We start from the raw sequence: 56,081 nt of genomic DNA on the forward strand, positions 1-56,081 counted from the left end.
AAACGTGAACGCGTACCACAGCCGTTTCCGCAACTGGCTGCACCGGTTCCACGGCGTCGCCACGCGCTACCTGCCCAATTACCTGGGCTGGCGCTGCGTGCTTGATGCAGGCCGCATCGATACCCCCGAAAGTATGCTGAAAGCAGCGATTGGGCACTTTCCACGGTTTGCGGTGACATAGCCTAAAAAAAAAGCCCGCTATCGCGCGGGCTTGAAACTATTTTCTTGGAGGAGAATAGTGGAGACAGGTGTAATTATGTTGCATCGCCACATATATGTCTAATTTCATGTTCCCATACCAGACATATTAAAAAGTAATATCTCACTCGCGCACAGGCACCGTGTAGTTCAGCGCGAGGCGGCCGCCATCGACAAACAGCGTCTGGCCCGTCATATAGCTGGCGTCATCGCTGGCCAGGAAGGCGGCAATCGACGCGACTTCTTCGGGTTCGCCGCAGCGGCCCATCGGCGTGCGGGACAAGATCGTGTGGCGCGCTTCCGGGCTGCCCAGCACGGCTTTCTTGGCCAATTCCGTCAAGATGGTGCCGGGGCCGATACCATTGACGCGCACCCCGTGCTGCGCCAGGTTCAGCGACATGACTTTGGTCAGCTGGTTGATGCCGCCTTTCGACACGACGTATGGCACCTGGTCAGGGATCGCCAGCTCGGAATTCACGCTGGACATATTGATGATGCAGCCGCTTTGCTGCTTGACCATCACGCGGGCGGCAGCCTGGCCGCACAGGAACATGGATTTCAAGTTAATGCGCAGCACGCGGTCGAAATCGTCTTCCGTCAAGTCGAGGAAATCCGCCTTGTGCGTGACGCCGGCATTGTTGATGAGGATATCGATGCGGCCAAACACGGCCAGCGTTTCCGCCACCAGGGCGTCGACATCGGATTTTTGGCTGACATCGGCGGTAAAGAAGCGGGCCTGGTCGCCCAGCGCTTCGGCAGCTTGCGCGCCTTCCGGTTTGATGTCGACCAACATGACTTTGGCGCCTTCGGTAATCAGGCGTTGCGCGCAGGCCAGACCGATGCCTTGTGTGGCGCCGGTCACGATCGCTACTTTATTGGATAGTTTCATTCGCGCGTCCCTTATGTGAGTTGGTGAGTTGTATAGCGGAATTTTACCCCAGCGATCCGTTGGACTGGCCGGGTTATAATGGCGGGTTTGCAACTGAAAAAGGAGGGGTGTCGTGACTTTTATCAATAAATTGAATGCCGCATGGGCGAGCAACGACTCCCTGCTGTGCGTGGGCCTGGACCCGGACATGGACAAGCTGCCAGCGCAATTCCGCAACCAGCCGAACGGCATCTACGAATTCTGCAAGGAAATCATCGATGCGACGGCCGACCTGGCGTGCTCGTTCAAGCCGCAAATCGCTTACTTTGCCGCGCTGGGCGCCGAGCGCCAGCTGGAAGACATTTGCGCCTATGTGCGCGAAAACTATCCGCACATTCCGCTGGTCATGGATGCCAAGCGCGGCGACATTGGCGCCACCGCGCGCCAGTATGCGCGTGAAGCGTATGACCGCTACGGTGCGGATGCCGTGACCGTGAATCCTTACATGGGCTTTGATTCGGTCGAGCCGTATATGGAATGGGCGGACCGTGGCGTCATCATCCTGTGCCGCACGTCGAATGCCGGCGGTTCGGATTTGCAATTCCTCGATGTGGGCGGCAAGCCGCTGTACCAGCACGTGGCCGGCCTGGTGGCCAACAAATGGAATGCCAATGGCCAGTGCGCACTGGTGGTGGGGGCGACGTTCCCGGAAGAATTGGCGCAAGTGCGCGCCATCGTGGGCGACATGCCGCTGCTGGTGCCGGGTATCGGCGCGCAAGGCGGCGATATCGCGGCCACCGTCAATGCCGGCCGTACGGCAGCGGGTACGGGCATGATGATCAATTCGTCGCGCGCGATTTTGTACGCGGCGCCGAAAGCCGGTGAAGACTTTGCCGCGGCAGCCCGCCGCGTGGCCGAAGAGACGCGCGACGCGATCAACCAGTACCGCAAATGATCGCTAGGGCGGGTTTTAAAACCCGCCCTAGGGAATCTCAATACCGCTGCGGGGCAATCATCTCGGCATAGTCGTACAGCGCCCCCAGCACTTCTTCGCCACGTTCATCGACGGTTTCCGACAACTGGTCGATTTCCGTAAACAGCTGCTCCACCGTGCGCGACCCGCCGGCGCCCTCAAACAGGCGCGCCGCCCGGTGCTGTTCCCACTGTTCCATTTCGTGCTCCGACAGCGTATGCGGGAAATTGCGTGCGCGGTAGCGGAACACCAGTTCGGCCAGGCGGCCATCTTCAAATGGCGGCGTGCGGCCCGCCAGCTGCGCGGCAGGCAGCCGGCGCAAGGATTCCAGCTGCCGCCGGTCCGCACTGCCAACAAAACCGCCATACAAATCTTCATCGACATCCACGTCGCCCGCATCTTCCTTGCGGAAAATCTGCGCCCACAGCGCCGATAAATCCGGCCCCGTCGCGGCAATGTGCGCGTGGCGGCGGCCCGTTTCCAAATCCATGCCCCAGCGCTCCGCCATCGCTGGCGACAGGGTCTTCAAGTTCGATACCAGCATCGGCGATTTATTCAAGTGGATGCTCTTGATCGGCAAGCGCGCCACGCCTTCCGGCAAGTCTGCACTGCGCGTAAACATGCGCATGCGCACCGTGTCGGCATCCAGCCCGAATAACTCCGTCGGGTCATATGCGCAATCCCATACCAGCACTTCATTCTTGTTGGCCGGGTGCGCACCCAGCGGTATCACCAGCGCCATGCAGCCGCGCTCGGCCGGGAACATGCCGGACACGTGCAGGAATGGCTGGCGCATGGCCGGCGCCACGTGCATGCCGATTTCATCGGCCACGCGGTCTTTCTTGTGCAGCGCCAGGCAAAAATCAAACAGGCGCGGCTGCTTCGAACGGATTAGACGGGCGAGGGCAATGGTGGCGCGTACGTCGGACAGCGCATCGTGCGCCGCTTCGTGCACCAGGCCATTTGCGCGGGTCAAGTCTTCCAGGCGGAAGCTGGGCTTGCCATCCGGTTTCACGGGCCATTGCATCCCTTCCGGACGCAGCGCATACGTCATGCGCACGACGTCCAGCAAATCCCAGCGGCCGCACTGGTTTTGCCATTCGCGCGCATAAGGATCGATCAGGTTGCGCCAGAACAGGAAGCGCGTGACTTCATCGTCGAAGCGGATCGTGTTGTAGCCGACGCCGATGGTGCCCGGCGTGGCAAACGCTTGTTCAATGGTGGCAGCGAACTGGTGTTCCGGCACGCCTTGTTCCAGGCATTGCTGGGGCGTGATGCCGGTGATCAGGCACGCTTGCGGATCGGGCAGGAAGTCCGGCGCAGGCTGGCAAAACAGCATGATGGGATCGCCGATTTCATTCAGTTCCGCGTCGGTGCGGATCGCTGCGAACTGGGCAGGGCGGTCGCGGCGCGGTTGCGCGCCAAAGGTTTCATAGTCGTGCCAAAGGAAGGTGTGCGTGCTCATAATCTGTGGGAAAGCGGTTGTGCGGCGCCATCATACGCGATCGGCGCATCACGCTGCCACTTTCACGCTGCCACTACGCGATTACGTCCCGCTTCTTTTGCGCGGTACAGCGCCGCATCCGCACTGGCGATCAGCGCCTGCTCATCCTGTCCCTCGGCCAGGCTGGCCACGCCCAGCGATGCCGTCAAGTGCGGCATCGGCAGCCGCATGTCGTGGAAGACCACGGAATTGCGGATGCGGTCGCACAAGCGTTCCGCCACCACGACGGCCACGTCGGCGCCCGTATCCGGCAACAGCACCATCATTTCTTCGCCGCCATAACGCACGGCGAAATCCGATGGCCGCAATGCATTGCTGATGGCTTGTGCGGCTGCCCGCAGCGCCTGGTCGCCCGCCAGATGGCCGTGGCTGTCGTTGAATTTCTTGAAGTGATCGAGGTCCACCATGATCAGCGACAGCGGCTGCTCGACGCCGTGCGCCTGGCCCACCATTTGCGGCAGCAATTCATTAAGCCACGCCCGGTTATATAAGCCCGTCAAGCCATCGACCATCGACATTTGCCGGTAAAACTCGCCCACCTTTTGGCGGCGGCGCAATTGCGCATTGGCGGCGCGGATGCGGAACGACATCAGGCGCAGCAGGTTGCGCGCCATGCCATTGGATTCATCAATGAGTTTCCATACGGTGCCGGCATCGATGGCCAGCACGTCGGAATCTTCCAGCGCCGTGATGGCGGACAAGTTCGCTTCTTCATCCACCACCGTCTGTTCGCCCACGCTTTCTCCCGGCAAGATCTTGCTGACGCTGCCGTCAGTGGTGTTGGTGCGGAAATCCGTCGCCACCGACAACGCGCCGCGCAGCACAATAAACAGGGCGCGGGTGGCATGCGTCAGCGGCTGGCCCTGCCCGACATGGATGATGGGGCAGGGCGCCACCAGCTTGCGCACGATGGCCTGATCGGCGCCCTGGAACAGCTGGATTTGATCGATGGAATACGGGGAGGCGCTGAACGTCGTGGGCTTCAAAATATTTACCTGCGGAAAAGATCGTTAAATGATATCCGATGCTGGCGTGCAGCGGCCCAGCTGTGTTTCAATACCGCCACGAACATGATCAACCCAACAATGATTTATACCGACGCCATCGGGCAGACTTTTGCCCCCGCGCCCGGCGCACGCATCGTGTCGCTGGTGCCATCGATCACGGAATTGCTGTGCGACCTGGGCTTGGCGCCGCAGCTCGTGGCCCGCACGGGTTTTTGCATCCACCCAGCCGACACCGTGCGCGCTATCCCGAAAGTGGGCGGCACCAAGGATGTGAACCTGGACAAAATCCGCAAGCTGGCGCCGACGCACGTGGTGGTCAACATCGATGAAAATGAAAAGCCCACGTTCGATGCGCTGCGGTCATTTGTGCCGAACGTGGTGGTCACGCACCCGCTGGCGCCGCTGGACAATGTGCCGCTGGCCCGGCTGATGGGCGGCATTTTTTGTGCCGAAGACAAAGCGCATGCGTGGTGCCAAGCGTTCGAACAGGAATACGCGGCACTGCAAGCGATGCCGAAAGCCCGGCCGCAAACCGTCCTGTATTGCATCTGGCAAGACCCGTGGATGAGCATTTCCGCCGATACGTATATTGCCCGCATGCTGGCGGAAATCGGCTGGCGCATTCCTGACCTGGGGGCGGCCCGCTATCCAACCTTTGAATGGAATGAAGCGCTGGTGGCGGGGATCGACCAGGTATTGCTGTCTTCAGAACCGTACCGTTTCACGGAAGCGCACGCCGACGCATTGGAAAAGCAGATCGGCAAGCCGGTGCAGCTGGTCGATGGGGAAATGATGTCGTGGTATGGCAGCAGGGCGCTGCAGGGATTGCGGTACTTGCGCGGATTACCGTAAAACCAAAGGCCGCCGTTGTCCGGCGGCCCTGTCCATGATTAAGCTTCTTCCTCGTCTTCGATTTCAGGCGCGACCGGTGCACGCTTGTGGTCGGAGCGTTTGCCCAGAGCACTGTCGAGAGCGCGTTTGAGTTTGTCGGCTGCGCCGTTGATGGCTTGATGCAGGGTGGCTGCGTGGTCGCTCACTGCGACAGGTTGCAGGCCGTTGACACGGGCTTCCATCAGGCAACGGTTGTCGCCGTCCAGGGATTTTTCTCCCTTGTTGTCGCTGAGGTGGACTTCGACACGGCTGATGTGTTCAGAGAACCGGCTGATGGCAGTTTCTACGACAGTTTGTACGTGGCTATCGAGGCCGGCATGACGTTCAATGGTTTTATCGCAATTGACGTTGATCTGCATATACTGCTCCCGTTTGTTCATCAATACAGCACCGGAAGATGACCGGCGTGTGAACCCATCTTACTCCTTTTGGTACCCAGCGCCAATTTAGTGCAGTGTGGAACTCAGGAATTGCCCCAGACCGGTGCGCAAGCCTTACAATTGAAAAGTTGCCCGGGATGCAAAGCCGCTTAGGCCGCAGCGGATTTTTCGTCCGCTTCGCGCTGTGCGTGAGGGAAACGGTCCATGCGCGACAGCACCGGGAACCACACGCTCCACAAGCCTGTCACCACGAGGGTGGCGATGCCGCCGAAGATGACGGCGCGCGTCAAGCCAAACCAGCCCGCCGTCACGCCCGATTCAAATTCGCCCAGCTCATTGGAGGCGCCGATAAACACGGCATTGACGGCGCTGACGCGGCCGCGGATCGCATCCGGCGTCTCATATTGCACCAGTAAGTGGCGCACATAGACACTGATCATGTCGCCGGCGCCCATCAGCAGCAGCGCTGCCACGGCAACGCCAAAGCTGGACGTGGCGCCCAGCACCACGGTGCACACGCCGAACGACGCCACGCCGCCAAACATCCACGCCCCCACGCGCCGCGTGATGGGGAAGAACGCCAGTGCAATCGAGCACAGCGCCGCGCCGGCGCCAGGCGCCGTGCGCAGCAAGCCCAGTCCGCCCGGGCCTACATGCAAGACGTCGGCTGCCAGCGCCGGCAGCAACGCCGTGGCGCCGCCGAACAGCACGGCAAATAAATCCAGTGAAATGGCGCCCAGTACGATGGGGCGCGATTTCACGAAGCGCATGCCTTCCAGGACGCTGTGCCACGTGGCCGGTTCTTTGCTGATGGTTTGCCTGGCGGCTTTGGTCATCCACATCAGCACGACGGACAGCGCCAGCAGGGCGGACGAAACGACAAACACCGTGGTGGCGCCGTAGTAGTACAGCAAGCCGCCCAACGTCGGGCCGAGGATGACGGCCACGTGGAAAGTCGAGGAATTCAGTGCGACGGCTTTGCTGAAACTGTCGGCCGGCACCAGGTTGATCACCATGGCTTGCGACGCCGGCGTCATGAACGCGCGGGCCGTGCCAAACAGGGCCAGGATGGCAAACACGGGCCACACGGTTTTTGTGCCGCTCAGCGTAAAGGCCAGCAACAGCAAACCACACAGCAATTGCGCCGTGATGCACAGCGCGACGATGTCGCGCCGGTTGCGGCGGTCAGCGATTTGTCCGGCAGGCAGGATGAACAGCAGGAAGGGGGCGAATTGCGCGAGGCCAATCAAGCCCAGGTCAAACAAATTGCCCGTCAGCGCATATACATGCCAGCCTATGGCCACGTGCTGCATTTGCACGGCCAGCGTGCCGCACAGGCGGGCCGACAGGTAACTGGTGAAATTGCGGTGTTTGAGGACGGACAGACCGGTAGAGTCGAAGGCGGGCATGGCAGGCTGGACAGGCGGGACAAGCGTGATATTGTGCCTGATATCGCTAACTCGTGCTGACGCCGCCGCGGGCGCCAGCACGTGCGTACTTAGTGTGTACTTACTTCGCCAAATCCGCTTCCGTCGTGAATGCATCCGCATAGAACTCGTCATCCGGCAGCTTGCACTGGGCGACGAAGTCGGCTTTGGCGGATTCCACCATGACCGGTGCGCCGCACGCGTACACTTGATGGCCGGACAGGTCTGGCAAATCCGCCATCACGGCGTGGTGCACGAAGCCGGTGCGGCCCGTCCAGTTATCTTCCGGCAGCGCATTCGACACCACCGGCACGTAGTCGAAGTTCGCCTGCTTGGCAGCCCACTCGCGGCACTGCGCATCCATGTACAAGTCTTGCGGACGGCGGCCGCCCCAGTACAAGACCATCTTGCGGGTCGAGCCGATCTGGTTCAAATGCTCGACAATGGCCTTGATCGGCGCAAAGCCCGTGCCGGACGCCAGCAGCACCATGGGCTTGTCGCTGTCATCGCGCACGAAGAACGTGCCCAGCGGGCCTTCAAAGCGCAAGATGTCGCGCTCTTTCATGGTCGAAAACACTTGTTCCGTGAAGAAGCCGCCCGGCATGTGGCGGATGTGCAGCGAAATCGGGCCATTGTCAGGCGCCGTCGCCATGCTGTAGCTGCGGCGCTTGCCGCCTGGCAGCATAAATTCAATGTATTGGCCGGCGCGGTATTTCAAGCTTTCATTGGCAGGCAATTGCAGGGTGATGACCACTACGTCCGGTGCGACTTTTTCAATGGCCGATACGCGTGACGGCATTTTCTTGACAGGGTAATCACTGCTGCCCGCCACTTCGCGGGCTTCAATTACGAGGTCTGCATGCGGGATGGCGCAGCAGAACAGCGACATGCCGGCCGCCGCTTCTTCTTCCGTCAGCGCGCGCTGCTGGTGCGGCTTGTGCGTCACATTGCCGGAAATGACTTTGCCTTTGCACGAACTGCACGCGCCATTCTTGCAGCCGTACGGCAAACCCACACCGGCGCGCATGGCGGCAGCCAGGATGGTTTCATCTTCGTCGCAAGTGAATTGGTGGCCGCTCGGCTGAACAGTAATCTGGAAAGTCATACAATCCTTACTTATGAAAAACGTCAACGTTAATAAATTTGCCCGCCCGCGCTTGCTGGTCGTCGGCTGCGGCGATGTCGGTATGCGCTTGCTGCCACTGGTACGGCACGCGTTTCGCGTCATTGCCATCACCAGCCAGCCGGAGCGCTGTGCGCAATTGCGGGCTGCCGGCGCCGTGCCGCTGGTAGCCAATCTGGACCACCCAGCAACCCTGCGCCGCCTTAAAGGGCTGGCGCGCCATGTCGTGCACCTGGCGCCACCGCAGCCCGCAGGCCACACGGATGAGCGCACGCGCCATCTGACCGCCATTTTACCCGAGCGGGGGCGGCTGGTTTACATCAGCACCACCGGCGTTTATGGCGATTGCCAGGGGGCGTGGGTCGATGAAAGCCGCCCCGTTGCCCCGCGCAATGCCCGAGCCATCCGCCGCGTCGACGCGGAACAGGTATTAAGAAAGTGGGCGCGGCGCAGCGGCAGTGTGCTGTCGATCTTGCGCGCACCGGGCATTTATGCGGAAGACCGCTTGCCGCTGGAGCGTTTGAAAGCAGGTACGCCCGCGCTGCGCGGCGAAGATGACGTGTACACCAACCACATCCATGCAGACGACTTGGCGCGGGCCATAGCGCGGGCGCTGTTCAAGGGGCTGCCGGGCAGGGTGGTCAATGCGTCCGATGACAGCGACATGAAGATGGCGGAGTATTTCGATGCGGTGGCCGATGCGTTTGACTTGCCGCGGCCGCCACGGCTGCCCCGTGACGAATTGCGACAAGTGGTTACTCCCGCACTGCTGTCGTTCATGTCGGAATCGCGGCGTTTGCGCAACAACCGGCTGAAGCACGAACTGGGATTGACGTTGCTTTATAAAAAGGTTGTGGATTGTCTACAACAACGAAAGCCTGGCGTCAGGTAGGTGGAGCATAATCAATTCCACGACGTACTTGCTGGAGAGCATATGCAAACCATTCCGCATCCTACGAAGGAACAGGTTCGCTTATATATGATGTTGCGTGGCAGGGCTCATCACCCGCCGCCAGCGCCGGATGAAATCCGGCGCCAGCTGGGCTGGAGCTGGCGTTGTGAAGATGCTACGCCTTGCCTGATTTTCCCGTCGCCCCAGTTTGGCTTGTTTTTCCCCGGCACCCTCGCACAGTTGAGCGCTGCCTTGGCCGTGGAGTGGATGTTTGTGGCGTCCGGCTTCTATGGCCGGCACTGACAAATCGATAACGAAAAACAACGATTCCGTTATTTAACAATTCCTACCACAGCTGGCAAGTGAGAAATCTATCAAATTCTCACAAATTTCTCGCTAGATTAGCCTATAAGCAATAAAAACGTGTATCATACGGGTCATGTGCTATAAAACATAGCAAAACCCCCTATGTAGGGTAGCGCTCTACCGTATTTATTCCGTTAAATATTTTGTGAAAGTGTGGCCTTTGTACAACATTGGCTGCTAGGGAAAAGACAAATGACTACCTCTCTCAAGGAAATCACTTCTTCGGCTACGTACAACCCTAACCGTGTACTGGACGCGATCATTGAAAAACTGCAGCTGAAAAATGACGCAGCGCTGTCGCGCGCATTGGAAGTGGCGCCGCCGGTGATCAGCAAGATTCGTCACAACACGCTGCCAATCGGCGCAACCATCCTGATCCGTATGCACGAAATCAGCGATTTCAGCATCCGTGAACTGCGTGAAATGATGTCCGCCTGATTTGGCGTATCGAAAAGCAACGGGCCGCTACCTAAAACCAGTAGCGGCCCGTTGTTGTTTTTAGATCAGGCTGCAGGCGTCAGGCGCGGGCGCTCGACGTACATATCCGCAACACTGCGGGCCGATGCGCCAGGTACGCCGGAGTAGGCCGTTTGCGCGGCGGGCACGCCGGAGTAGGCGGTTTTGGCCTGGGCCGTTGGCACACCCGAGTACGCTACGGCCGGCACGCCCGAATAAGCGGTTTTGGCTTGCGCGGCAGGCACGCCAGAATAGGCGGTTTTCGCCTGTGCCGTTGGCACGCCGGAATACGCTGTCTTGGCTTGTGCGGTAGGCACGCCAGAGTAGGCTGTTTTCGCTTGTGCAGTCGGTACACCGGAATAGGCCGTCTTGGCTTGTGCAGTCGGTACACCGGAATAGGCTGTCTTGGCTTGTGCAGCCGGTACGCCAGAGTAGGCTGTTTTCGCTTGTGCAGTCGGTACACCCGAATAAGCCACGGTTGGCACACCAGAATAAGCCGTCTTCGCTTCAGCGGCTGGCACACCGGAATAGGCAACGGTAGGCACGCCGGAATACGCTGCGTCGGCTTGCTGGGTTGGCACGCCCGAGTATGCTGCTTCCGCTTTCAGATAACTTTCGCCAAACGTTGCTTCATACAGTTCGCGCATGCGGTCGCCCACACGGTGGTGTACTTCTTCATCCTCTTCGCCGCGCAAGCCGATGTAGGGGAAGTGGTGCAGGAAATAGCCAAACACGGCTTCGCAGTCAGCCGCATACTTCATCGTGTCCAGGATGTGGTAGTGCCAGAATGTATCGACATCCATCAGCGGAGCAGTCTGCTCATGCGGGAATGTCTTCATCAGGTACAGGAAACGGCGGTATTCGAACTCCACCGCATTAGCTTTTTGCAAAGACCAGCCTTCACCGGACGCTTCGTGCATCAGTTTGACTTTGATCGGCTCCAGATCGAGGTCGGCAATGGCTTGAAAGCTTTCTGCTGAAATCATGAGTGACATTCCTTATAAAAGGTTCAGTTGTCGGAATTGGATCGATGCGGATGTTGGCTGCGGCGGCCGGCGCGCTCTGGCTCACATTTTGGGAACAAGAGTTGATTCGTGTCAACGAAATCTAGTATAAGCAGACTGTTGTAGATTGCAAGCGAGGGGGTTCAATCGTGCGTAGGGGAAAAAATACTTGTGGGAACAAAGAGTTATTGTTCCCACGTCCCTACTAAAAGACTAGTGAATTAAGCGGTTACGGGCAGGCGTGGACGAACAGTATAAAACGCTGCCAAGTCTTGCTTGCCGCTGGCGATGCCGGAATACGCCGTTTGCGTGTTGCCTTGTTCGGCCATGCCTTGTGCCGCGATGCCGGAGTAAGCGGTTTGTGCTCCGCCCTGTTCAGCGTTGCGTTGTGCGGCAATGCCGGAGTAGGCGGTTTTCGCAGCAATGCCGGAATACGCAGTTTGCGCACCGGCCTGTTCAGCCTTGCCTTGCGCAGCAATGCCCGAGTACGCGGTTTTCGCGGCAATGCCGGAATACGCCGTTTGTGCACCGGCCTGTTCAGCCTTGCCTTGCGCAGCAATGCCCGAGTACGCGGTTTTCGCGGCAATGCCGGAATACGCAGTTTGTGCACCAGCCTGTTCAGCCTTGCCTTGCGCAGCAATGCCAGAGTATGCGGTTTTCGCGGCAATGCCGGAATACGCAGTTTGTGTACCAGCCTGTTCAGCCTTGCCTTGCGCAGCAATACCCGAGTACGCGGTTTTCGCGGCAATGCCGGAATAGGCAGTTTGTGCTCCAGCCTGTTCAGCGTTGTCTCGTGCAGCAATGCCCGAGTAGGCGGTCTTCGCGGCAATGCCGGAATAAGCAGTTTGTGCGCCAGCCTGTTCAGCCTGTGCGGCAATCCCCGAGTATGCCGTGCCGGCCGTAGCGCGGATGTATTCTTCGCCAAACGTTTCTTCGTACAATTCTTTCATGCGCTGGCCGACGCGGTGGTGCGCTTCTTCATCGGCTTCGCCGCGCAGGCCGATGTACGGGAAGTGGTGCAGGAAGTAGCCAAACACGGCTTCGCAATCAGCCGCATATTTCAGCGTATCGAGGATGTGGTAGTGCCAGAACGTGTCAACATCAACCAGCGGCGCTGTCTGTTCATCCGGATATTTCTTCATCAGGATCAGGAAACGGCGATATTCGAATTCGATCGCATTGGCGCGTTCGAGGCTCCAGCCTTCACCAGATTCCTTGTGCATCAGTTTGACTTTAATCGGTTCCAGGTCCAGTTCCGCAATGGCTTTGTAAGCGTCGTTCATTAGTTCGTTCCTTTCAGTTGTTGAGCAGGGGCACTACAGGAAGGATTCTTGTCTTATTGGAACGACTGGAACTTGATATGCATCAACATGCATTCAGGAAATTCTTAATTGCAACAGAATTGTCCTATACGAATTGCTCAATGCGGGGATAGGCCGCGCCTGCCTGCAGCAGCGGCGCCGACACCTTGATCACGGTGCCTTTGCCCGGTTCGCTTTCGATGGCGCATGTGCCGCCCAGTAAATTGATGCGTTCTTCTATGCCGACCAGCCCGAACGAGCCGAACTTGTTGCGGCTGCGTGCATGCAGGCCCACGCCGTTGTCGCTGATCGTCAGGCTCAGCATGCTGTTTTCCTGGCGCAGTTCGACTTTGACGACGCTGGCATGCGCGTGCTGGGCCACATTGCTCAGCGATTCCTGCAAAATGCGGAAGTACGCGATAGCGCAATGGTCATCGATGCCATCGTCGCCGCCGCTTTCTATGAATTCACAAACGATGCCCGAGCGTTGCCGGAATTGGGCGATTTGCCATTCCACGGCTGCGCCCAGTCCCAGGTCCAGCACATTGGGCCGCAAATCATTGATGATTTGCCGCACGCTGCGGATCGTGTGGTCGATTTGCGCCAGCGTCCAGCGCGCCCGCGCATGCAGGCGGGGATGGCGGTGGCTGGTGCGGGTGGCCAGCACGTCTGCTTCAATGCGCAGCGCCAGTAAATTCTGGCCCAGGTCATCGTGGATTTCGCGGGCAATGCGTTTGCGTTCTTCTTCCTTGATCTGTTCCGCATGGGCTGCCAGCCGGCGCAGTCTCAGGTGCGACAATTGCAGTTTGGCCTGGCTGTCGCGCAACTCTTTCGTCATCAGCTTGGCCATGCGGATAGCCCGCAGCCGCGACGACGACAGCGTATGGAACAGCGCGTAAATCAGCATCGAGCCGCCCAAGCCCGTCAGCAATGCCAGCCAAGGCAGGAATTGGTCATAATGCGAATACAGCGCTTGCCGGGGCGCCGTAAATTCCGCGCGCCACACACGGCCATTGAAGTCGATCGGCAACATGTAGTGGAGCGTATCGTGGTCGTCCGGCCCGGCTACGCCCATTCCCTTGCTGTCGAACAGCAAGGTGTGGCCGCCATCGGAATCCTGGTCGCCGATATCTTGCAGCGTCAGCCGGGCATTACGCACCGGCATTTCTTCCAGGGCCCCCAGGACCAGCCGGTAGACGGAAAATCCAATGCCGACCGAGCCTACGTAGGCGGCACGGCGCTGTTCCACCGTGGCCAGCGGCAGGTTGGGGCGGTAAACCGGCATCCGCATGGCCAGCACCGCATCGCGGTCACTGGCGTCAAAACCGATCGGCACGCCCGAGGCAGTCAGTGCACCCGTATCGCGTCCCCGCGCCAGCGCCTGGGCCACCACGGCGCGGGACGCGATATCAATGCCGAACTTTTCTTCTTGCCCGGCCATCGGTTCCATCAGCGTGATGATGGCAGCATCGTGGTCCGGACCGGGCTGCCGGGCTGGCAAGTCCGGGCCGCCGTCATCCCGTCCATGGATGGACAAACGCTGGCCTAGCGTGGCGCGCTGCCCGGCCGGCACGTGCTGCGCATAGTTGATGCTGGTGATGGCGGGGAAATTGCGGGGCAAATCAAGCCCCTTCACATAACGGTGAAAACCATCGCTGGAAATGGTTTCAGCACTCTGGAAATAGCTGGCCGTACCCCGCAACACATCCGTGTAGGCTTTGATCGCGTTGCTAATGATGTACTGGCTGCTGCGCGCATGGTTGCGGAAGCGGCTGTTGACTTCACTGTCCAGGGATTTTGCCGTCGCGCCATACAGCAGTACCCCCACGCCCAGCGACAGCAGGACACCGGTCCACCATAGCGGCTTGGTGGGGGCGAACAACTCTTTCTGGACCAATTTCAGGGGCATAAGGCTGGCCTAGCTCATCGGCAGGCAAAATTACTCGGCGCAAATAAGTTGCATAATATATAAGCTGGTTGCAACTGGGGTCAAGAATATTCTTGACAATTCGTTACAAAAAGTATGCTGTCTATGACAAAGGGTAGAAAAAAACCGCCTGAAGAGGCGGTTTTGGCCAGAATGGGTTGGGTTACTTCGCGGCGAAACTGTCTTTCAACGTCACGATGCGGTTGAACACGGGTTTGCCTGGCTGCGAATCCACGCGGTCGGCCACGAAGTAGCCATGGCGCTCGAACTGGTAGCGCTGGTCGCCCACGGCGTTTTTCATGCCTGGCTCCAGGTAAGCCGTGACGGTTTCCAGTGCATTCGGGTTCAGCGCGGCCATGAAGTCCTTGCCGCCCGCATCCGGCTGCGGATCTGTGAACAGGCGGTCATACAGGCGCACTTCCGCCTCCAGCGCGTCAGCGGCGGACACCCAGTGAATGTTGCCTTTGACTTTGTAATTGTCGGAACCCGGCGTGCCGGATTTGCTGTCCTCGAAGTACTTCACACGCACTGCCGTGACGTTGCCGTTTTCATCCTTGTCGTAACCGGTGCATTCAGTGACGAAGCCGTGGCGCAGGCGCACGCGGCTGCCTGGCTGGTCGCCCACCGGCGGCGTGTAACGGAAGTAACCTTTGGTTGGGGTTTCCATGAAGTCGTCCGCTTCGATCCACAGTTCGCGCGTGAAGTTGAACTGGCGCGTGCCCATTTCCGGATGGTGCGGGTGGACCGGGCACGAGCATGGCTCGCTGGCGTCGGCCGGGAAGTTTTCCACGATCAGCTTCAAGGGACGCAGCACGGCGGTGGCGCGCGGCGCTTTCGGATCCAGGTCTTCGCGCACGCAGCCTTCCAAGGTGCTCATGTCGATCCAGCCGTCCGACTTGGTGACGCCGATGCGTTCCGCGAACAATTGGATGGATTCCGGCGTGTAGCCGCGGCGGCGCAGGCCGACAATGGTGGGCATGCGCGGATCATCCCAGCCCGTCACGACGCCGTCCTCCACCAGCTGGCGCAGCTTGCGCTTGGACGTGATCACGTACGTCAGGTTCAGGCGCGAAAATTCATACTGTTTCGGCACGGGCAGCTTGAAGAAACCGCCTTTCGACAGGGTTTCCAGCAGCCAGTCGTAGAACGGGCGGTGGTCCTGGAATTCCAGCGTGCAAATCGAATGCGTGATGTTTTCCAGCGCATCGGAAATCGGGTGCGTGTAGTCATACATCGGGTAAATGCACCAGGCATTGCCGGTACGCACGTGGTGTTCGTGGCGGATCCGGTAAATCGCCGGGTCGCGCATATTCATGTTCGGCGACGACATCGCATCTTCGCTGATTTTTGCGCGCAGGATGTGCTCGCCATCCTTGTATTTGCCCGCTTTCATGTCACGGAACATTTGCAGCGATTCTTCGCGCGGACGGTTGCGGAACGGCGAATTCACGCCCGGCGTATTGAAATTGCCGCGGTTGGCCGCCATTTCCTCGGCGCTCTGGCTGTCCACGTAGGCATAGCCTTGGTTGATCAGGTATTCGGCCATTTCATACAGTTGGTCGAAATAATCGCTGGCATGGTGCAAGTGCACTTCATTGCCGTTGGGGCCTTGCCAGTTCCAGTCAAAGCCCAGCCACTTGACGCTGTCAATGATGGTATCGACGTATTCCTGTTCTTCTTTTTCCGGATTGGTGTCGTCAAAGCGCAGGTGGCAGCGGCCGTTATAGTCGCGCGCCAGGCCGAAATTCAGGCAAATCGACTTGGCGTGGCCCACGTGCAGGTAACCGTTGGGCTCTGGCGGGAAGCGGGTGATGACGTTCGGCAAGCCTTCGCGGGTGTGGGTACCCGCCGCCAAGTCATTTTCGATAATGGCGCGCAGGAAGTTCGATGGCAGCGCAGGGGCCGCTGCAGCGGGATTTTTTTTGTCGTTACTCATGTAAAAGTGAGAAAAACCGGATTTTTTGAAAGCGAAATGGTACGCATTTTACCGTACCGGCCACCCCGGGCGGGACGGCATATGCTTTTCTGTAGGATAATTCGTCTTTATAACATCACGGGAGCTTCCTGAATGGAAAACTACTATCTCGTGCTCGGCGTCGCGCCCAACGCCTCTGACGAGGAAATCAAGAAGGTTTACCGCTCGCTGGCGATGCGCTACCACCCGGACCGCAACCAGGAGCCTGGCGCGGACGTGCGCTTCAAAGCCATTGCCAAGGCGTACGAAGTGCTGTCGGACCCGGACAAGCGGTCCGAGCACGACCAGAGCCTGAATCACCGCATCATTATCGATCCGGAGGCGGAAGCGTACCAATTGTGGCGCGGCATTTTCGGCGTGCACGGCGTGACAATTCCCGTCGCGTAAGCAAGACAACATGAAGTCGCGGCGGCGCGGCGGCGCAGCCGCTTGCTCGCCTTGCAATATTTGAAAGAGCAAAAATTATGAGAAGAGTCCACCCTGAATTCGCCTACCAGGCGCGCGAACTGGAAGGCCAGATCGAAGGCATCCTCGGTGACCCGCCAGACCGCAAGAATTACAAAATGATGCTGGACGCGCTGGTGTCCGAGTACGCGCAAGGCGGCGGCATTGAAGATGTCAACATGATGGCGTTTGCGCTGGTTGACTACATCAAGTTCGACAATCCGAAAGCCATGGTGGCGGAAGCGCAAGATTACGAAGATGGCGACCCCGCCCGCGTGTTCGCGCTGGCGTCGTGCCCGGACGGCATGGCGGCAAAGATGTATGCTGCGATAGAAGAGAACTTCCCGGAAATCGGCCGCCAGGCCGTGATTACCGCCTTCCTGCACAAGCACCCGCGTATGTGGGACGACGACGATGTCTCGCTCGACCAGCTGGCTGCCGGCGATGAAGGCGACGATGAAATGGAAGACGAGGGCGAAGTGACTGACGACTTCGCGAACATGTTTGACCAGGAAGGAGACCATTGATGTCCGACAAAAATCTGCCAGCCATCAGCAAGCAGGTAACGGAACTGGTGCTGGCCGGCTCGCTGAGCCATGCGGAACAGGCTTTTGCCGACGCGGCCGACCAGTTTGGCGACTACGCAGTGGCCGAAGTGCTGTCGACCATCCCGCCGCAAGTGACGGCGCTGCACATGGCGGGTTTTGACGGCGGCAAATTGTCGCTGACGACCCTGCTGGTGCCGCCGAAGGCGTGGGCCGACAGCCTGGCATTCTTTGCCGCGACGTTCCAGGACGACTTGATCGAAGATGATCCGGAACGCTTGGCCGAGCAATTGTTCGCGCACATCCATGGCGTGGTGTTTTCCACGGAAGACCAGGAGCGCCGCGAAGCGTTGCTGCAGGAAGCGTCCGCGACCGATCACGGCTGCACCGCATTTGCCGTGCTGTTCTCGCTGGCGCCAAAAGAAATCCTGGAACTGGCCGGTGAAATCATTTCAAAAGGCCCGTATGTGAGCGGTCAGACCACGTCGGATAACGACGTGATCCCGCTGGCGCTGGAATTGGCGAAAGCATCGGAAGATGGCTGGGACCGCGCGCTGTTCGAACTGTTCCCGGACTTCCGCCACAGCGCCGACCTGGCTGACGCGGAATTCTCTGACGACCCGGATGAAGAACCGAAATTCCTGCAGCGTACCACCCGTGAATTGCTGTACCGGCTGCGCAAGCAAGTGCCAAGCACGCGCAGTGCGCCGAAAGCGGCCAGCGGCCGCCGCAGCATCGGTACGGGGATCTTCTCCTGATGCTGCCCGCACTCGTCAAGGAAAGCCTGCCGCGGCTCACGCGCGCCATCAAGCTGTTGCCGGGAGATCCACGCCCGGATGCGGCCTTTATTCTGGCCGACGAACTGACCGGCATCACGGCCATGGTGGCGGAAAAGTTCACCAACGAACGCACGGCCGACGGGATCCAGCGTGCGCTGCATCTGACGGTGGGCGGCGTGTCGCTGGGGCTGGAATCCGTGCTGGCCGTGGATTCCGATGAAGCCGCGCTGGACTTCCTCGTCGATAACGGCGCGGAAGCGGCATTCCAGGCAGGTTTTCGCCAGATCAAGGAATTGGCGCAAATGCCGGAAGATACGCTGGTGGGTGAATATGACAACGATCCCGTCTATGCGCAGCGCCGCTTGCGGGATTTGTTTGTCGACATTTGCCTGGCCGATCCGAACCAGAACTGGTCCGGACCGGAACGCTTTGAAACGCAACTGAAGCAGCGCAAGGAAGTGCAGGCCATCGTGCGCCTGGCCGGCTGGCTGCGCCGCCACAACGACGGCGGCGCCATCAATGATGCGGACTTGAATGCGGAAGGCGTGATTGCGCTGGCGATTATCTTCGCTGTCGAAGGGGGCGGGCGCATCGTGGCGCGCACCGGGCAAAAAGAGTTTGAACGTTTCGTCAAATCCGTGCGCAAGAACAAACCGGATTACGAAGCAGGGTGGGCCGAGCTGGTGGCGAAAGTACCGGCGCAGCACCATCCGGTACTGTTGCAGCGCATCGAGTCGTACCGCACCTCGTGCACCGTGCTGCAAAACATCCCCGGCCGTACGGCCATGAAAACCCTGTTTGCAGAGCTGGAAAATTACGCCGGCTCGGAACTGGAAGCCGACTACGACTGATCATGACGTCTGGCGCCGCCCACCTTCCCAAGCTTCCACGCCGCACCGTGTTGCGGCTGGGTGCGGGAGTGGCGGCGCTGGCGGCCTGTCCGGCCATCATCGCGCAGGCGCCCGTCGCGGTGCGCTGTCCCTACATTGGCAACGATATCGACCAGGTCAGCTTTGACATGCTGCGCCTGGCGCTCGGCCATGTTCCCGGCAACTTCACGTTCCATACGCGGCCGCCGCGCATGGAACGGGGCCGCGCCCTGCATGAATTGGCGCGCGGTGAATTCCTCGACGTTGCGTGGGCGGTCACCAGCCGCGAGCGGGAAGCAGCGCTGCTGCCCATCCGCATCCCGCTGGACCGGGGCTTGAGCGGCTGGCGCATTTGCCTGGTGCGGCGTGCCGACGTGGAACGCTTTGCCGCGGTCGATCAGCTGGCAGGGCTGGCGCGTTTCCAGGCAGGACTGGGTTACGACTGGGTGGAAACTTCCGTGCTGCGCGCAAACGGCTTGCCGGTCGTGACGGGCAACAATTCCGATAGCCTGCCCGCGATGCTGGCCGGACAGCGCTTCGATTACTATCCGCGCCCGCTGCGGCAAGCGTGGGTCGATTTGCAAAAGTACCCGAACCTGGCGTTGGAAGTGGAGCCGCACTTTGCACTGCACTTCCCGTCCGCACTGTACCTGTTCGTCAATAAAGCCAATACCGCGCTGGCGGACTTGCTGCTGACAGGCTTGCGCAAGGCTATCGATGACGGGACGTTTGAAAAATTATTCACTGAGCAGTACAGCGCTTACCTGCAGCGCGCCGCGCTGGGGCAGCGCCGCGTCTTCCATCTTGAAAATCCTTCATTGACGCCGGACACGCCGCTGGCGGCGCGCGAACTGTGGTATTTTCCGCCACTGTAAGCCATAGCCGTAGTTCGCAGGTGTGAACGTTGTAAGATGGTAAGAAACCATTGTTCAGGGGGCGCAGGGCAACATGCTACGGACGCGGGCCAGTGCTGCCATGTTGACGCTGTTCTGTTTCGCAGTGCCTGCTGCCGCTGCGCCACTGCGGGCCGCCTATCCCAAACCGCAAACAGAATTCGAGCAAGGCTTTGTCGATTTATTGAAGCTGGCGCTGTCGCGCGCCGGCGGCTATGCGCCGCAAGAGTGGCTCGTGCACATGGAAAAAGGCCGAGCCATCCATGAACTGGTGCACGGCAACCAGCTGGATGTGGTGTGGGCCGTCGCTAACCGCGAGCGCGAACAGCAAATGTTGCCGGTACGGATACCGCTCGACAAGGGAATCTCTGGCTGGCGTCTCCTGCTTGTCAACAAGGGGGACGCGGCAAAGTTCGGCGCAGTGCGCGCGCTGCCGGATCTGGCCAGGTGGACGGCGGGGCAGGGCCAGGATTGGGCCGATACGGCTGTCTTGCGGGCTAATGGATTGCCGGTCGTGACAGGGAATAATTCGAAAGGCTTGTTCAGCATGCTGATTGCCGGGCGCTTTGACTATTTCCCACGCTCCGCACGGCAAATCTGGGCCGAAGCGGAACAATACCAAGCGCGCGGGCTGGCAGTGGAAGACAGCCTGGTACTGCATTACCCTGCGGCGGTGTATTTCTTTGTGAACCGGAATAATGCCGCGCTGGCTGCCGCGTTGGAACGGGGACTGCTGGCTGCCATCGACGATGGTTCGTTTGACCGGCTGTTCCACGCAACCCATGGCGAAGCGCTGCGGCGCGCGCAGTTCGGCAAGCGGCGCATTTTCCATTTGAACAATCCTGACTTGTCACCGGAAACGCCGCTGGCGCGCAAACAATTCTGGTACACGCCGGACACGGAGGCGCGCCCGATGCGGCGCCAGCCATGATGCGGTCGTGGGCCACGCTGCTGGCGCTGGCGCCCGCCGTGGCGCAGGCCGAGTCGGGCATGACGCTGTCCGGGGCGATGGACCTGGCGCTGGAGCGGGGCAACTATGACCGCGGCGTCTCGGCCACGCGCGTGCAAAGCGGCGATCTGGGCGTCAGCCGCTTTAACGTGCGCGCTACTGAAGACCTGGGGGAGGGCGTGACGGCGTTTGCCATCCTGGAAACTGCGCTGGGCGCCGATACGGGTACGGCCGGCGCGGGTACCGCTTTGTGGAACCGTGGCAGCGTTGTCGGGTTGCGCGGACCGGCAGGGCAAGTGGTGGCGGGCCGCCAGTATGCGCCCATGTTTTGGGTGGCGCTGCGCTCGGATGCGTCGACGGTGGCGTTTCCCACCACCGGCGTCGTGCTCAATATCGAACAAACCCTCGTGACCGGACGCAGCGGCATCGGCGGCTTTTTCAACAATGCCATCAATTACCGCACCCCGGACTGGCACGGATGGAATGGCGAAGTCTCGTATTCGGTGGGCAATGAGCTGGCCGGCCCGCGCCGCCATGACGGTGAAAATGCGGGCTGCAATGTGCAATATGGGCAAGACGCCTGGTGGGCGGGCTACGCGTATAACCGCTCGGTCGCGCATGAAGCAACCGATACCGCCGACCGCGTACATCGTACGCACTTGCTGGGTGTGAAATACAGCGTGGCGGAGTGGGCGCTGGGCGCCAACGTTGCGTACCTGGCCAATATGCTGGGCGGTCCTTCCGGCGGCAATGCGCACGTCGGGCAAGTGTCGGGCCGCGTGGCGGCCGGTCCCGGCGATGTCAACTTATCCATCGGATGGATGGCGGAAACAGGCCGTAAGCGCACCCTGGCGTGGCACGCGGGCTATGTGTGGCCACTGTCGCGGCGCACGCAGCTGTATGCCTTTACCGTCAAGCTGCACAATAACGCGGTGGGCAACCGGGGCCTGGCGAACTTGTATGGCGATTACCGCCTGGTACAGCCGGGCTTTGATCCGCAGGCGGTGGCGCTGGGGATACGGCACCTGTTTTAACCGGGTGTGCCGGTCTCTGCGCCGGCAGCCTTGGCCAGCGCAACAAACGCTGCCACCAGCGGGCTGGCGTCATCCTTGCGCTGCGCCAGCAGCAGCGACGTCGTGGCGGCGCTGTCCGCCAGCGGGCGGTACGCCACGCCTTTCATGCGGATGCGGTCAAATGGCTGCGGCAACACGCTGACGCCAAGGCCGGCAGCGACGAGACCGATAATGGTGGACGCTTCGCCCGCTTCCATGGCGATTTGCGGCACGAAGCCGGCTGCCCGGCACAGGCGGAAAATCTGGTGGTAGATCCCCGTTCCCGCTTCTTTCGGATACATGACAAACGGCATGCCCTGCAAATCGCTGACGTGGATGGTGCGGCGCCGGGCCAGCGGCGCGTCGGCGGGGAGGATCAGCACCAGCGGGTCTTCGCGCAGCATGGTCATGGCAATGCCATCGGGCAGCGTGACTTCCGGCGGACGCACGAAGCCCAGGTCCAGCTTGCGGCCTTCGAGGGCGTCCAGCTGGTGCAAGGTCGCCATTTCATGCAAGGTCAGCGCCACGTGCGGATACAGCTGGCGGTATTGGCGGATCACTTGCGCAAACAGCGGCGTGAACGGCGTGGAAAAGGTAAAGCCCACGCGCAATTCGCCGGCCTCTCCCCGCTGCGCGCGGCGGGCCGTGACGATGGCTTGTTCGGACTGTGCGAGGATTTGCCGCGCATCGCGCAAGAATAATTTGCCTGCTTCCGTCAGCCGCACCCAGCGCTTGCTGCGCTCGAACAGGCGCGCGCCGACTTCCTGTTCCAGCGCCTGGATTTGCTGGCTCAGCGGCGGCTGGCCGATATGCAGCCGTTCAGCGGCCCGCGTAAAACTCAATTCTTCGGCGACTGCCAGGAAATAGCGGAGGTGGCGGAGTTCCATTATCGTTTTAAAGTATTACTGGCGACTGAAATATATATTGGACAGTATTACAGGGCAATCCTACCATGGGGCTATTGTTTGTCGCTGGAGGCCCCCATGGCCATCGCTGCCGGTACCCCTGAGTTCACCCGTTCTACCCGCGCCATGTTTTTGGGGGGCTTTTCCACGTTTGCCTTGCTGTATTGCGTGCAGCCGCTGATGCCTGTGCTGGGGCATGAATATGCGCTGACGGCGGCGCAAAGCAGCCTGGTCCTGGCGGTCTCGACGGCGGCGCTGGCACTGTCGCTGGTGGTGTCCACGGTGGTGTCGGCACGCCTGGGCCGCACGCCGCTGATGGTGGGCGCCATGGCGGTGGCAGCCGTGATGACGTTATTGAGCCCGCTGACGCACAGCTATGGCCAACTGGTGGCGCTGCGCGCCGCGCTGGGGATGGCGCTGGGCGGCATGCCTGCCATTGCGATGGTGTATTTGTCGGAAGAAATGGAAGCCACGTCGCTGGGCGCGGCCATGGGCGTGTACATCAGCGGCGGCGCGTTTGGCGGCATGGCGGGGCGCATGCTGGCATCCGTGCTGGGCGACTTGTATTCGTGGCGGGTGGCCATGGCCGTGCTGGGCGCGGCCGGGTTGTATGCCGCGTGGGAATTTTGGCGCAGCCTGCCCCGTTCGCGCCATTTCACGGGCGGCACGATCCAATGGCGGAGCGCATGGCAGGGCTGGTCATTGCACTTGCGCGATGACGGCATGCGCGCGCTGTTTGCGCTGGCGTTCGTGCTGATGGGCTGCATGGTCAGCGTGTACAGCTATATCGCATTCCGCCTGCAAGGCGCGCCATATGGTTTGAGCCAGAGTGTGACGGGGCTGGTGTCGTTCCTGTACGTGCTGGGTATTTTCAGTTCCGTGTGGGCGGGCAAGCTGGTGGACCGCCTGGGCCGCCGCAACGTGCTGTGGAAAATCATGGCGCTGATGCTGGGGGGCTTGCTGCTGACCTTGTTTTCGTGGCTGCCGCTGATTGTGCTGGGCATGGCGGTCTTTACGTTTGCGTTCTTTGCCGGGCATTCGATAGCCAGCAGCTGGGTGGGACGGCGTGCACTGGCGCTGAGCCGTCCGCAGGCAGGGCTGGCATCGGGGCTGTACCTGTTCTTTTACTACCTGGGTTCCAGCGTGGTGGCATGGACTGCCGGGTTGCTGTGGCCGCATGCCGGATGGGCTGGCGTGGTGGGGCTGCTGGGGGCGTGCCTGTGCGGCGGCGTGCTGATTGCGCTGCGTTTGCGCCAGCTGGAGCCCGTGGTGGAGGCGGCGCCTGCCGCAGCCTGATCACTTTTCGCGTGGGCACGTCATCAGCTTGTAGTCGTAGCGCGCTTCCAGGCTGGGGTCGGGTTTGTAAAAGCAATATGTGCCCATGGCCGTGCGGATTTTATACATGCGCGTGCGGCCATCCGGCACGGATATTTCACGGATTTCCGGCGCGCTGAACCATTTGGGCGGGACGGCTTCTCCTGCTTCCTGGAACGCGCGCTCCAGGCCGGCCTGCAAGGTATTCGTCGGCTTTACCAGCCTGGCCAGTTTGCCGCCCCGTAGCTCATGGTCTGCCTTGCCTGCGCCCCAGTCCTGGCGGCGCAGCATGGCTTCCGTGGCGGGGGCGGGGGGCGTGTTGGCGAGATCGAACGGGTCACTGCCTGGCGCCGGTGCGGCTTCCGGTACTGGCGCGGCAGGCAAAGGTGCAATCGGTTCCGTACGCGTTGCCGCCTTGGCCCGCAGTGCGACAGGCCGCTGCGGCGGCGCCTGGCCAGGTACCGGTTTTTTCACGGCCGGTGGTTTTGCCAGCGGCAACAGCCACTGTATCGGCGCCAATTCCTTCCCTTCCAATTGCGGCGCAGCGCGATAGTGCTGCGCCAACAGCGCGCTGAACAGTGCCGCATGCAGTACGGCTATCGCCAGCAGCGCCGGTGCGTTAGGGCGGGAACGGGGAAAAAATGTCATGCCGGAAATGTAACGTTGTCAGCATGAATTGCTTGTGAAATTCACAAATTTTTACAACCCCTTGGCGTTGGGGCGCGTCAAACAAGCGAGCGCAACTAATTTACAGCGAGCCTTTCTAACGCTGTCCAGGCACGCCGTGCCTGCCAACGTAAAGGAGAGCGCCATGCAGCAACAGCTGAAGCAACGTTTTGACCGGGTGGAGCGGGCTATCGGGGCAGCATCGCAAGCGTGTTCCGCTGAACGAAATTTGCCAGGGGAATTACGCGATTGCATCCATAAGCTGGACCGGCAGGCGGACAAGGTGATACAGGGCAGTGCGGCGCTCGATGCGGCGGCATTGACGCGGATGGTGGAAGAACTGGGCGTACTGGGTGAGCGGGCGCGCCGCGTGTGCGTCAATGTGCCGACACTGACGGCGCAAATGAAAAGCGCCGTGTTGCATGTACATGAAGAGTTGCAAGAGTTGAAGCGCGATTTGCATTAAAGGACAAGGGCGCCGCAGCGCCCTTGTTGAACTGCATCAGATCGCGCCTTTGCCCTTCAATTCACCGATCTGCTCGTCGCTGCGTCCCAATACTTCCCGCAATACTTCTTCCGTATGCTGACCCAGCAGCGGCGGCGCCTTGCCGCCATCGGCCGGAGTGGCCGACAAGCGCATCGGGCTGCGCACCAGTTTCACGTGGCCGGCCGTCGGATGCGGCGCTTCCACCACCATGCCGCGCGCCTGCACTTGAGGATTGCGGTACACATCGTTCAAATCGTTGATCGGGCCACACGGCACGCCGACGGCTTCGAGCTTGCCGATCCACCAGTCACGGCTTTGCAACTTCACCATGTCGGCCAGGATCGGTACCAGTTCCGCGCGGTTTTCCACCCGCAGGCGGTTGGTGGCGTAGCGTTCATGCAGCGCCAGGTCGGCACGGCCGCCGGCTTCCACGAATTTCTGGTACTGGCCATCGTTGCCGGTGGCGACAATGATGTAGCCATCGCTGCACGCAAACGTCTGGTACGGCACGATGTTCGGATGCGCGTTGCCCCAGCGCTTGGGAGCCTTGCCGCTGTTCAGGTAATTGCTGCCCTGGTTGGCCAGCATGGCCACCTGCACGTCCAGCAGCGCCATGTCGATGTACTGGCCTTCGCCCGTGCGGTCGCGGTGGATCAGCGCCGCCTGGATCGCAATGGTCGCGTACATGCCCGTCATCAAATCCGTCAGCGCGACGCCGGCTTTTTGCGGCCCGCCACCCGGCAAATCATCGCGCTCGCCCGTCACGGACATCAGGCCGCCCATGCCCTGGATCAGGAAGTCATAGCCGGCGCGGTGCGCATACGGGCCATCCTGGCCGAATCCCGTCACGGAACAGTAGACCAGGTCGGGTTTCACGGCTTGCAGCGATGCATAGTCGAGGCCATATTTTTTCAGCTGGCCGACTTTGTAATTTTCCAGCACCACGTCTGAATGCGCAGCCAGTTCACGGATCAATTGCTGGCCTTCCGGCGACGCAATGTCCACCGTGACGGAGCGCTTGCCCCGGTTGGCGGACAGGTAATAGGCCGCTTCCGTTGTATCTTCGCCCTGGCTGTTTTTCGCATACGGAGGACCCCATGCGCGCGTGTCGTCGCCCGCGCCGGGGCGCTCGATTTTAATCACGTCGGCGCCCAGGTCCGCCAGGTTTTGCGAACACCATGGTCCCGCCAGCACGCGCGACAAGTCCAGTACGCGGATATGGCCCAGCGCAGTCTTTGCAGTCATTGCTTTTGCCTCGAAAAGTCGTCAAGACCGCCAGATTAACGGGTTGTGATAAGGTTGGAAATCACAGGTGCGACATGCATTTTCAACATTGATCAATTTGGACGAGGTGACGATGCCTTGGAACTACCCCCGGGTCCTGGCCCATCGCGGCGGCGGCAAGCTGGCGCCGGAAAATACCATTGCCGGGCTGCGCTGCGGACTGGCCTATGGCTTCCATGCCGTGGAATTCGACGTCATGCTGTCGCAGGATGGCGTCGGCGTCATCCTGCACGACCCGGAGTTTGGCCGCACCGTGCCGGGGCAGGGCAGTGTGGCGGACAGCCTGGCATCGGACCTCGTGAACATGGATGCGGGCAGCTGGTTCGGGCCGCAATTTGCCGGCGAGCCGGTGCCGCTGTTCACGGAATTTGTCGATTATTGCCGTTCGCAGCACATCTGGATGAATATTGAAATCAAGCCGGTGCCCGGCTTTGAAGAAGCCACCGGGCGCTGGGTGGCACATAAAACGCGGACCCGCTTTGCCGATGAAATCCGCGCCGGGGACTGGGCAACAGTGCCGCTGTTGTCATCATTTTCCATGGCGGCGCTGGCCGCTGCCCGCGATGCGGCGCCCGACGTGCCGCGCGCATGCCTGTTCGATACCATTCCGCCCGACTGGCGTGAACAGGCGCAGGCGCTGCAAGCCGTGGCCATCCACACCAACCACAAGCATTTGACTGCAGACCTGGCGCAAGCCGTCAAACAGGCGGGCTATGGCTTGTTTTGCTATACCGTCAATGAGCCGGAGCGGGCGCGCACGATCCTGGCCTGGGGTGTCGACGGCTTTTGCACGGACCGCATCGACTTGATCGGCCCGGCCTTCGCGTAACGGTTAAAACCGTACGTAATTCGACTCGTCCGGTTCCCAGTTTTTTGAGCTGTCCGGAATGGGCGCCAGCTTGCCACGCCTGGACGGCGGGCGCTTTGCTCCGCTTTTCGGACCTTTGGGATCGTTGGCGTCATGAGGTGGCAGGGGGCGCTGCAGCAGCGCTTTGGCAGGCGTTTGCGCGACTTTGAAGAATTCCATGGTGCGCTGCAAGTCTTCCGCCTGCACGCTCATTTCTTCGGCAGTGGCGGCCAGTTGTTCCGACCCCGCAGCATTTTGCTGTGTGGTCTGGCTCAACTGGTTCAGCGCGGAATTGATCTGGCTGACGCCACTGGACTGTTCGTTGGATGCGGCAGAAATTTCCTGTACGAGGCCGGACGTTTTCTGGATATTCGGCACCATCTGGCCCAGCAAATGGCCGGCCCGTTCCGCCAGCGCCACGCTGCTCTCCGCCACTTCGCCAATTTCCGCCGCAGCCACCTGGCTGCGTTCGGCCAACTTGCGCACTTCGGCCGCCACCACGGCAAAGCCCTTGCCATGTTCGCCGGCGCGGGCAGCCTCAATGGCGGCATTCAGCGCCAGCAAATTGGTTTGGTAGGCAATGTCGTCAATAATGACGATTTTGCGGGCAATTTGCCGCATCGCGTCCACCGTGCTGGTGACGGCGGCGCCGCCTTCCACGGCTTCACTGGCCGCCTGGCTGGCCATGCTGTCCGTCATGCGGGCGTTTTCCGTGTTTTGCGAAATCGACGACGTCATTTCTTCGACGGCAGCGCTGGTTTCTTCCACGCCCGCTGCCTGTTCCGTGGCAGCCTGCGACAGCGATTGCGCCGTGCTGCTGACTTCCAGCGACGCGCTGGCCAGCGCGTCCGCACTGGAATTGACATTGCCGACCACACCGGCCAGCCGTTCCACCATGGATTTCATGGCATACAGCAGGCTGCTGTGGTCTGCCGGGTGGGTTTCGATGGCCACCGTCAAGTCGCCGCCCGCCACGCGTGTGACGACTTCCGCCGCATAGCGGGGATCGCCGCCCAGCTGGCGCAGCGTGCTGAACATGATGGCCAGCGACAGGGCCGTCACGCCTACCCCGGCCACGGCAAAAATAGTGACCATGGTGCGCTGGGCGGCGCTCATGTCGCCGCGCGCATCGGCGACGGCGTCATGGGCAATTTTCATGTTGATGTCCACCACGCGGTCCAGCGCCAAACGGACATTTTCCACGTGCGGCCCCACGTCAGCGACGGCACGGCGGAATTCTTCCCACGCCGCCTTGTCGGATTTTCCATCCGCTAGGCTTGCCAGTTTTTCCGCCGCGGCCATGACCCGCTCGCCGCCGATGCGGCGCGGTTCCCAGGCTGCCAGGAACGCCTTGTACAGGGCGGCTTCTTCCACAGATTGCGGCAGCGGCTCGTAAATCTTGCGTCCCGCGTCGACTTCCGCGAATCCGGCCCGCATGGCCATGACTTCCGCGCTGATTTTAGTGGATGCCTTTGGATCGTCCGCGTAGCGGAACACGGACACGGCGCCCAGCCGGATGGCCCGGTTGCCCAGCTGGATCTTGTCCAGCCCTTGCAGCGACGGCATGCGTACCTCCGCCACCTCGCTGAAAGCATGGGATGCGCTGCGCAGCCCCAGCAGGCCGGCGGCGCCGACCAGCGCGATGCCGCCGACTGCCATGACCAGCAATAACAGCAACTTGGTGCGGATATGAAGGGTATTCAGCATGGCAAGCTCTCCGGGTCAAAAGCTGCGGCAGGTATGGCTTTCCAGTATAGGGAAGGATAGGGTAGTTCGGCGCTTCGTCTTGCTTTCGTTGCATCATTGCAACGAAAGAATGGTACGGGGGCGGTCCCTTGTGGCGTTATCCATCCGCCCTATATATGGAGTCAGCCGCTCCTGCCCTGATTTACAGCAAGGAGATACCGTATAATCGCTCCTTTGCACCAGCAGCCAACTTACCGATTACGACATGAAATCATCTGAAATCCGCGAGAAGTTCCTTAAATTCTTCGAATCCAAGGGTCATACGATCGTCCGTTCCAGCTCGCTGGTGCCAGGCAACGATCCTACCCTGCTGCTGACGAACTCCGGCATGGTGCAGTTCAAGGACGTGTTCCTGGGCCAGGATACCCGCCCGTACACGCGCGCCACCACCGTGCAGCGCTGCGTGCGCGCCGGCGGCAAGCACAATGACCTGGAAAACGTGGGTTACACGGCGCGCCACCACACGTTCTTTGAAATGCTGGGCAACTTCAGCTTCGGCGATTACTTCAAGCGCGACGCGATCAATTACGCGTGGGAACTGTTGACCAAGGTGTACATGCTGCCGGCGGAAAAGCTGACCGTGACCGTGTACATCGAAGATGATGAAGCGTACGACATCTGGGCCAATGAAATTGGCGTGCCGAAAGAGCGCATTATCCGCATCGGTGACAACAAGGGTGCGCGCTACGCGTCGGACAACTTCTGGCAAATGGCCGATACCGGTCCTTGCGGTCCTTGCACGGAAATCTTCTATGACCACGGCGCCGACATCTGGGGCGGCCCTCCGGGCTCGGCCGAAGAAGACGGCGACCGCTTCATTGAAATCTGGAACCTGGTGTTCATGCAGTTCAACCGCGACGAAGCGGGCGTGATGCACAAGCTGCCGAAGCCTTGCGTCGATACCGGCATGGGCATGGAGCGCCTGGCCGCCGTGCTGCAGCACGTGCACTCGAACTATGAAATCGACTTGTTCCAAAACCTGATCAAGGCGGCTGCCCGCGAAACCGGCGCCACCGACCTGGAAAACAAGTCGCTGCGCGTCATCGCTGACCACATCCGCGCCGCGTCGTTCCTGATCGTGGACGGCATCATCCCTGGCCCGGAAAGCCACGGCTACGTGCTGCGCCGTATCATCCGCCGCGCGCTGCGCCACGGCCACAAGCTGGGCCAGACCAAGGCGTTCTTCTACAAGCTGGTGGAAGACTTGAACATTGAAATGGGTGCGGCATATCCGGAACTGGCGGAAGCCAAGGACCGTGTGGCGGCCACGCTGAAGGCTGAAGAAGAGCGTTTCGGCGAAACGCTGGAACACGGCATGAAGATCCTGGAAGCGCAGCTGGCCAAGGATCCGAAAAACCTGGACGGCGCCACCGCCTTCCTGCTGTACGACACCTACGGCTTCCCGCTGGATTTGACGGCCGACATTTGCCGCGAGCGTGAAGTCACGCTGGACGAAGCCGGTTTTGCCGCGGCGATGGAAGCGCAGCGCAACAATTCGCGTAAAGGCGGCAAGGGCCAGATGGCTGTTGGCGTCGAATACACGGGCGAGAAAAACAAGTTCGTCGGCTACGACCAGCTGCAGCACAGCTCGAAAGTCGTCGCGCTGTATGCGGATGGCGCCCCGGTGCAGGAATTGAAAGCAGGCCAGCACGGTATCGTGGTGCTGGATACGACGCCGTTTTACGCGGAATCCGGCGGCCAGGTGGGCGACAAGGGCGTGATCCAGTCCGCCACTGCGAAATTCGATGTGGCCGATACGCTGAAAGTCAAAGCCGACGTGTATGGCCACCATGGCGTGGTGGCGTCCGGTTCGCTGAAAGTCGGCGACGCTGTCGGCGCGGAAGTGGACCAGCAGGCCCGTGGCCGCACCATCCGCAACCACTCGGCCACCCACTTGATGCACAAAGCCCTGCGCGAAGTGCTGGGTGCGCACGTGGCGCAGAAGGGCTCGCTGGTGGATCCGGACAAGGCCCGCTTCGACTTCTCGCACAATGCGCCGCTGACGGCTGAAGAAATCGCCAAAGTGGAAGCCATCGTCAACGCGGAAATCCTGGCCAATGCACAGACCCAGTCGCACAACATGTCGTTTGACGACGCGGTCAAGCATGGCGCGATGGCGCTGTTCGGCGAAAAGTATGGCGATGAAGTGCGCGTGATGGACATCGGTTCGTCCAAGGAACTGTGCGGCGGCGTGCACGTGCACAGCACGGGCGATATCGGCTTGTTCAAGATCGTGTCGGAAGGCGGCGTTGCGGCCGGTATCCGCCGCGTGGAAGCCGTGACGGGCGAGGGCGCGCTGTCGCTGGTGCAGTCGATGGCGAAGAAGCTCAACGAAGCGTCTGCCGCGCTGAAAACCAATCCGGATGAATTGACTGCCAAGATTGTCCAGGTGCAAGACCACGTCAAGGCACTGGAAAAGGAATTGGCGGCGCTGAAATCGAAACTGGCCTCCGGCCAGGGCGATGAACTGGTGAACAAGGCGGTCGACATCAAAGGCGTCAAAGTGCTGGCCGCAACGCTGGAAGGCGCCGACGTGGCCCGCCTGCGCGAAACCATGGACAAGCTGAAAGACAAGCTGAAAACCGCCGCCATTGTGCTGGCCAGCGTGTCGGACGGCAAAGTCAGCCTGATCGCCGGCGTGACGGCGGACGCAACGGGCAAGGTCAAAGCCGGTGAATTGGTGAACTTTGTTGCGCAGCAAGTTGGCGGCAAAGGTGGTGGCCGTCCCGACATGGCCCAGGCAGGCGGTACCGATGCTGCAGCGCTGCCAGGCGCGTTGGCTGGTGTCGCCGGCTGGGTTGAGCAGCGCGTTTAAGTTGTAAAGCTAGTAAACATGCGGCTTGCGCAGGTGCGCGGGCCGCATGTCAAGGTCCCGCTCGTTGTGTGTGTGCAACGCACAATTACCAATTTTGCTGCGCCGCGTCAAAGCCGGAGAATTGGAGTAGACTGTGAATATCAGCACAACTTCTAAGCGGGATAGTGATGAGTGACACTCTGGTTGATACCGAAATCATGGAATTTCAAAAAGAACTCGATGCGCGGGGCTTGAACTGTCCGCTGCCGATTCTGAAAGCAAAAAAGGCGCTGGCTGAGCTGCAGAGCGGCGAAGTGCTGCGTATTATGGCGACCGACCCTGGTTCGGTGCGCGATTTCCAAGCCTTTGCCAAGCAGACTGGCAATACGCTGCTGTCGCATCAGCAGTACGGCATGGAATTTGTCTTCCTTATGCAACGCAAATAACCGGAGCACTCCGGTCAATATTCCCGCCTTGGGGCCGCTGGTTGGCGGCCCGCCTGCAGAATCCCTAGTGACGAATCGATGCGTAAATTTTTTTTAGATGGATTACACTAACAAAAAAACGCACGATCGTGCTTAAATTCAGCTTGCCGCTGGAATATCTTTTATAATCTAGCCCACATTTTAGTCAGTAACATCTTTATTTAATTTTCCCAAAGGCACAGCTATGAAAGTCTTGGTACCCGTCAAACGCGTGGTCGACTACAACGTCAAAGTACGCGTCAAGTCCGACGGCACTGGCGTCGATATCGCCAACGTGAAAATGTCGATGAACCCGTTCGATGAGATCGCTTTGGAAGAGGCGACCCGTCTGAAAGAAGCGGGCAAAGTGACCGAAGTGGTGGCAGTTTCCGCCGGCGTAGCCCAGTGCCAGGAAACCCTGCGCACCGGTATGGCCATTGGCGCCGACCGTGGCATCCTGGTGGAAACCGCCACCGAGCTGGAGCCGCTGGCTGTGGCCAAACTGCTGAAAGCACTGGCTGACAAAGAACAGCCGCAACTGATTATCCTGGGCAAGCAAGCCATTGACGACGATTCCAACCAGACCGGCCAGATGCTGGCAGCGCTGCTGGGCTGGCCGCAAGCCACGTTCGCATCGAAAGTTGTTTTGGAAGACGGCAAAGCTGTCGTGACCCGTGAAGTGGACGGCGGCCTGGAAACCCTGTCGTTGACCCTGCCAGCGATCATCACCACCGACCTGCGTTTGAACGAGCCACGCTATGTGACCCTGCCAAACATCATGAAGGCCAAGAAAAAGCCTTTGGAAACCGTCAAGCCGGAAGACCTGGGCGTTGACGTGACCCCGCGCCTGAAAACCCTGAAAGTGGCCGAGCCTGCGAAGCGCTCCGCCGGCATCAAAGTGCCTGACGTGGCGACCCTGGTTGCCAAGCTGCGCACCGAAGCCAAAGTCATCTAAGACTCACACTACTTTCAAGGAATTATCATGGTCGCATTAGTCATCGCAGAACACGACAACGCCAGCCTGAAGGCTAGCACCCACCACACCGTTACCGCAGCTGCCCAGTGCGGCGGCGACGTTCACGTGCTGGTCGCAGGCAGCAATGCCGGCGCCGCCGTGGAAGCCGCCAAGCAAATCGCCGGCGTGACCAAAGTACTGGTTGCCGAAGGCGCGCACTTCGCTGACGGCCTGGCGGAAAACGTTGCCGAGCAAGTGCTGGCCGTTGCCGGTTCGTACTCGCACATCCTGGCGCCAGCCACCGCGTATGGCAAAAACATCTTGCCGCGCGTTGCTGCCAAGCTGGACGTGGCACAAATTTCGGAAATCACCAAAGTCGACAGCCCGGACACGTTCGAGCGTCCTATCTACGCCGGTAACGCGATTGCCACCGTGCAATCGTCGGACAAAGTCAAAGTCATCACCGTACGTACCACCGGCTTCGACGCAGCTGCCGCCACCGGTGGTTCGGCTGCCGTGGAATCTGTATCGGCTGTGGCCGACTCCGGCAAGTCGGCCTTCGTTGGCCGTGAACTGGCCAAGTCGGACCGTCCAGAACTGACCGCTGCCAAGATCATCGTTTCCGGTGGCCGCGGCATGGGTTCGGGCGACGCCTTCAAGATCCTGGAACCGCTGGCAGACAAGCTGAACGCTGCCATGGGCGCATCGCGCGCTGCCGTCGACGCCGGCTTCGTGCCGAACGACTGGCAAGTTGGCCAGACCGGCAAGATCGTTGCTCCTCAGCTGTACATCGCTGTGGGTATTTCGGGCGCGATCCAGCACTTGGCTGGTATGAAAGATTCGAAAACCATCGTGGCCATCAACAAGGATCCGGAAGCGCCGATCTTCTCCGTTGCCGATTACGGCATCGTGGGCGATCTGTTCGAAGTGGTCCCTGAGCTGGTCAAAGAACTGGGCTGATCGCTGAAGTGATCTAAAAAGCCACGCGGGCACAAGCCGAGCGTGGCTTTTTTTCCGCCCAAGAAAAAGAATATTCACATCACATAAGTACCTTGGAGAAAAACATGGCCTACCAAGCCCCTATGAAAGACATGCTGTTCGTGATGAACGAACTGGCCAACCTGGAAGGCGTGAGCCAGTTGCCGGGCTGCGAAGATGCGACGCCTGAAACGGCGGAAGCGGTTCTGGAAGAAAACGCGAAATTCGTGACCGGCATGGTGGCGCCGCTGAACCACGCTGCCGACAAAGAGCCGAGCTTCTGGAAAGATGGTACGGTCACCACCTCCAAGGGCTTCAAGGAAGCATTCAAACAATTCGCGGAAGGCGGCTGGCAAGGCTTGCAGCACCCGACCGACTTCGGCGGCCAAGGCTTGCCAAAGCTGATCGGCACCCCATGCGTGGAAATGCTGCACGGCGCCAACCTGTCGTTCGCGCTGGTCGGCCTGCTGTCGGACGGCGCGATTGAAGCACTGCTGACGGCTGGCAGCGATGAGCAGAAAGCCACGTACCTGGAACCGCTGGTGACGGGCAAATGGACCGGCACCATGAACTTGACCGAGCCGCAAGCCGGTTCCGACCTGGCGGCCGTACGTTCGCGCGCCGTGCCGCAGGGCGATGGCACCTACAAAGTGTTTGGCACCAAGATCTTCATCACCTATGGTGAGCACGACATGGCGGAAAACATCGTGCACCTGGTGCTGGCGCGTACGCCAGACGCACCGGAAGGCGTCAAAGGTATTTCGCTGTTCATCGTGCCGAAGTTCATGGTCAACGCGGACGGTTCGCTGGGCGCGCGCAATGACGTGCAGTGCGTGTCGATCGAGCATAAGCTGGGCATCAAGGCCAGCCCGACTTGCGTACTGCAGTTCGGCGACAACGGCGGCGCCATCGGCACCCTGGTGGGTGAAGAAAACCGCGGCCTGGAATACATGTTCATCATGATGAATGCCGCGCGTTTCGGCGTGGGCATGCAGGGCGTGGGCTTGTCGGAAAACGCGTACCAGCAGGCGGTGACGTTTGCCAAGGACCGCGTGCAGTCGCGCGACGTGGGCGGCTCGGCCGGCCCGGTTGCCATCATCAACCACCCGGACGTGCGCCGCCTGCTGATGAACATGCGCTCGCAGACGGAAGCGGCGCGCGCGCTGGCGTATGTAGGTGCATCGCTGTACGACGCGGCGCACCACTCGCTTGATGCGGCTGTGCGTGCGGAAAACCAGGCGGTCTATGAATACCTGGTGCCGGTCATCAAGGGCTGGTCGACGGAAATGTCGCAAGATGTGGCGCGCGACGGCGTGCAAGTGCATGGCGGCATGGGCTTCATCGAAGAAACCGGCGCGGCGCAGCACTACCGCGATGCGAAGATCCTGACCATTTACGAAGGCACGACGGCGATCCAGGCCAATGACCTGGTGGGCCGCAAGACCGTGCGCGATGGCGGCAAAGTCGCGAAGGGCTTGATCGCACAAGTGCGCGCCACGGCAGGGCAACTGGCGGAATTGCAGGGCGAAGCCTTCACGGCGATCAGCAAGCAGCTGGAGCAGGGTGCGGCCGATCTGGAAGCCGTGGTGGATTACGTGGTGGCCAACACCAAGGCCAACCCGCGTGCAGTGTTCGCCGGCAGCGTGCCTTACCTGAAGCTGGCCGGTTTGGTGCTGGGTGGCTGGCAGATGGGCCGCGCGGCGCTGGTGTCGCAGCAAAAGCTGTCGGCAGGCGAAGGCGACAAATCCTTCTACGAAGCGAAAATCGTCACGGCCCGCTTCTTCGCGGACCACTTCGTGAGCCAGTCGTCGGGCATCCGCTCGTCGATCATCGAAGGCAGCGCCGGTACGCTGGCGCTGGACGTCGACCTGTTCTAACCGTCGCCAGACCGTAACGCAAAAGGCAGCCGGCAGGCTGCCTTTTTTTTACCACCATGGGGTCAGACGTGCATTCATGCATCCACCCCGTGGGGTCAGACGTGCATTCGTGCATCCATTTTCGGTGAGAGGCCTTTCATATCAGGCTTTATGCAAAATTGCATAACCTTCGACACCGGCTGAGCCTGCCTGCTTTTTTGCGCAAAAAGTACCCATTTTCAGAGTGAGAAATATGCATGAATGCACGTCTGACCCCACTGGGGAGGCGCATGAATGCACGTCTGACCCCATGGGGTAGAATGGGGGTTCTGCTGAAAGGAAACGTCGTGGACTACGCCACCCTTGCCCTGTTCATCCCAGCCTGCTTCGCGCTGAATATGGCGCCGGGGCCGAATAATTTGCTGTCGGTCAGTAACGCCACGCGTTATGGTTTCCGGCGCGCGTGCCTGGCCGGGGTAGGGCGGCTGATAGCGTTCGCGGGAATGATTGCGCTGGCGTCGGCGGGGCTGGCGGTCGTGCTGCACACGTCCGAGCTGCTGTTTTATGTGATCAAGACGCTGGGCGCCGCTTACCTGCTTTACCTGGCGTTCCAGCTGTGGCGCGCGGCGCCGGGCGGCAATGCGGAGACTGCCGCGCCGGCAGTCAGCCTGCTGCAACTGGCGCGGCAGGAATTCCTGGTCGCCGCCGGCAACCCCAAAGCCATCCTGATCTTCACGGCCTTCCTGCCGCAATTTGTCGATCCATCGCGGCCGATGACCTTGCAATTCACCGTGCTGGGCGCCTTGTTCCTCGTGCTGGAAATGGCGGCGATCGCCATTTACGCGTGGATGGGGACGAAGCTGCGCCGCTGGTTTGCCCAGCCGCGCGGCAAGCGTATTTTTAATCGCGCTTGCGCGGGCCTGCTGGCATCGGCCGGGGTCGGGCTGATGCTGTCGCGCCGTACGTGATGCCGCGGGTTCAGGCGGGGCGCGTGTAATCGGCCAGCAAATCTGTTATTGCCTGATACACCCGCACCGGCTCTTCAGCAATCCGGTTCAGCACATACAGGAAGTGCTCCGCGCCAAACACCAGGTATTCCCGCGTTGCGTATCCCTGCGCACGCAAGTTCGCCACTTGTTCCGTGCCCAGGCCATCGAGCGATTCAAATTCATACTGCCCCGGCGCGATGCCATCGCTGGCAATCAGTGAAGTCAAGTCATGCTGGATACTGCGGTCATGCGTGGCTATCGAGCACAGATGGCCGGAACGCAGCAGGGTGGCTGCATACGAACGGTAAGCCTGCGCCAGTTCCGCGCTGTTGCGGGCATACGAAACACTCTCGGGTTCATGGAACGCGCCTTTCACGAGACGGATGCGTCCCGGGATTTCCATCAGCCGCGCTAAATCCTGCGCACTGCGGTGGCGCCGCGCCGGCATCGTGATGCCGACGTTGGCATAGCCATCGCCATGCAGCCGCGCATACAGGCGGTAAATCGCATCCGTGCGCTCGAAGTTTTCCATGGAAATCATAACTTCGCGTCCCGAGCTGGCGGCCGCCTGGATCACGCGGCGCGCATTGCGGTAACCGAGTTCCTCATCCACCAGCAAACCCAGGTGGGACAAGTCGAATGATATCGAGCAATCGTGGCCTGCCGCATCGAGCGCGCGCACGAGGTTCAGGAAGACTTCTGTTTCCGCATTGGCCAGCGCTTCGTCATGCACGCTTTCACCCATGTATTCAGCGGAAGCCCGATGGCCCGCGGCGCGGATTTGCGCCACGCGGCGCACGGCATCGCCGACGGTCTGTCCGGCCACATAGCGCTGCGACACCTTGTGCATATAAGCCTGTAATACCGGATCGCTGCAAAAACGCTCTTTGGCGTGCAAGTCCAGCGCCAGGGCGCGCAACGATGCGGCAGCCTTGTCGACGACAGGCTGCCATTCAGGCGGGAAGGAAGGGATAACGGGAGAGGGCACAAACATTCCTTTCTTAAAATGTGAGTGCGGCCATGTTGCCGCGCCAGGCCGCGTGGCGCTTGTCTGAAATTGCTGATCCCGTGCTAAAGTGGATATCGATCATGCAGCACCATATCACCCCGCCAAATAACGCGCCGCATATGCCGGCTACTGTGTTCGCAGGCTTATCGGCCACCGGACTGGCGCCGCTGCGCCGGCTGGAGCTGGGCGACGGGATGTCGCTGGCGCTGTGGCGGCGGGAAACGGACGGGCTGGAAATCGCTTATGCACAGCCGGGGCATCATACGCTGTCTTATTACCTGTCGGCAGGCAGTGGCACGCGGCGCCTCAGCGAATGCGGTGCGTGGCGCGATGGCGCGGCGCGCAGCGCACCGGGCATGGCCGCCTATCGCCACGGGACGCCGGCCACGCTGCAGCATGGCGACATTTGCAGCCTGCCGGATGACCATGTGTCCCGCTGGCTGGTGCGGGGCGAACTGACGTTCCTGCACCTGTACTTCGATCCACGGCAAATCGAGCGCCGCGCCGTGATGGAGCTCGATTGCGAGCCCCGCGCCGCGCAATTGCATGACCGGCGTTATGGCGGTGCGCAACAATTACAGTGGCTGTGCCGGGCGCTGGCCGCCGAGCCGGGGCAGGATGCCGATGGCTTGCTGCGCGCCAGTACGCTGGCGCACGAAGCATTGAGTGCGCTGCTGCGGGCGCAGGGCGGCACCGTGAGCCAGACACCGTTGCGCGGCGGCTTGCCGCCGCACGTGCGCCGCAGGCTGCGCGACTACATTGAAGCCAACCTGGACCAGCCGCTGACGCTAGGCATGCTGGCCGCGCTATCGTGCCTGTCCGAATTCCACTTCCTGCGCCTGTTCCGGACGTCGTTCGGCATGCCGCCGCACACGTGGATTGCCATGCGCCGCATCGAGCGGGCGCGCCGGTTGCTGCGCTCCACGGGGTTCGCCATGCAGCGCGTGGCCGATGATTGCGGCTATGGCGACCTGGCGCATTTCAGCCGGCGCTTCCGGCAGGCAGTGGGATGCACGCCCACGCGCTATCGCGCCATCTTGCGCACATAAAGAAAAGCCCGGCAGCGGGCCGGGCTTCGATGGAGTGGGCAAGGTTAGCGGCGCACCACCGTGTGATTGGTTTCCTTCACCAGGTCGCCCTTGGCAAAGCCTGGATCTTTTTCAAATACGAAGTCGTTTTGCGTGCCGTTATCGAACTGCACTTTGACGTGCCACTGCTTGGTGGTCTTCATGTGTTCTTCGACCTTGTTGCCCGCATACGCGCCGCCCGCCGCACCGGCAATGGTCGCCAGCTTCCTGCCGCTGCCGCCGCCCACCTGGTTGCCGATCAGTGCGCCCGCCACGCCGCCGGCAATCACGCCTACGGCGCTGCCTTCGCCTTTTTTCTCGACCACATTGACACCCACGACGCGGCCACATTCATTGCAGGCAACGCCTGCTTTCGGCGCATTGTTCATATTCGCCTTGGCTGCCGCCAGGGCTTTGTCATATTCGGCTTTCGCATCGCGCTGGCACTGCATGCGGGCGCCGGAATCTTTTTCATCGGCGCACAGCTTTTTATCTTCCGCATAGCGTGCGGCGGCTTTCTTGGTGTCGGCCGCATAGACTTCCTTGGCGGCCGGTGTGGCCAGCGCGCCTGCGGACAGTCCGGCCAGCATCAGCGACAGGGTGATGTTACGAATTTTCATGGTGTTCTTCTCCGGTAACTGGTGGTCACGGCAGTATAGCGCTACCGAATAGCCGCACGGAAATGAAATGGCAACGATTTGCAACAGGGAAAGTCACGGTTCAACCGTAGGCGCCGCCCGTGTACAGTAAATCAAACAGGCGGGAAATGGTGGCAATCAAGCCGGTGGCGCCCACCATCATGGTGGCGACGAGGATCACGGCCAGCGGCCAGCGCGCATTCGATTGCCTGCCCGATTGCGGGTTGTAGCGCGCATCCCATTTTTCATCCGGCGTCAGGCCCAGCACCAGCGCTTCGAGAAAGCCTGTCAGGATGGAAATAATCAGCGGCAGCAGCTTGTAATAAATATCCGCCTGCGGCGCGGCCGCCATCACGATGCCGACCCCGGCCGCGCCGGCCACGTGCAGCAAGCCGCCCATGTCGCCGAAACCCTTCAAATAAAAGCGGTGGGCGCCCAGCCCCCCCAGCAGGAAAGCCAGCAGCGTGGCGAAAGTCTTGTTCTTGTGCGGAGCGGACATGGCAGGCATTCCCAAGCGAAAAAACCGCAGTATCAGCGAAAACGCAGCATCAGCCCAGCACTTTTTCACTATAAATGCTTGTCCTTGCGCTCATAGTAGGGGATAATCTTTGATTGCCCCAAACCCATCCTTGTTAACATCAGCTTGATGCACGGAGAGAAAGCACGCTATAATCTGCGGCTTTTTCCGTCTCAGCACATTTTTTGGAAATATTATGGTCGTTATTCGTTTAGCTCGTGGTGGCGCCAAAAAGCGCCCGTTCTACAACATCGTTGCAACCGACTCGCGCAACCGCCGCGATGGCCGCTTCATCGAGCGCGTTGGCTTCTACAACCCAATGGCTTCCGGCTCTGCTGAAGGCTTCCGCATCACCGAAGACCGTCTGGCTCACTGGATCGGCGTTGGCGCACAACTGTCGCCAGCCGTGGCACGCCTGGTTGCTGCCAACAAAAAAGCAGCTTAATACTGCTTGACTGGTTTGGCTGACGTGAAGGCATCCGGGGTGCAAGTCCCCGACGATCTGGTGCAAGTGGGCTTTGTCTCCGGCGCCTATGGTATTACTGGTGGTATCCGGGTTCGCCCGTTTTCCACTGAAGCGGATGCCTTGCTGCACGCTAAATCCTGGTGGCTGGATAAACCCGGCATGCATCAGGTCGACGTACGCCGCGCCAAGCTGCATGGCGGCGACGTCGTCACCACGATCGTGGATATCAGCGACAGGAATGTTGCGGAAGCGCTCAAAGGCGCGGCCGTGTTCATCCGCCGTGCGGATTTCCCGGTCCTGGACAATGAAGATGAGTTTTACTGGTCCGATCTGATCGGGCTGGCTGTAGAAAACCTGCAAGGCGAAAGCCTGGGCATCGTCGCCGACATGATGAGCAATGGCCCGCAGTCGATACTGCGTGTCGCGCCAGTCGTGCCTGACGGCGAAACCGCGCCAGAGCGCCTGATTCCGTTTGTGGACCAGTTCATCATCAAGGTGGACCAGGAAGCAAAGAAAATCACGGTGGACTGGGGCCTGGATTATTAATCGGGAATTGGCGGTATCAACGCGATGCAATTTGACGTTATTACGCTGTTTCCCGAAATGTTCGCTGCGCTGACGCAATCAGGGGTCACCCGCCGCGCGCACGAACAGGGCAAGTGGAGCCTGTCGCTGTGGAATCCCCGTGATTTCACGACCGACAATCACCGCACCGTGGATGACCGCCCCTATGGCGGCGGCCCCGGCATGGTGATGCTGGCCAAACCGCTGGAATTGACCATTGCCGCTGCCAAGCAGCGCCAGGTCGATGCCGGGTTGCCGGCGCCCCGCGTGGTGTTCATGTCGCCGCAAGGCAAACAGTTGACGCATGAAAAAGTGCTGCAGCTGAAAGCCGAACCGGGCCTGATCGTGCTGTGCGGCCGCTACGAAGCGGTGGACCAGCGCCTGCTGGACCGCTGCGTCGACGAAGAAATCAGCCTGGGCGACTTCGTGTTGTCCGGCGGCGAATTGCCGGCCATGGCGCTGATGGATGCCGTGGTGCGCCTGATACCGGGCGTGCTGAACACCGATGCCTCCGCCGTTGAAGACAGCTTCGTCAACGGCTTGCTGGATTCGCCGCATTACACGCGGCCTGAAACGTATGAAGGCGTGTCCGTGCCACCCGTGCTGTTGGGCGGCAATCACGCTGAGATCACCAAGTGGCGCCGCCAGCGGATGCTGGAGGCCACCAGCCGGAAACGGCCGGACTTGCTGGTCAAGGCGCGCGACGAAGGTTTGCTCACGCGCCAGGATGAAAAGTTTTTGGCGGATTTAGAAAAATCCGCTAAGTAGCAGGCGTTACGTCTGCGTGTTTAACCCCATCCTCTACCGGGCGATGTGCGCGCCGGCAAGATGGTCATTGGAGTCTGAAATGAACCTGATTCAACAACTCGAGCAAGAAGAAATCGCTCGCCTGGGCAAAAACATTCCTGAATTTGCACCTGGCGACACCGTGGTCGTTAACGTGAACGTAGTCGAAGGCACCCGCAAGCGCGCCCAGGCTTACGAAGGCGTTGTGATCTCCCGCCGTAACCGTGGCCTGAACTCGAACTTCATCGTTCGTAAAATCTCGTCCGGCGAAGGCGTTGAGCGTACCTTCCAGCTGTACTCGCCGCTGATCGCTTCGATCGAAGTGAAACGCCGTGGTGACGTACGTCGCGCCAAGCTGTACTACCTGCGTGACCGTTCGGGCAAATCCGCACGTATCAAGGAAAAACTGCCAAACCGCCGCCCAGCAGCGGAAAAAGCAGGCGCGTAATCGCGTTCTGGGTTTGGGGAGAAAAGGGGCGCCTGGGTGGCGCCCCTTTTCGCTTGGAGCATCCACATATCAGGGGCAGGCCGTGGCAAAGTTGAAGTTCGACCCGCAGCAGTTACCGATCGAAGCGATAGCCGGAGAGGCCGCTGTCGCGCTGGAGCGCCTTGCGCCCGACTGGCTGCGTGCGCGCTTTGCGCAACCGCCTGAGTGGACGCCGGAAGCTGCCGATGAAGCGCTGATGTCGCGCAGGGCGGAGCCGACACCGGCGTCCGTGCTGGTGCCGCTGGTGGTGCGCGAAGAAGGGTTAACCGTACTGCTGACGCAGCGTACCGCGCACTTGACCGACCATGCGGGGCAAATCAGCTTCCCCGGCGGCCGCGCGGAAGATTTCGATGCAGACCCCGTTGATACGGCGCTGCGCGAAACCGAAGAAGAAATTGGCCTGGCGCGCACGCACGTGGACGTGCTGGGCACGCTGCCGACGTATTACACGGGTACCGGTTATGCCGTTACCCCGGTGGTGGCGCTGGTGCACCCGCCATTCGACTTGACGGCCGATGCGGACGAAGTGGCGGAAATCTTTGAAGTGCCGCTGGCCTTCCTGATGGATGGCCTGAACCACCAGCGGATACTGGCGGAACTGGCAGACATGCGGCGCCGCTTTTACGCGATGCCGTACCAGGGTTATTACATCTGGGGCGCTACCGCCGGCATGCTGCGCAACCTGTTCCACTTCCTGCGCGCCGAATGAGGGCTTTAGTGTTTGATTCCGGCGGGGCTGTGCGTTATCGTAGCGGGCATTAAATAAAGGATCACCAATGACATTTCTTTCCATTCTGTGTGCACTGCTGCTGGAGCAGATGAAGCCGCTTCGCGCGGATAATCCCATCTATGCCGAAATCAAGGCGCTGGCGGTGCGCATGGAAGCGTGGTTCAACGCGGGGCACGCCAGCCATGGCCGTATGGGCTGGTTCCTCATGATGGCCGCGCTGGTGGGGCCGACGGCGATCATTTACTGGGTGCTGCTGTATTACAAACTGTACCTGGTGGCGTTTGGCTGGAATGTGCTGATGGTGTACCTGACATTGGGTTTCCGCCACTACAGCCACTATTTCACGTCGATCCAGCTGGCCCTGAATGCCGGTGATGAATCGGCGGCCCGCACCTTGCTGGCGGAGTGGACCAAGACCGATACGGTCGGCATGGAAGCCTCCGAAATCGCCCGCATTGCCGTGGAAAAGGCGCTGATCACGACGCACCGCAGCGTATTCGGCGTGTTCTTCTGGTTCCTGATGCCGCTGGGGCCAGCCGGCGCCGTGCTGTACCGCGTGTCCGAATACCTGTCGCGCGCATGGAATGAGCCGGAACACATGCGCAATGAAGCATTCGGCGAATTCGCCGCCAAGGCGTTTTACTGGATCGACTGGATTCCCGTGCGCCTGACGGCGGTGGCGTTTGCCGTGGTGGGCAATTTTGAAGATGCGATTTATGCATGGCGCAATTTCGCGCACCGCTGGGCCGATGAAGCGCGCGGCATCATCCTCGCGGCCGGCGGCGGCGCGATGGGCGTGCGCCTCGGCACGCCGCAGGAAACCGCGGCCCGCGTGCTGCCGGCCGATGCGGCTACCGTGGATTCCGGCGACATGGAAGGCGAGGCGCTGCCGGGCGAGGAGCCGGGCGTGCGTTCGCTGCAATCGACCGTGGGCCTGGTATGGCGCGCGATGGTGCTGTGGATGCTGTTGCTGCTGCTGTTGTCCGGCGCGGTCTGGCTGAGCTGATTTGATTCCCATGCCGGTGCGGGCACACTGTCCGCACCGCGCCACAGTCTTCTTCCGCTGAAAGAAAACCGATACCCGCCCAAGGGTACAATACCGGTTTTGGCGTGAAGATCCATGAATATTTTCCTGTAATGGCACGCCAGCGCAGCTTGCAAATCAAGTACTTACTCGCTTAGGTCTTCTATAAGATATAATACCTAAGATTTTTCACGCACCCCCTGGTTTCCAGCGAGTCCCATATGGCCGAGTCAACGCAACCCACGAAAGAACGGGCCAAAGAGTTCTTTATCCTAGGTCTCACGATGGATGGAAAACAATTCCGTCCCAGCGACTGGGCAGAGCGCCTGTGCGGCGTCATGTCCTGTTTCCGTCCCGAAGGTACGGGCGGACCGAATGCCCACCTGCAGTATTCGCCGCTTGTGCGGCCGACCCTTGTCAATAACACCAAAGCCGTCGTGGTCAGCCACGAACTGCGCGAAGTGGAGCCGATGGCCTATCACTTCGTCGTCAATTTCGCCAAAGATAACGGCTTGCAGATGGTCGATGCGTGCTTCCTGCCGCTGCCCGGCGACCGTTAAGAATCCGCTTGCATGTGCCTGATACCGCAGGTGTCAGTTACATCTGACTAACCACGCGGCGGCAGAGGCTGCTGCGCCATGCAACTTACCAGTTTGCCGACAAACCGGTCGCGCAGCGACGCGTATTCAGCATAGGTGTGGAATTCGCGCATGGCTGCCGGCTGTGCCAGGATATACGCGGTGCCGATCACGCCGGATGCCTGGTGGGCAAAGCTGTAAAAGCTTAACGGGCCGCCGCCATCGATGCCGGGCTGGTTCAAGGCCATGACTTCCACGCCATCCTGGCGCGTGACTTCCAGCGGATTGGCGCCTTCGCTGCGGGAATCGGAAAACAATTCCATATAAGCCAGCACGGCGTCGCGGTCTTGCTGGAACTGGCCGTCGGCGGATTTCTCCACTTTCAAATTGACCAGGGGCGCCTTGCTGTCCTTGTGCAGCATCAGACGGTAGCCATCGACCGTCGAAATCCGGGCGGCGCCATCGCGGGTTTGCACTTCGCGGAATTGTTTGGCGGCTGGCAGGCGCGCGCTGGATGTGACGCGGAATTCGCTGTTGTCGAAGCAGTGTGCGAGGCCGCCCAGCGGATCGCCGGTACGCTCCTGCGCGATGGCGGGCGCCATGGCGGTCACGAATCCGATTGCCAGCAGTACGTGCTTCATGCAGGTTACTTAAAGTCAAAGAAGCCAGCAGTATAGACGCGGCAGCCCCGCTGAAAATGCGCACTTTGTCACACCAGCAAGATCGCGTACGATAACGTTTCCTTAGCGTTTATCCAATCTTGCCTACGCCATGACCCGACTCCCCGCTCTCCGCCTGTTGCCCCTGCTGTGCAGCCTGACCTTGCTGCCGCCCGCGATTGCCCAAACTTTGCCAGCCGGCGTCGTCAAAGGCCCGTCCGTGGAAGGCATTACGGAATACCGTTTGCCCAATGGCTTGAAAGTCTTGCTGTTCCCTGATGCGTCCAAGCCCACCGTGACCGTCAACGTCACGTACCTGGTGGGTTCGCGCCACGAGAATTACGGCGAGACCGGCATGGCGCACTTGCTGGAACACTTGATGTTCAAGGGTTCGCCGAAGAACCGCAACATCCCGCAGCAATTCTCTGAGCGCGGCATGGATTTCAATGGCACCACGTCGTATGACCGCACCAATTACTATGAAGTGTTCCAGGCCGGCGGCGATAACCTGAAATGGGCGCTGGAAATGGAAGCGGACCGCATGGCGCATTCCTTCATTGCGAAGAAAGACCTGGATTCGGAAATGACGGTGGTGCGCAATGAATACGAGAGCGGCGAAAACAGCCCGTTCGAAGTGCTGTTGAAGCGCATGCAAAGCGTGGCATACGACTGGCACAGCTACGGCCGTTCCACCATCGGCAACCGCAGCGACATTGAAAACGTCAAGATTGAAAACCTGCAGGCGTTTTACCGCACGTACTACCAGCCGGACAACGCCGTGCTGCTGGTCGCCGGCAAATTCGATCCCGCGCAAACGCTGGCATGGATCAGCAAAACCTTTGGCGCCATCCCGAAACCGAAGCGCAAGCTGCCGCAGTTCTGGACCGTGGAACCAGTGCAGGATGGCGAGCGCTCTTTCATGGTGCGGCGCAAGGGCGACATGCAGGTCGTGCTGCTGGGCTACAAGATCCCGGCTGCACTGCATCCGGACGGCGACGCGCTGTCCTTCATGTCGGAAATTATGGGCGATACGCCGAATGGCCGTTTGCATAAAAAGCTGGTGGAAACCGGCAAGGCTGCGCAAGTGTTCAGCTTTGGCCAGACTGGTTATGCGCCGGGCTTGCAATTGATCGGCGCCATCGTGAAGGCGGACCAGCCTTTGGAACCGGTGAAGGAAGCGCTGATCGCAGAAGTGGAAAGCTTTGCCAATACGCCGCCGACGGACGAAGAAATGGAGCGTGTACGCCGCAATATCGGCAACAGCATCGAAAAGGCGCTGAACGATCCGCAAAAAGTCGGCGTGGCGCTGTCGGAACAAATCGCGCTGGGCGACTGGCGCCTGCTGTTCCTGGGCCGCGACAGCCTGCCGAAAGTCACGAAGGAACAAGTCAGCAAAGCCGCTGCCACCTACCTGAAGCGCGACAACCGTTCGGCCGGCATGTTCGTGCCGGAAGACGCGCCGCAGCGCGTGGAAATTGCTGCCGCGCCATCGGTGGAGGAAGTCATGAAAGGCTACCAGGGCAAGCAATCGACCTTGCAGTCCGAAGTGTTCGATCCGAGCCAGGCCAATATCCTCGCACGCACGGAACTGGTAACCGTGGGCGGCATCAAGATGGCGCTGCTGACTAAGAAAAACCGTGGCGAAACCGTGTCGGTCAGCCTGCGCCTGCACTGGGGCGATGAAAAGAACCAGTTCGGCAAAGCCATGATTGCCGCCGCCACCGGCCAGATGCTGAACCGTGGCACCACCAAATACACGCGCGCGCAATTGGCCGATGCGTGGGACAAGCTGAAGATGACGGGCAGCGTGTACCAGTTCGACACCACGCGCGCCAACCTGGAACAGGCGCTGCGCCTGGCCAGCCACGTGTTGAAAGAACCCGTGTTCGATGCAGCGGAATTCGAACAAATGCGGCAGCAATGGCTGGTGCAGCTGGAAGCGTCGCGCAGCGAACCGCAAGCGGTGGCGTCCAATGCGCTGGCGCAGCATTATGCGCACTATCCGAAAGGCGACGTGCGCACGCCGCTGACCATCGACGAACAGATTGCGCAAATCAAGGCCATGACGGTGGATGATTTGAAGGCGTATCACCGCGAATTCTATGGCGCATCGCATGCGGAAATGGCGATTGTCGGCGACTTCGACAAGGCTGCCGCGCAAGCCGTGGTGGCCGAAGAATTGGGCAACTGGACCAGCAAGGCAGCCTACGCGCGCATTGTCGACAGCAACGTGCCCCATCCGCCGCTGGACCAGTTCATCAACACGCCGGACAAGGAAAACGGCTTTTATACGGCCCGTATCGATATTGACTTGAATACGGAGGATGAAGACTATCCGGCGCTGGAACTGGCCAACTACATCCTTGGCGACGGCGGCCTGAAGTCGCGCATCATGGACCGCATCCGTCAAAAGGATGGCTTGTCGTATGGCGGCGGTTCTTCGCTGGCGGCCAGCGATATCGACCGCGCCAGCTACTTGTCGGTTTCCGCCATCGCCGCGCCGCAAAACTTGAACAAGCTGAAGGCAGCGATCCGCGAAGAGCTGGCGCGTGCGTTGAAAGATGGCTTTACCAAGGCGGAAGTGGAGGGCGCCCGCTCCGGCATCTTGCAGCAGCGCCTGCAAAACCGTTCACAGGATGGGGTGCTGGCGGGCGGCTGGACCACGTTCCTGTACATGAACCGCACCTATGCGTGGAGCAAGGCGTTTGAAGACAGGCTGAAAGCGCTGACGCCCGCGCAAGTCAACGCTGCGTTCCGCAAGGCGGTGGACTTGAACAAGCTGAATGTGGCGGTGGCGGGGGATGCGGCGAAGGCCAAATAACCGTGGCGTACCCTGATACCACCGGCCAAGGTGGTATCAGGGTGTACTCAATTCCGCCACGAAGTCATACATATCGCCCCTGAAAATCGAGCGGCAAAATTCCACGGCCTGGCCGTCGCGCAAAAAGCCCAGCCGCTCGACGGCCAGTCCCGCATCGCCTTCTTTCGCCTGCAGCAGTTTGGCTTGCTCGGCATTGAGCAACAGCGCCGATAAGCGCTGCAAGGCGCGCGCCGGGCGCTTGCCGGCATGCTCCAGCGCTTCATACATCGACACGCCCACTGCGTCGAGCGAGGGCAGGGCGCTGGCCACAATGGTCGCGTATTCAATGCACATGGGGATTTCATCGGCATAGCGGATGCGGTGGAAGCGGAACACAGGCGCGCCTGGCGATAACCTCAAGCGCAGCGCTTCTTCCGGCGTCACGGTGCCTTCGGAGCGCTTCAGCCATACGCTGCGCGGCGTGCGTCCGCGCGCCCGCATGTCTTCAGAAAACGACGTGAGTTTCGCGAAGTTTTTCTCGATGCGGGTATTGATGAAATTCCCCGAGCCAGCGCGGCGCACCAGCAAGCCTTCATCCACCAGGCCGTCGATGGCCTTGCGCACGGTAATCCGGGACACGGACAAATCGGCCGCCAGCTGGCGCTCGGCCGGCAGTGCTTCGTCCGGCGCAAAAATCCGCTTGTCGATGGCTTCGCGCAGCGCGCGCTGCAGTTGCTGATACAGGGGCTGGCTGCTGGTTTCCGCCAGGTGCTGCATGATTTGAGCAAGCGTGGTGGTCATGTGGTGGTCTCATTCGCGGGCACTTGGGAAGGTGCCCATCGTTATAGTTTTCTTGCCGTTTGATAATACCAAAAAAAGACCGCAGCAAAGCGGTTCGCATGCCACCACACTACCGCACAGAGGGAGGTAGCGCTAACTTATTGAAAATGACGGCAAAGTGGTCTGTGTTGGCACTACAACATGCGAAAAAAATACGAAAACTGGTAGTGTTCTGGTATTAGTTCGAGGTATATTGGCGTTCAATTGGTTTTGTTAGTGGTTGTAAAGAAGATCTGCAGGGTGCCGTGGGGAGCGCGGCAGCCGAAATACTGATCTCGTTAATTGGACCGGGCTTCCTGGAAGCCCACATCAAGGGGGAGTACATGAAACGCAATCTGACGCCGATCGCCAGCGCGGTCGCCATCCTGATCACCAGCACCGCACTGACGGCGCACGCACAAGATGCCAACAAAGGCGTGGACAATGTCGTGGTCGTGACCGGCGTGCGCGCAGCCCTGGCGCAGTCGATCAACCAGAAACGCAATGCGGAATCGCTGGTGGAAGTCATCACGGCGGAAGACGTGGGCAAAATGCCGGACAAGAGCGTGGCGGACTCGCTGCAGCGCGTGCCTGGCGTATCGGTGGCAACGGCCGGCGGTGCGGAAGGCGGCTTCGGTGAAAATGACCGCGTCAGCCTGAAAGGCACGCCATCCAACCTGACCCTGACGACGCTCAATGGCCACACCGTGTCGTCCGGCGACTGGTATATCTCGAACATCACCAGCGGCGGCCGTTCCGTGTCGTACTCGATGTTCCCGTCCGAACTGATTGGCCGCGTGACCGTCCATAAGAGCGCGCAAGCCAACCTGACGGAAGGCGGCGCGGCCGGCTCCGTCGATATCGAAACCCGCAAGCCGCTGAGCTTCAAGAAAAACCTGACGCTGATGGGTTCCGTGGAAGCGGCTTACGGCGATGCGGCCAAGAAGACCAATGCGCAGGTATCGGGCCTGGTCAACTGGAAAAATGACCAAGGCAACCTGGGCGTGCTGGTACAAGCCTTTGATGAAAAGCGTTCGCTGCGCCGCCTGGGCCAGGAATTCCTGTGGTGGGACAAAGTCTCGCCAGACTATGCTCCGGCATGGGTCAAAGCCAATCCTGAAGTCAACGGCAAATACCTGTCGCTGCTGACCGGCTCCGCGCTGTTCCAGCAAGAGCGTGAACGCAAGGGCGGCATGGTCGACGTGCAGGTGAAAGTCAACAATGACTTCAGCTTTGACGTCAGCGGCCTGTCGACCAAGCTGAAAGCCGACAACGTCAATGCCAACTTCATGTTCGCGCCCTACCAGGCGCTGACCAACAACTGGTCCGGCGTGGGCGGCGTCGTGCCATCCAAGTGGACGGTAACGGGCAACCAGATCACGTCGATCACCTTGCCGTCCACCTGCCCGGTGGCGGACTGCTCGAAGATGGGCCCATCGGTGCAAGACATCATTGCCCGCCCAGGTTCGTACAGCGATTCGAAATTTGTGAACCTGGACTGGAAATTCCGCGCCAATGACGACCTGTCGTTCACCGGCCAGCTGGGCACCACGCGCGGCACCGGCTATGCACGCGACTATGGTTATGAAGCGTGGCTGGCTTACTCGGGCGCGTCCATGACCACGCACGGCCTGGATGCCCCGGCCAACGTCACCATCGACAATGCCGGCACCTTCAATCCGCGTACCGGCGCCGATTTCTTCGGCGGCTGGGCGTCCGATACGACGGCCAAGGACAAGGAAACCTATGGCCAGATCGACGGCACGTGGAAAACGCCATGGGACGCTGTATCGACCGTGCGTTTCGGCTTCCGTTCGGCCAAGCATGACCGTAACCTGACGTGGCTGCAGGGCGACGTGTCTTCCGCCGGTTCGTCGCTGGCCAACCGTCCGACCGGTTTGACCACGTATCCGGCCAGCCCGCTGGCCAACGTGCTGGACAAGCCATGGACTTTCACGCCTGATTCGATGAAGGCATGGGGCGACAAATACGTGACGTTCGCCAACCACGCTTACCAGAATGAATTCAAGATCGCGGAAAAGGCGAATGCCGTGTATGCGATGGGCGACCTGGCAGTGGGTAACGTGACCGGTAACTTCGGCGTGCGCTACGTGCAGACCGATATCGACGTCGACAACGCGTCGCCGAACACGGTATGGGCGCCGGTGCACACGTCCAACACTTACAAGGACATCCTGCCAAGCGCGAATGTGCGTACCGACCTGGCGAAAGACGTGGTGCTGCGCGCTTCCGCCAGCCGCACCATGGCCCGTCCTGACTTTGGCGCACTGGGCTCGCTGTCGCTGAACGACCTGACCCGTTCCGGTTCCGGCGGCAATCCGAACCTGAAGCCGATTTACTCGAACAACCTGGAAGCAGGCGTGGAATGGTACTTCATGCCGAAGTCGCTGCTGGCAGTGAACCTGTACGACATGCACCTGGGTTCGTACGTGACGTATGGCGCATCGACGCAGAACTTCTACAACCAGGCGGTGAAGGCTATCACGGCTTACAACATGAGCTCCGCGCTCAATACCAAGGCCCGTGTACAAGGTGTGGAATTGCAGTACAGCCAGGACCTGGGTAACGGCTTTGGCGCCAGCGCGAACTACACCTATGCGGATGGCAAAGAAACCGGCAAGGCGCCAAAATCGGCTTGCGCGGACCTGGGTGACTGCCACATGATCGGTACGTCGAAGAACTCGTACAACGTGTCCGCGTTCTATGAAAACAGCCGCTTCAGCGCACGTCTGAACTATAGCTACCGTTCCGCCTTCCTCAACGGCCTGGACCGCAATAGCGCGATTTACCAGGATGGCGTAGGCACCGTGTCGCTGGCGCTGAACTATAACTTCAGCGACAACCTGACCCTGTCGTTCGAAGGCAAGGACTTGAACGATCCGCTGCTGAAATCGTACGCGACGTCCAAAGACCAGCCACGCGCGTTCTACAAGAACGGCAAGCAGTTCTTCCTGGGCCTGCGCGGCAAAATGTAAGGTTCCTTCAGCTTGACGCTGCTGTAGTTGGCGTTGCATTGGGCAGGGCTTCTTCCGGGAGTCCTGCCGTTTTTTTTCGAGTATCCCATGCGTTCAATATATAAAGCCCTGTTGTTGGCGGCGCTGGCGCCGCCAGTACTGGCGGCAGACGTTCCCGCCTTTGTCTACAGCCCTTACCAGCACCTTCCGCCGTTTGCCGCCGGCGGCCAGCCTTTGACGTGGGCGTTTGCCAGCGGCGAATGCGGCGATGAACACTGGGGCGGCCAAGGCGGGCAAGCCGTGGCCGACGCCAACGTGCCGGCATTTGCCCAGGCCGGTACCGGCTACATCATTTCCACGGGCGGGCAGGGCAACGTCTTCACTTGCGCCACCGATGAAGGCATGGAGCGCTTTATCCGCCGCTATGCTTCGCCGCAATTGATCGGCTTTGATTTCGACATTGAAGCGGAACAGACGGCGGAACAGATTGCGTCGCTTGCCGCGCGCATCGCCACCGCGCAAAAACACCATCCGCATTTGCGCATGAGTTTTACCGTGGCCACGCTGGCCGCGTCCGATGGCAGCCACGCCAGTCTCAATCCTACTGCGCAAGCCGTGCTGGCTGCCGTGCGCAAAGCTGGCGTGCAAGGCTATGTATTGAATTTGATGGTGATGGATTATGGTCCCGCCGGCAAAAAAGCGTGCGTCGTCAAGAAGGCGCGCTGCGACATGGCGGCGTCCGCGCTGCAGGCGGCGCGCAACGTCCATATCAAATACGGCGTGCCGTATGAGCAGATGGAATTGACGGCCATGATCGGCGTGAATGACGTGGTGGAAAACGTGTTGACGCTGCGCGATGCGCAAGCCATGGCGCAGGGCGTGCGGCGCATGAAACTGGCGGGCCTGCATTACTGGTCGCTGGGCCGGGACAAGCCTTGCGACAAGCCTGTCACCGGCGCCGATGCCACGTGCAGCACCATGAAAGGCGTGCCGGCCGGCGCCTACCTGCGTACGTTTGCGCAAGCGCTGGGCAAGGTGGCGCCATGACCTTACGGGCCGTGCCGGATACGGGCAGCATGGCGAAGCCGGCCGGCGCGCGGCGCTATCCGTCGCTGGACGTCCTGCGGGGCTTGACGGTGGCGCTGATGATCATCGTGAATACGCCGGGCGACTGGAATACCGTGTACGCGCCGCTGCTGCACGCGCAGTGGCATGGCTTTACGCCAACGGACTGGGTTTTCCCCACCTTTTTGTTCGTCGTGGGCAATGCGCTGAGCTTTGCGCTGCCGAAGTATGCGCAACTGGGCAGCGGCGCCGTGCTGGCCAAGGTGGGCAAGCGCAGCGCGATGATTTTTGTGCTGGGTTTCCTGCTGTTCTGGTTTCCATTCGTGGCGCCGGACAGCACGGGGCACTGGGGCGTGATCCCGCTGTCCGGCACGCGCATCCCCGGCGTGCTGCAACGGATCGCGCTATGCTTTGCGCTGGCGTCCTTGCTGCTGCATTTTGCGAAAGAAGCGGGGGCGTGGCTGTATTGCGCGCTGGCGCTGCCAGCGTACTGGGCTATCCTGGTGCTGGCGGGCGATTGGACAATGGCCGGCAATGCCGCCGTGAAGTTCGACCTGTGGCTGCTGGGCGAGCGTCACCTGTACCACGGCGAGGGCATTCCATTTGATCCCGAAGGGCTGCTGGGCACGATTCCCGCCACCGTCAACGTCATGGCTGGTTATTTCGCGGGCCGCCTGTTCGTGGCAAAAGGCGCAACGTGGGAAACGCTGGCGCGCCTGATGCTGGCGGGCGTCGCGTGCATTGCCGTGGCGTTGTGCTGGGACCGGGTGCTGCCGTTCAATAAAAAGCTGTGGACGCCGTCATATGCGCTGCTGACAGTGGGCCTAGATTTGCTGGTGCTGCCCCTGATGATTTATCTGGTGGAAATGCGCGGCGCCGCGGCACGCTGGACGTATTTCTTTGAAGTGTTTGGCAAGAATACGCTGTTCATTTACCTGCTGTCGGAACTGGCTGTCGTCGTGCTGGTGCGCACGCACGTGGGAGCGCAGGATGCGTATGCGTGGCTGTATAGCGTGGCGTTCCAGCCGCTGGCGCCGCCGAAGCTGGCGTCGCTGCTGTTTGCCGTCGCATTCATGCTGGCGTGCTGGCTGGCCGGGTATGTGCTGGACCGGCGCAATATCTACATCAAGGTGTAGCGATGGCGGCTTCTGCGCAGCGGCTGGCCAGCCTGGATGCTTTCCGGGGCTTCGTGATCCTGGCCATGATCTGGGTAAATTACGCTGCCGGCATGCCGAGCATTCCATATTGGCTGGAACATGCGGGGCCGCATGCCGACGGTATCACGGTGCCGGACCTGGTATTTCCCGCGTTCCTGTTCATGGCCGGCATGGCGCTGCCGCTGGCCTTGCGGCGCGACGCCGCAGGCGGCTTGACGTTGCCGCTGCTGGGCCGCCTGCTATGGCGCGCGGGCAGCCTGATGGTGGCGGGCGCCGTGATGGCGGAAGCGTGGCGCTATGACGAGGCGGCTGCCTTGCTGCCCCGCGCGCTGTATTTCACGCTGTTTTACTGCGCGATGCTGCTGTTGTGGCGGCAGGCGCCTGAACGCGGCCGGGTATTCTGGCTGGGTGCTGCACTGATGGGAATAGTGCTCGTGCTTTTTCGCGGCAAGGTGTCGGGCGATGCGCCGTCGCCGTACTTGCAGCACAGCTGGTGGGGCATACTTGGCATGATAGGCTGGGCGTATCTGGTGTGCGGCGTCCTGTATTTGCTGGTGCGCGGGCAAGACGCTGCGCTGTGGGGCTGCCTGTTGCTGCTGCTGGCGCTCTACATGGGCGGCACCGATGGCTGGCTGCCCGTTCCTGCCGTCGTGCAGGATTTCGTCAATGTGCCGCAAGTACTGGGTTCCACGGCGGCCAACGTCATGGCGGGCGTGCTGGCAGGGCGGCTGTTGCTGGCGGCGCAGCCGGCCGCGCCATCCCGCGCAATCTGGCCGCTGGTGGCGCTGGCGCTCATATTGTTTGCCGCGGGCCTGCTGCTGCGTCCCTTTTATGGCATCAATAAAATCCACGCGACGGCGCCGTACACGCTGGTCTGTTCAGGCATCACGCTGGCGCTGTTCGTGCAGTTCTACTGGCTGTGCGACGTACAGGGCTGGCGCCGCTGGTGCGCATGGCTGCTGCCTGCCGGCGGCAATGCACTGTTTGCGTATATCGTGCCGGACGTGTGGGAGCAACTGGCGGCGCTGCTGCATGTGCCACGGTTCTGGTGGCCGTTCTGGCAGCAGGGCGGGATGGCCGGCTTGTTCAATGCCGCTGTGCTGTCGCTGGCCATGATCGGGCTGACGGCGCTGGCAAGCCGCGCGGGCTTGAAATTGAAGATGTAAAGGCGTAAAAAAGCCGCCGGGCGCACAGGGCGCCGCGGCGGCTTTTCCAAGACGGTAGCCTCGCGATATTACTTGGCTGCGGTGGCGGCTGCCGGACGGTTCGCCCACATGGTCCAGTAGCGCGCCAGGTCGCCGCGGCCATCGGCCGGGTTCACCGTGGCCAGGACTTTGGCGGCTTCCTCTTTTTTGCCAGCCATCGCATACGCATAGCCCAGGCGCAGTTTCGCGTCTTCAGGGTTTTTCGCGATGCCCTTGGCAACACCTTTCTGCATCAAGTCCAGGCCCTTGTCGAACTGGCCCATGGTCACGTAGATGTAACCCAGGTTGACCAGGCCCACGCCGTCTTTCGACTTCATGGCGGCGGCAATGCCGCTGTCGATGTTTTTCGCATCGTCAGCCGCGTTCTTGTTGGCCTTGTCGCGCAGCGCCTTGTGCTTGGCTGCATCCGGGCCGGTGCCCAGCACGC

The 56,081-nt window shown here is 60.6% G+C and carries 54 protein-coding genes and 1 pseudogene (1 of these 55 running past the window's edge); 35 read left to right on the plus strand and 20 right to left on the minus strand.

Annotated features, from left to right (window positions below; genetic code table 11):
* Positions 1 to 181, plus strand: a pseudogene (locus GM668_RS26650) (IS1595 family transposase); the annotation flags it as partial.
* A 141-nt stretch (positions 182 to 322) separates the two neighbouring features.
* Here GM668_RS26650 and GM668_RS26655 read toward each other — a convergent pair.
* Entirely contained in the window at positions 323 to 1,087 is a 765-nt protein-coding gene (locus GM668_RS26655) for an SDR family NAD(P)-dependent oxidoreductase (RefSeq protein ID WP_155442012.1), read from the minus strand.
* A 112-nt stretch (positions 1,088 to 1,199) separates the two neighbouring features.
* Between GM668_RS26655 and pyrF the strand changes: the two genes are divergently transcribed.
* Positions 1,200 to 2,021 carry an orotidine-5'-phosphate decarboxylase gene (gene pyrF, locus GM668_RS26660; RefSeq protein ID WP_170305857.1) on the plus strand — a complete coding sequence of 274 codons (822 nt, stop codon included), beginning with the start codon at positions 1,200 to 1,202 and terminating at the stop codon, positions 2,019 to 2,021.
* A gap of 37 nt (positions 2,022 to 2,058) precedes the next feature.
* Here the strand turns inward: pyrF and sbcB are convergent, their stop codons facing one another.
* The gene (sbcB, locus tag GM668_RS26665) at positions 2,059 to 3,504 is read right to left on the minus strand and encodes an exodeoxyribonuclease I (RefSeq protein WP_155442013.1); all 1,446 of its coding nucleotides are present in this window, start codon (positions 3,502 to 3,504) and stop codon (positions 2,059 to 2,061) included.
* A gap of 62 nt (positions 3,505 to 3,566) precedes the next feature.
* Positions 3,567 to 4,532 carry a GGDEF domain-containing protein gene (locus GM668_RS26670; RefSeq protein WP_170305861.1) on the minus strand — a complete coding sequence of 322 codons (966 nt, stop codon included), beginning with the start codon at positions 4,530 to 4,532 and terminating at the stop codon, positions 3,567 to 3,569.
* Between the two features lie 96 nt (positions 4,533 to 4,628).
* Between GM668_RS26670 and GM668_RS26675 the strand changes: the two genes are divergently transcribed.
* Entirely contained in the window at positions 4,629 to 5,402 is a 774-nt protein-coding gene (locus GM668_RS26675; RefSeq protein WP_155442075.1) for a helical backbone metal receptor, read from the plus strand.
* 38 nt (positions 5,403 to 5,440) lie between these two features.
* Here GM668_RS26675 and GM668_RS26680 read toward each other — a convergent pair whose 3' ends face one another.
* The 3 genes from GM668_RS26680 to GM668_RS26690 form a co-directional block, all read right to left on the minus strand.
* Entirely contained in the window at positions 5,441 to 5,800 is a 360-nt protein-coding gene (locus tag GM668_RS26680) for an HPF/RaiA family ribosome-associated protein (protein ID WP_155442015.1), read from the minus strand.
* A gap of 170 nt (positions 5,801 to 5,970) precedes the next feature.
* Positions 5,971 to 7,230, minus strand: coding sequence for an MFS transporter (locus GM668_RS26685; protein WP_155442016.1), 1,260 nt, complete (start codon positions 7,228 to 7,230; stop codon positions 5,971 to 5,973).
* A 100-nt stretch (positions 7,231 to 7,330) separates the two neighbouring features.
* The gene (locus tag GM668_RS26690; protein ID WP_155442017.1) at positions 7,331 to 8,353 is read right to left on the minus strand and encodes a CDP-6-deoxy-delta-3,4-glucoseen reductase; all 1,023 of its coding nucleotides are present in this window, start codon (positions 8,351 to 8,353) and stop codon (positions 7,331 to 7,333) included.
* Between the two features lie 13 nt (positions 8,354 to 8,366).
* Between GM668_RS26690 and GM668_RS26695 the strand changes: the two genes are divergently transcribed.
* The 3 genes from GM668_RS26695 to GM668_RS26705 all read left to right on the plus strand — a co-directional run bounded on the left by GM668_RS26695 (position 8,367) and on the right by GM668_RS26705 (position 10,067).
* A complete protein-coding gene (locus tag GM668_RS26695; RefSeq protein WP_155442018.1) occupies positions 8,367 to 9,263 on the plus strand; it encodes an SDR family oxidoreductase in 897 nt (298 codons plus the stop codon).
* 42 nt (positions 9,264 to 9,305) lie between these two features.
* Entirely contained in the window at positions 9,306 to 9,566 is a 261-nt protein-coding gene (locus GM668_RS26700) for a hypothetical protein (protein ID WP_155442019.1), read from the plus strand.
* A gap of 255 nt (positions 9,567 to 9,821) precedes the next feature.
* A complete protein-coding gene (locus GM668_RS26705; RefSeq protein WP_155442020.1) occupies positions 9,822 to 10,067 on the plus strand; it encodes a hypothetical protein in 246 nt (81 codons plus the stop codon).
* Between the two features lie 65 nt (positions 10,068 to 10,132).
* Here the strand turns inward: GM668_RS26705 and GM668_RS26710 are convergent, their stop codons facing one another.
* The 4 genes from GM668_RS26710 to GM668_RS26725 form a co-directional block, all read right to left on the minus strand.
* The gene (locus GM668_RS26710) at positions 10,133 to 11,071 is read right to left on the minus strand and encodes a glycine-rich domain-containing protein (RefSeq protein ID WP_155442021.1); all 939 of its coding nucleotides are present in this window, start codon (positions 11,069 to 11,071) and stop codon (positions 10,133 to 10,135) included.
* Between the two features lie 239 nt (positions 11,072 to 11,310).
* Positions 11,311 to 12,372, minus strand: a complete 1,062-nt coding sequence (locus GM668_RS26715; protein ID WP_229499954.1) for a glycine-rich domain-containing protein — start codon at positions 12,370 to 12,372, stop codon at positions 11,311 to 11,313.
* Between the two features lie 124 nt (positions 12,373 to 12,496).
* Positions 12,497 to 14,299, minus strand: coding sequence for a sensor histidine kinase (locus GM668_RS26720; protein ID WP_155442022.1), 1,803 nt, complete (start codon positions 14,297 to 14,299; stop codon positions 12,497 to 12,499).
* 181 nt (positions 14,300 to 14,480) lie between these two features.
* Positions 14,481 to 16,253, minus strand: a complete 1,773-nt coding sequence (locus GM668_RS26725) for a glutamine--tRNA ligase/YqeY domain fusion protein (RefSeq protein WP_155442023.1) — start codon at positions 16,251 to 16,253, stop codon at positions 14,481 to 14,483.
* A 132-nt stretch (positions 16,254 to 16,385) separates the two neighbouring features.
* Here GM668_RS26725 and GM668_RS26730 point away from each other — a divergent pair, with 132 nt between their 5' ends.
* The 7 genes from GM668_RS26730 (at position 16,386) to GM668_RS26760 (ending at position 21,805) form a co-directional block, all read left to right on the plus strand.
* A complete protein-coding gene (locus tag GM668_RS26730; RefSeq protein WP_155442024.1) occupies positions 16,386 to 16,679 on the plus strand; it encodes a DnaJ domain-containing protein in 294 nt (97 codons plus the stop codon).
* A 77-nt stretch (positions 16,680 to 16,756) separates the two neighbouring features.
* Positions 16,757 to 17,263, plus strand: a complete 507-nt coding sequence (locus GM668_RS26735; RefSeq protein WP_155442025.1) for a hypothetical protein — start codon at positions 16,757 to 16,759, stop codon at positions 17,261 to 17,263.
* Positions 17,263 to 18,039 carry a hypothetical protein gene (locus tag GM668_RS26740; RefSeq protein ID WP_155442026.1) on the plus strand — a complete coding sequence of 259 codons (777 nt, stop codon included), beginning with the start codon at positions 17,263 to 17,265 and terminating at the stop codon, positions 18,037 to 18,039. The genes GM668_RS26735 and GM668_RS26740 overlap by 1 nt, the downstream gene beginning before the upstream one ends.
* Positions 18,039 to 18,911: a hypothetical protein gene (locus GM668_RS26745; RefSeq protein ID WP_155442027.1), complete on the plus strand. Its 873-nt coding sequence runs from the start codon at positions 18,039 to 18,041 to the stop codon at positions 18,909 to 18,911. The genes GM668_RS26740 and GM668_RS26745 overlap by 1 nt, the downstream gene beginning before the upstream one ends.
* A gap of 2 nt (positions 18,912 to 18,913) precedes the next feature.
* A complete protein-coding gene (locus GM668_RS26750) occupies positions 18,914 to 19,804 on the plus strand; it encodes a transporter substrate-binding domain-containing protein (RefSeq protein ID WP_155442028.1) in 891 nt (296 codons plus the stop codon).
* 73 nt (positions 19,805 to 19,877) lie between these two features.
* Positions 19,878 to 20,753: a transporter substrate-binding domain-containing protein gene (locus tag GM668_RS26755; protein ID WP_155442029.1), complete on the plus strand. Its 876-nt coding sequence runs from the start codon at positions 19,878 to 19,880 to the stop codon at positions 20,751 to 20,753.
* The gene (locus tag GM668_RS26760) at positions 20,750 to 21,805 is read left to right on the plus strand and encodes a porin (RefSeq protein ID WP_155442030.1); all 1,056 of its coding nucleotides are present in this window, start codon (positions 20,750 to 20,752) and stop codon (positions 21,803 to 21,805) included. The genes GM668_RS26755 and GM668_RS26760 overlap by 4 nt, the downstream gene beginning before the upstream one ends.
* Here the strand turns inward: GM668_RS26760 and GM668_RS26765 are convergent.
* Positions 21,802 to 22,710, minus strand: coding sequence for a LysR substrate-binding domain-containing protein (locus GM668_RS26765; RefSeq protein ID WP_155442031.1), 909 nt, complete (start codon positions 22,708 to 22,710; stop codon positions 21,802 to 21,804). The two genes, GM668_RS26760 and GM668_RS26765, sit on opposite strands and share 4 nt — an antisense overlap.
* A gap of 96 nt (positions 22,711 to 22,806) precedes the next feature.
* Here GM668_RS26765 and GM668_RS26770 point away from each other — a divergent pair, with 96 nt between their 5' ends.
* A complete protein-coding gene (locus GM668_RS26770; RefSeq protein ID WP_155442032.1) occupies positions 22,807 to 24,024 on the plus strand; it encodes an MFS transporter in 1,218 nt (405 codons plus the stop codon).
* Here the strand turns inward: GM668_RS26770 and GM668_RS26775 are convergent, their stop codons facing one another.
* A complete protein-coding gene (locus GM668_RS26775; protein WP_155442033.1) occupies positions 24,025 to 24,690 on the minus strand; it encodes a hypothetical protein in 666 nt (221 codons plus the stop codon).
* Between the two features lie 163 nt (positions 24,691 to 24,853).
* Between GM668_RS26775 and GM668_RS26780 the strand changes: the two genes are divergently transcribed.
* Positions 24,854 to 25,174, plus strand: a complete 321-nt coding sequence (locus GM668_RS26780) for a hypothetical protein (RefSeq protein ID WP_155442034.1) — start codon at positions 24,854 to 24,856, stop codon at positions 25,172 to 25,174.
* Positions 25,175 to 25,210: 36 nt separating this feature from the next.
* Here GM668_RS26780 and GM668_RS26785 read toward each other — a convergent pair whose 3' ends face one another.
* Positions 25,211 to 26,440, minus strand: a complete 1,230-nt coding sequence (locus GM668_RS26785) for a CaiB/BaiF CoA transferase family protein (RefSeq protein WP_155442035.1) — start codon at positions 26,438 to 26,440, stop codon at positions 25,211 to 25,213.
* 112 nt (positions 26,441 to 26,552) lie between these two features.
* On the opposite strand from GM668_RS26785, the gene ugpQ reads away from it, so the two are divergent.
* Complete coding sequence (ugpQ, locus tag GM668_RS26790; RefSeq protein ID WP_155442036.1) at positions 26,553 to 27,308, plus strand: glycerophosphodiester phosphodiesterase; 756 nt, start codon at positions 26,553 to 26,555, stop codon at positions 27,306 to 27,308.
* Between the two features lie 3 nt (positions 27,309 to 27,311).
* Here the strand turns inward: ugpQ and GM668_RS26795 are convergent, their stop codons facing one another.
* Positions 27,312 to 29,033 (minus strand): methyl-accepting chemotaxis protein, encoded by a 1,722-nt coding sequence (locus GM668_RS26795; protein ID WP_155442037.1) that lies wholly within the window; start codon positions 29,031 to 29,033, stop codon positions 27,312 to 27,314.
* A gap of 244 nt (positions 29,034 to 29,277) precedes the next feature.
* Here GM668_RS26795 and alaS point away from each other — a divergent pair, with 244 nt between their 5' ends.
* From alaS to GM668_RS26825, 6 genes are all read left to right on the plus strand, one after another.
* Positions 29,278 to 31,887: an alanine--tRNA ligase gene (gene alaS / locus GM668_RS26800; RefSeq protein WP_155442038.1), complete on the plus strand. Its 2,610-nt coding sequence runs from the start codon at positions 29,278 to 29,280 to the stop codon at positions 31,885 to 31,887.
* A gap of 197 nt (positions 31,888 to 32,084) precedes the next feature.
* Positions 32,085 to 32,312, plus strand: coding sequence for a sulfurtransferase TusA family protein (locus GM668_RS26805; protein ID WP_155442076.1), 228 nt, complete (start codon positions 32,085 to 32,087; stop codon positions 32,310 to 32,312).
* Positions 32,313 to 32,535: 223 nt separating this feature from the next.
* Positions 32,536 to 33,285, plus strand: a complete 750-nt coding sequence (locus GM668_RS26810; RefSeq protein WP_155442039.1) for an electron transfer flavoprotein subunit beta/FixA family protein — start codon at positions 32,536 to 32,538, stop codon at positions 33,283 to 33,285.
* Between the two features lie 27 nt (positions 33,286 to 33,312).
* Complete coding sequence (locus GM668_RS26815) at positions 33,313 to 34,245, plus strand: electron transfer flavoprotein subunit alpha/FixB family protein (protein WP_155442040.1); 933 nt, start codon at positions 33,313 to 33,315, stop codon at positions 34,243 to 34,245.
* 104 nt (positions 34,246 to 34,349) lie between these two features.
* A complete protein-coding gene (locus GM668_RS26820) occupies positions 34,350 to 36,140 on the plus strand; it encodes an acyl-CoA dehydrogenase (RefSeq protein ID WP_155442041.1) in 1,791 nt (596 codons plus the stop codon).
* 326 nt (positions 36,141 to 36,466) lie between these two features.
* Positions 36,467 to 37,087, plus strand: a complete 621-nt coding sequence (locus tag GM668_RS26825) for a LysE family translocator (RefSeq protein WP_170305858.1) — start codon at positions 36,467 to 36,469, stop codon at positions 37,085 to 37,087.
* Between the two features lie 10 nt (positions 37,088 to 37,097).
* Here the strand turns inward: GM668_RS26825 and GM668_RS26830 are convergent, their stop codons facing one another.
* Positions 37,098 to 38,096 (minus strand): proline dehydrogenase family protein, encoded by a 999-nt coding sequence (locus tag GM668_RS26830; protein ID WP_371868785.1) that lies wholly within the window; start codon positions 38,094 to 38,096, stop codon positions 37,098 to 37,100.
* Between the two features lie 101 nt (positions 38,097 to 38,197).
* On the opposite strand from GM668_RS26830, the gene GM668_RS26835 reads away from it, so the two are divergent.
* Positions 38,198 to 39,166, plus strand: a complete 969-nt coding sequence (locus GM668_RS26835; protein WP_170305859.1) for an AraC family transcriptional regulator — start codon at positions 38,198 to 38,200, stop codon at positions 39,164 to 39,166.
* 44 nt (positions 39,167 to 39,210) lie between these two features.
* Here GM668_RS26835 and GM668_RS26840 read toward each other — a convergent pair whose 3' ends face one another.
* Positions 39,211 to 39,804 carry an outer membrane lipoprotein gene (locus tag GM668_RS26840; RefSeq protein WP_155442045.1) on the minus strand — a complete coding sequence of 198 codons (594 nt, stop codon included), beginning with the start codon at positions 39,802 to 39,804 and terminating at the stop codon, positions 39,211 to 39,213.
* Between the two features lie 100 nt (positions 39,805 to 39,904).
* On the minus strand, positions 39,905 to 40,321 hold the full coding sequence (locus tag GM668_RS26845) for an NINE protein (RefSeq protein ID WP_155442046.1): 417 nt from the start codon (positions 40,319 to 40,321) through the stop codon (positions 39,905 to 39,907).
* Between the two features lie 214 nt (positions 40,322 to 40,535).
* Here GM668_RS26845 and rpsP point away from each other — a divergent pair, with 214 nt between their 5' ends.
* The 7 genes from rpsP (at position 40,536) to GM668_RS26880 (ending at position 44,956) form a co-directional block, all read left to right on the plus strand.
* Positions 40,536 to 40,784, plus strand: a complete 249-nt coding sequence (rpsP, locus tag GM668_RS26850; protein WP_155442047.1) for a 30S ribosomal protein S16 — start codon at positions 40,536 to 40,538, stop codon at positions 40,782 to 40,784.
* Positions 40,785 to 40,799: 15 nt separating this feature from the next.
* Entirely contained in the window at positions 40,800 to 41,351 is a 552-nt protein-coding gene (rimM, locus tag GM668_RS26855; RefSeq protein WP_155442077.1) for a ribosome maturation factor RimM, read from the plus strand.
* Positions 41,352 to 41,375: 24 nt separating this feature from the next.
* Positions 41,376 to 42,137 (plus strand): tRNA (guanosine(37)-N1)-methyltransferase TrmD, encoded by a 762-nt coding sequence (gene trmD / locus GM668_RS26860; protein ID WP_155442048.1) that lies wholly within the window; start codon positions 41,376 to 41,378, stop codon positions 42,135 to 42,137.
* Positions 42,138 to 42,216: 79 nt separating this feature from the next.
* A complete protein-coding gene (rplS, locus tag GM668_RS26865; RefSeq protein WP_155442049.1) occupies positions 42,217 to 42,603 on the plus strand; it encodes a 50S ribosomal protein L19 in 387 nt (128 codons plus the stop codon).
* A gap of 82 nt (positions 42,604 to 42,685) precedes the next feature.
* The gene (locus tag GM668_RS26870; protein ID WP_170305860.1) at positions 42,686 to 43,351 is read left to right on the plus strand and encodes a CoA pyrophosphatase; all 666 of its coding nucleotides are present in this window, start codon (positions 42,686 to 42,688) and stop codon (positions 43,349 to 43,351) included.
* A gap of 67 nt (positions 43,352 to 43,418) precedes the next feature.
* Positions 43,419 to 44,378 (plus strand): CobD/CbiB family protein, encoded by a 960-nt coding sequence (locus GM668_RS26875; RefSeq protein ID WP_155442050.1) that lies wholly within the window; start codon positions 43,419 to 43,421, stop codon positions 44,376 to 44,378.
* A 239-nt stretch (positions 44,379 to 44,617) separates the two neighbouring features.
* Entirely contained in the window at positions 44,618 to 44,956 is a 339-nt protein-coding gene (locus tag GM668_RS26880) for a DUF3579 domain-containing protein (protein ID WP_155442051.1), read from the plus strand.
* 47 nt (positions 44,957 to 45,003) lie between these two features.
* On the opposite strand, the gene GM668_RS26885 is transcribed toward GM668_RS26880, so the two are convergent.
* Positions 45,004 to 45,615 carry a hypothetical protein gene (locus tag GM668_RS26885; protein WP_155442052.1) on the minus strand — a complete coding sequence of 204 codons (612 nt, stop codon included), beginning with the start codon at positions 45,613 to 45,615 and terminating at the stop codon, positions 45,004 to 45,006.
* A 130-nt stretch (positions 45,616 to 45,745) separates the two neighbouring features.
* Between GM668_RS26885 and GM668_RS26890 the strand changes: the two genes are divergently transcribed.
* On the plus strand, positions 45,746 to 48,454 hold the full coding sequence (locus tag GM668_RS26890) for a M16 family metallopeptidase (protein WP_155442053.1): 2,709 nt from the start codon (positions 45,746 to 45,748) through the stop codon (positions 48,452 to 48,454).
* A 36-nt stretch (positions 48,455 to 48,490) separates the two neighbouring features.
* Here GM668_RS26890 and GM668_RS26895 read toward each other — a convergent pair whose 3' ends face one another.
* On the minus strand, positions 48,491 to 49,234 hold the full coding sequence (locus GM668_RS26895; RefSeq protein WP_155442054.1) for a GntR family transcriptional regulator: 744 nt from the start codon (positions 49,232 to 49,234) through the stop codon (positions 48,491 to 48,493).
* A 362-nt stretch (positions 49,235 to 49,596) separates the two neighbouring features.
* Between GM668_RS26895 and GM668_RS26900 the strand changes: the two genes are divergently transcribed.
* From GM668_RS26900 to GM668_RS26915, 4 genes are all read left to right on the plus strand, one after another.
* The gene (locus GM668_RS26900; protein ID WP_155442055.1) at positions 49,597 to 52,248 is read left to right on the plus strand and encodes a TonB-dependent receptor; all 2,652 of its coding nucleotides are present in this window, start codon (positions 49,597 to 49,599) and stop codon (positions 52,246 to 52,248) included.
* Between the two features lie 87 nt (positions 52,249 to 52,335).
* On the plus strand, positions 52,336 to 53,274 hold the full coding sequence (locus GM668_RS26905; RefSeq protein WP_155442056.1) for a glycoside hydrolase family 18 protein: 939 nt from the start codon (positions 52,336 to 52,338) through the stop codon (positions 53,272 to 53,274).
* Positions 53,271 to 54,428 (plus strand): acyltransferase family protein, encoded by a 1,158-nt coding sequence (locus GM668_RS26910; RefSeq protein ID WP_229499957.1) that lies wholly within the window; start codon positions 53,271 to 53,273, stop codon positions 54,426 to 54,428. Before GM668_RS26905 ends, GM668_RS26910 begins: the two co-directional genes overlap by 4 nt.
* Positions 54,429 to 54,430: 2 nt before the next feature.
* Positions 54,431 to 55,615: a DUF5009 domain-containing protein gene (locus GM668_RS26915; RefSeq protein WP_155442057.1), complete on the plus strand. Its 1,185-nt coding sequence runs from the start codon at positions 54,431 to 54,433 to the stop codon at positions 55,613 to 55,615.
* Positions 55,616 to 55,683: 68 nt separating this feature from the next.
* Here GM668_RS26915 and GM668_RS26920 read toward each other — a convergent pair whose 3' ends face one another.
* Positions 55,684 to 56,081, minus strand: the 3' portion of a protein-coding gene (locus tag GM668_RS26920; RefSeq protein WP_155442058.1) for a tetratricopeptide repeat protein. Its footprint extends 901 nt past the window's final position; only the last 398 of its 1,299 coding nucleotides appear in the window; the start codon falls outside the window, past its right edge; the stop codon is at positions 55,684 to 55,686.

The sequence above is a fragment of the Pseudoduganella ginsengisoli genome, assembly GCF_009720865.1.
Taxonomy (GTDB): domain Bacteria; phylum Pseudomonadota; class Gammaproteobacteria; order Burkholderiales; family Burkholderiaceae_D; genus Rugamonas; species Rugamonas ginsengisoli.

What these genes read in the sequence shown, in the direction of transcription:
- GM668_RS26655 (WP_155442012.1), bottom strand. Translation starts at nt 1,087, where the DNA reads ATGAAACTATCCAATAAAGTAGCGATCGTGACCGGCGCCACACAAGGC.
- sbcB (WP_155442013.1), bottom strand. Translation starts at nt 3,504, where the DNA reads ATGAGCACGCACACCTTCCTTTGGCACGACTATGAAACCTTTGGCGCG.
- GM668_RS26675 (WP_155442075.1), top strand. Translation starts at nt 4,629, where the DNA reads ATGATTTATACCGACGCCATCGGGCAGACTTTTGCCCCCGCGCCCGGC.
- GM668_RS26680 (WP_155442015.1), bottom strand. Translation starts at nt 5,800, where the DNA reads ATGCAGATCAACGTCAATTGCGATAAAACCATTGAACGTCATGCCGGC.
- GM668_RS26685 (WP_155442016.1), bottom strand. Translation starts at nt 7,230, where the DNA reads ATGCCCGCCTTCGACTCTACCGGTCTGTCCGTCCTCAAACACCGCAAT.
- GM668_RS26690 (WP_155442017.1), bottom strand. Translation starts at nt 8,353, where the DNA reads ATGACTTTCCAGATTACTGTTCAGCCGAGCGGCCACCAATTCACTTGC.
- GM668_RS26695 (WP_155442018.1), top strand. Translation starts at nt 8,367, where the DNA reads ATGAAAAACGTCAACGTTAATAAATTTGCCCGCCCGCGCTTGCTGGTC.
- GM668_RS26700 (WP_155442019.1), top strand. Translation starts at nt 9,306, where the DNA reads ATGCAAACCATTCCGCATCCTACGAAGGAACAGGTTCGCTTATATATG.
- GM668_RS26705 (WP_155442020.1), top strand. Translation starts at nt 9,822, where the DNA reads ATGACTACCTCTCTCAAGGAAATCACTTCTTCGGCTACGTACAACCCT.
- GM668_RS26710 (WP_155442021.1), bottom strand. Translation starts at nt 11,071, where the DNA reads ATGATTTCAGCAGAAAGCTTTCAAGCCATTGCCGACCTCGATCTGGAG.
- GM668_RS26715 (WP_229499954.1), bottom strand. Translation starts at nt 12,372, where the DNA reads ATGAACGACGCTTACAAAGCCATTGCGGAACTGGACCTGGAACCGATT.
- GM668_RS26720 (WP_155442022.1), bottom strand. Translation starts at nt 14,299, where the DNA reads ATGCCCCTGAAATTGGTCCAGAAAGAGTTGTTCGCCCCCACCAAGCCG.
- GM668_RS26725 (WP_155442023.1), bottom strand. Translation starts at nt 16,253, where the DNA reads ATGAGTAACGACAAAAAAAATCCCGCTGCAGCGGCCCCTGCGCTGCCA.
- GM668_RS26730 (WP_155442024.1), top strand. Translation starts at nt 16,386, where the DNA reads ATGGAAAACTACTATCTCGTGCTCGGCGTCGCGCCCAACGCCTCTGAC.
- GM668_RS26735 (WP_155442025.1), top strand. Translation starts at nt 16,757, where the DNA reads ATGAGAAGAGTCCACCCTGAATTCGCCTACCAGGCGCGCGAACTGGAA.
- GM668_RS26740 (WP_155442026.1), top strand. Translation starts at nt 17,263, where the DNA reads ATGTCCGACAAAAATCTGCCAGCCATCAGCAAGCAGGTAACGGAACTG.
- GM668_RS26745 (WP_155442027.1), top strand. Translation starts at nt 18,039, where the DNA reads ATGCTGCCCGCACTCGTCAAGGAAAGCCTGCCGCGGCTCACGCGCGCC.
- GM668_RS26750 (WP_155442028.1), top strand. Translation starts at nt 18,914, where the DNA reads ATGACGTCTGGCGCCGCCCACCTTCCCAAGCTTCCACGCCGCACCGTG.
- GM668_RS26755 (WP_155442029.1), top strand. Translation starts at nt 19,878, where the DNA reads ATGCTACGGACGCGGGCCAGTGCTGCCATGTTGACGCTGTTCTGTTTC.
- GM668_RS26760 (WP_155442030.1), top strand. Translation starts at nt 20,750, where the DNA reads ATGATGCGGTCGTGGGCCACGCTGCTGGCGCTGGCGCCCGCCGTGGCG.
- GM668_RS26765 (WP_155442031.1), bottom strand. Translation starts at nt 22,710, where the DNA reads ATGGAACTCCGCCACCTCCGCTATTTCCTGGCAGTCGCCGAAGAATTG.
- GM668_RS26770 (WP_155442032.1), top strand. Translation starts at nt 22,807, where the DNA reads ATGGCCATCGCTGCCGGTACCCCTGAGTTCACCCGTTCTACCCGCGCC.
- GM668_RS26775 (WP_155442033.1), bottom strand. Translation starts at nt 24,690, where the DNA reads ATGACATTTTTTCCCCGTTCCCGCCCTAACGCACCGGCGCTGCTGGCG.
- GM668_RS26780 (WP_155442034.1), top strand. Translation starts at nt 24,854, where the DNA reads ATGCAGCAACAGCTGAAGCAACGTTTTGACCGGGTGGAGCGGGCTATC.
- GM668_RS26785 (WP_155442035.1), bottom strand. Translation starts at nt 26,440, where the DNA reads ATGACTGCAAAGACTGCGCTGGGCCATATCCGCGTACTGGACTTGTCG.
- ugpQ (WP_155442036.1), top strand. Translation starts at nt 26,553, where the DNA reads ATGCCTTGGAACTACCCCCGGGTCCTGGCCCATCGCGGCGGCGGCAAG.
- GM668_RS26795 (WP_155442037.1), bottom strand. Translation starts at nt 29,033, where the DNA reads ATGCTGAATACCCTTCATATCCGCACCAAGTTGCTGTTATTGCTGGTC.
- alaS (WP_155442038.1), top strand. Translation starts at nt 29,278, where the DNA reads ATGAAATCATCTGAAATCCGCGAGAAGTTCCTTAAATTCTTCGAATCC.
- GM668_RS26805 (WP_155442076.1), top strand. Translation starts at nt 32,085, where the DNA reads ATGGAATTTCAAAAAGAACTCGATGCGCGGGGCTTGAACTGTCCGCTG.
- GM668_RS26810 (WP_155442039.1), top strand. Translation starts at nt 32,536, where the DNA reads ATGAAAGTCTTGGTACCCGTCAAACGCGTGGTCGACTACAACGTCAAA.
- GM668_RS26815 (WP_155442040.1), top strand. Translation starts at nt 33,313, where the DNA reads ATGGTCGCATTAGTCATCGCAGAACACGACAACGCCAGCCTGAAGGCT.
- GM668_RS26820 (WP_155442041.1), top strand. Translation starts at nt 34,350, where the DNA reads ATGGCCTACCAAGCCCCTATGAAAGACATGCTGTTCGTGATGAACGAA.
- GM668_RS26835 (WP_170305859.1), top strand. Translation starts at nt 38,198, where the DNA reads ATGCAGCACCATATCACCCCGCCAAATAACGCGCCGCATATGCCGGCT.
- GM668_RS26840 (WP_155442045.1), bottom strand. Translation starts at nt 39,804, where the DNA reads ATGAAAATTCGTAACATCACCCTGTCGCTGATGCTGGCCGGACTGTCC.
- GM668_RS26845 (WP_155442046.1), bottom strand. Translation starts at nt 40,321, where the DNA reads ATGTCCGCTCCGCACAAGAACAAGACTTTCGCCACGCTGCTGGCTTTC.
- rpsP (WP_155442047.1), top strand. Translation starts at nt 40,536, where the DNA reads ATGGTCGTTATTCGTTTAGCTCGTGGTGGCGCCAAAAAGCGCCCGTTC.
- trmD (WP_155442048.1), top strand. Translation starts at nt 41,376, where the DNA reads ATGCAATTTGACGTTATTACGCTGTTTCCCGAAATGTTCGCTGCGCTG.
- rplS (WP_155442049.1), top strand. Translation starts at nt 42,217, where the DNA reads ATGAACCTGATTCAACAACTCGAGCAAGAAGAAATCGCTCGCCTGGGC.
- GM668_RS26875 (WP_155442050.1), top strand. Translation starts at nt 43,419, where the DNA reads ATGACATTTCTTTCCATTCTGTGTGCACTGCTGCTGGAGCAGATGAAG.
- GM668_RS26880 (WP_155442051.1), top strand. Translation starts at nt 44,618, where the DNA reads ATGGCCGAGTCAACGCAACCCACGAAAGAACGGGCCAAAGAGTTCTTT.
- GM668_RS26885 (WP_155442052.1), bottom strand. Translation starts at nt 45,615, where the DNA reads ATGAAGCACGTACTGCTGGCAATCGGATTCGTGACCGCCATGGCGCCC.
- GM668_RS26890 (WP_155442053.1), top strand. Translation starts at nt 45,746, where the DNA reads ATGACCCGACTCCCCGCTCTCCGCCTGTTGCCCCTGCTGTGCAGCCTG.
- GM668_RS26895 (WP_155442054.1), bottom strand. Translation starts at nt 49,234, where the DNA reads ATGACCACCACGCTTGCTCAAATCATGCAGCACCTGGCGGAAACCAGC.
- GM668_RS26900 (WP_155442055.1), top strand. Translation starts at nt 49,597, where the DNA reads ATGAAACGCAATCTGACGCCGATCGCCAGCGCGGTCGCCATCCTGATC.
- GM668_RS26905 (WP_155442056.1), top strand. Translation starts at nt 52,336, where the DNA reads ATGCGTTCAATATATAAAGCCCTGTTGTTGGCGGCGCTGGCGCCGCCA.
- GM668_RS26910 (WP_229499957.1), top strand. Translation starts at nt 53,271, where the DNA reads ATGACCTTACGGGCCGTGCCGGATACGGGCAGCATGGCGAAGCCGGCC.
- GM668_RS26915 (WP_155442057.1), top strand. Translation starts at nt 54,431, where the DNA reads ATGGCGGCTTCTGCGCAGCGGCTGGCCAGCCTGGATGCTTTCCGGGGC.